At 50.4% G+C, this 57671-nt stretch carries 54 protein-coding genes and 1 pseudogene (2 of these 55 running past the window's edge); 32 read left to right on the top strand and 23 right to left on the bottom strand.

Annotated features, from left to right (window positions below; genetic code table 11):
• Positions 1 to 611: the 5' portion of a LysR family transcriptional regulator gene (locus tag GN241_06600; protein ID XAT57064.1), read on the bottom strand. Its footprint begins 307 nt before the window's first position; only the first 611 of its 918 coding nucleotides appear in the window; it begins with the start codon at positions 609 to 611; its stop codon lies off the left edge, out of view.
• A gap of 175 nt (positions 612 to 786) precedes the next feature.
• On the opposite strand from GN241_06600, the gene ugpB reads away from it, so the two are divergent.
• The 7 genes from ugpB to GN241_06565 all read left to right on the top strand — a co-directional run bounded on the left by ugpB (position 787) and on the right by GN241_06565 (position 8774).
• Positions 787 to 2097 (top strand): sn-glycerol-3-phosphate ABC transporter substrate-binding protein UgpB, encoded by a 1311-nt coding sequence (gene ugpB, locus GN241_06595; protein XAT57063.1) that lies wholly within the window; start codon positions 787 to 789, stop codon positions 2095 to 2097.
• Between the two features lie 66 nt (positions 2098 to 2163).
• A complete protein-coding gene (ugpA, locus tag GN241_06590; protein ID XAT57062.1) occupies positions 2164 to 3045 on the top strand; it encodes a sn-glycerol-3-phosphate ABC transporter permease UgpA in 882 nt (293 codons plus the stop codon).
• Positions 3046 to 3062: 17 nt separating this feature from the next.
• On the top strand, positions 3063 to 3899 hold the full coding sequence (gene ugpE, locus GN241_06585; GenBank protein ID XAT59202.1) for a sn-glycerol-3-phosphate ABC transporter permease UgpE: 837 nt from the start codon (positions 3063 to 3065) through the stop codon (positions 3897 to 3899).
• A 2-nt stretch (positions 3900 to 3901) separates the two neighbouring features.
• On the top strand, positions 3902 to 4960 hold the full coding sequence (gene ugpC / locus GN241_06580; GenBank protein XAT57061.1) for a sn-glycerol-3-phosphate ABC transporter ATP-binding protein UgpC: 1059 nt from the start codon (positions 3902 to 3904) through the stop codon (positions 4958 to 4960).
• Positions 4960 to 5889, top strand: coding sequence for a glycerophosphodiester phosphodiesterase (locus tag GN241_06575; GenBank protein ID XAT57060.1), 930 nt, complete (start codon positions 4960 to 4962; stop codon positions 5887 to 5889). The genes ugpC (GN241_06580) and GN241_06575 overlap by 1 nt, the downstream gene beginning before the upstream one ends.
• Positions 5890 to 6304: 415 nt before the next feature.
• Positions 6305 to 7273, top strand: a complete 969-nt coding sequence (locus GN241_06570) for a hypothetical protein (GenBank protein XAT57059.1) — start codon at positions 6305 to 6307, stop codon at positions 7271 to 7273.
• Between the two features lie 205 nt (positions 7274 to 7478).
• Positions 7479 to 8774 carry an aminotransferase class I/II-fold pyridoxal phosphate-dependent enzyme gene (locus tag GN241_06565; protein ID XAT57058.1) on the top strand — a complete coding sequence of 432 codons (1296 nt, stop codon included), beginning with the start codon at positions 7479 to 7481 and terminating at the stop codon, positions 8772 to 8774.
• Positions 8775 to 8793: 19 nt separating this feature from the next.
• Here GN241_06565 and GN241_06560 read toward each other — a convergent pair whose 3' ends face one another.
• The gene (locus tag GN241_06560; protein XAT57057.1) at positions 8794 to 9510 is read right to left on the bottom strand and encodes a DUF541 domain-containing protein; all 717 of its coding nucleotides are present in this window, start codon (positions 9508 to 9510) and stop codon (positions 8794 to 8796) included.
• 167 nt (positions 9511 to 9677) lie between these two features.
• Here GN241_06560 and GN241_06555 point away from each other — a divergent pair, with 167 nt between their 5' ends.
• Positions 9678 to 12488: a hypothetical protein gene (locus tag GN241_06555; protein XAT57056.1), complete on the top strand. Its 2811-nt coding sequence runs from the start codon at positions 9678 to 9680 to the stop codon at positions 12486 to 12488.
• A 54-nt stretch (positions 12489 to 12542) separates the two neighbouring features.
• Here the strand turns inward: GN241_06555 and cobT are convergent, their stop codons facing one another.
• A complete protein-coding gene (gene cobT / locus GN241_06550) occupies positions 12543 to 13565 on the bottom strand; it encodes a nicotinate-nucleotide--dimethylbenzimidazole phosphoribosyltransferase (protein ID XAT57055.1) in 1023 nt (340 codons plus the stop codon).
• A gap of 99 nt (positions 13566 to 13664) precedes the next feature.
• Here cobT and cobS point away from each other — a divergent pair, with 99 nt between their 5' ends.
• The gene (cobS, locus tag GN241_06545) at positions 13665 to 14429 is read left to right on the top strand and encodes an adenosylcobinamide-GDP ribazoletransferase (protein XAT57054.1); all 765 of its coding nucleotides are present in this window, start codon (positions 13665 to 13667) and stop codon (positions 14427 to 14429) included.
• Positions 14430 to 14471: 42 nt separating this feature from the next.
• Here the strand turns inward: cobS and GN241_06540 are convergent, their stop codons facing one another.
• From GN241_06540 to GN241_06520, 5 genes are all read right to left on the bottom strand, one after another.
• Positions 14472 to 14981, bottom strand: coding sequence for a CarD family transcriptional regulator (locus GN241_06540; GenBank protein ID XAT57053.1), 510 nt, complete (start codon positions 14979 to 14981; stop codon positions 14472 to 14474).
• A 195-nt stretch (positions 14982 to 15176) separates the two neighbouring features.
• Positions 15177 to 15515, bottom strand: coding sequence for a DUF3470 domain-containing protein (locus GN241_06535; GenBank protein XAT57052.1), 339 nt, complete (start codon positions 15513 to 15515; stop codon positions 15177 to 15179).
• Positions 15516 to 15571: 56 nt separating this feature from the next.
• The gene (locus tag GN241_06530; GenBank protein XAT57051.1) at positions 15572 to 15943 is read right to left on the bottom strand and encodes an RNA-binding S4 domain-containing protein; all 372 of its coding nucleotides are present in this window, start codon (positions 15941 to 15943) and stop codon (positions 15572 to 15574) included.
• 2 nt (positions 15944 to 15945) lie between these two features.
• Positions 15946 to 18855, bottom strand: coding sequence for a disulfide oxidoreductase (locus tag GN241_06525; protein ID XAT57050.1), 2910 nt, complete (start codon positions 18853 to 18855; stop codon positions 15946 to 15948).
• Between the two features lie 14 nt (positions 18856 to 18869).
• Positions 18870 to 19430 (bottom strand): hypothetical protein, encoded by a 561-nt coding sequence (locus GN241_06520; GenBank protein XAT57049.1) that lies wholly within the window; start codon positions 19428 to 19430, stop codon positions 18870 to 18872.
• Positions 19431 to 19488: 58 nt separating this feature from the next.
• Here GN241_06520 and GN241_06515 point away from each other — a divergent pair, with 58 nt between their 5' ends.
• Positions 19489 to 19779, top strand: coding sequence for a sterol carrier family protein (locus GN241_06515; protein XAT57048.1), 291 nt, complete (start codon positions 19489 to 19491; stop codon positions 19777 to 19779).
• 85 nt (positions 19780 to 19864) lie between these two features.
• Here the strand turns inward: GN241_06515 and GN241_06510 are convergent, their stop codons facing one another.
• Complete coding sequence (locus GN241_06510) at positions 19865 to 20635, bottom strand: aldolase (protein XAT57047.1); 771 nt, start codon at positions 20633 to 20635, stop codon at positions 19865 to 19867.
• 90 nt (positions 20636 to 20725) lie between these two features.
• Here GN241_06510 and GN241_06505 point away from each other — a divergent pair, with 90 nt between their 5' ends.
• The 5 genes from GN241_06505 to GN241_06485 all read left to right on the top strand — a co-directional run bounded on the left by GN241_06505 (position 20726) and on the right by GN241_06485 (position 26804).
• Positions 20726 to 21748 carry a ligase-associated DNA damage response exonuclease gene (locus tag GN241_06505; GenBank protein ID XAT57046.1) on the top strand — a complete coding sequence of 341 codons (1023 nt, stop codon included), beginning with the start codon at positions 20726 to 20728 and terminating at the stop codon, positions 21746 to 21748.
• Positions 21745 to 23337 (top strand): ATP-dependent DNA ligase, encoded by a 1593-nt coding sequence (locus GN241_06500; GenBank protein ID XAT57045.1) that lies wholly within the window; start codon positions 21745 to 21747, stop codon positions 23335 to 23337. The genes GN241_06505 and GN241_06500 overlap by 4 nt, the downstream gene beginning before the upstream one ends.
• Entirely contained in the window at positions 23324 to 24211 is an 888-nt protein-coding gene (locus GN241_06495; protein ID XAT57044.1) for an amidohydrolase family protein, read from the top strand. Before GN241_06500 ends, GN241_06495 begins: the two co-directional genes overlap by 14 nt.
• A 109-nt stretch (positions 24212 to 24320) precedes the next feature.
• Positions 24321 to 26144 (top strand): M3 family oligoendopeptidase, encoded by a 1824-nt coding sequence (locus tag GN241_06490; protein XAT57043.1) that lies wholly within the window; start codon positions 24321 to 24323, stop codon positions 26142 to 26144.
• Positions 26145 to 26291: 147 nt separating this feature from the next.
• The gene (locus GN241_06485) at positions 26292 to 26804 is read left to right on the top strand and encodes a redoxin domain-containing protein (GenBank protein XAT57042.1); all 513 of its coding nucleotides are present in this window, start codon (positions 26292 to 26294) and stop codon (positions 26802 to 26804) included.
• Between the two features lie 77 nt (positions 26805 to 26881).
• Here the strand turns inward: GN241_06485 and GN241_06480 are convergent, their stop codons facing one another.
• Entirely contained in the window at positions 26882 to 27850 is a 969-nt protein-coding gene (locus GN241_06480) for an alpha/beta fold hydrolase (GenBank protein ID XAT57041.1), read from the bottom strand.
• Positions 27851 to 28615: an alpha/beta fold hydrolase gene (locus tag GN241_06475; GenBank protein ID XAT57040.1), complete on the bottom strand. Its 765-nt coding sequence runs from the start codon at positions 28613 to 28615 to the stop codon at positions 27851 to 27853. It abuts the gene before it with no gap.
• 177 nt (positions 28616 to 28792) lie between these two features.
• On the opposite strand from GN241_06475, the gene thrS reads away from it, so the two are divergent.
• From thrS to GN241_06450, 5 genes are all read left to right on the top strand, one after another.
• Positions 28793 to 30739 carry a threonine--tRNA ligase gene (gene thrS / locus GN241_06470; protein ID XAT57039.1) on the top strand — a complete coding sequence of 649 codons (1947 nt, stop codon included), beginning with the start codon at positions 28793 to 28795 and terminating at the stop codon, positions 30737 to 30739.
• Positions 30740 to 30920: 181 nt separating this feature from the next.
• Positions 30921 to 31232: a DUF2282 domain-containing protein gene (locus GN241_06465; GenBank protein ID XAT57038.1), complete on the top strand. Its 312-nt coding sequence runs from the start codon at positions 30921 to 30923 to the stop codon at positions 31230 to 31232.
• A gap of 51 nt (positions 31233 to 31283) precedes the next feature.
• A complete protein-coding gene (locus GN241_06460) occupies positions 31284 to 32144 on the top strand; it encodes a DUF692 family protein (GenBank protein XAT57037.1) in 861 nt (286 codons plus the stop codon).
• Positions 32129 to 32905 (top strand): hypothetical protein, encoded by a 777-nt coding sequence (locus GN241_06455; GenBank protein XAT57036.1) that lies wholly within the window; start codon positions 32129 to 32131, stop codon positions 32903 to 32905. The genes GN241_06460 and GN241_06455 overlap by 16 nt, the downstream gene beginning before the upstream one ends.
• Positions 32902 to 33453 (top strand): DoxX family membrane protein, encoded by a 552-nt coding sequence (locus GN241_06450; protein ID XAT57035.1) that lies wholly within the window; start codon positions 32902 to 32904, stop codon positions 33451 to 33453. Before GN241_06455 ends, GN241_06450 begins: the two co-directional genes overlap by 4 nt.
• On the opposite strand, the gene GN241_06445 is transcribed toward GN241_06450, so the two are convergent.
• Entirely contained in the window at positions 33450 to 33764 is a 315-nt protein-coding gene (locus GN241_06445) for an arsenate reductase (GenBank protein ID XAT57034.1), read from the bottom strand. The genes GN241_06450 and GN241_06445 overlap by 4 nt on opposite strands.
• A 192-nt stretch (positions 33765 to 33956) precedes the next feature.
• On the opposite strand from GN241_06445, the gene GN241_06440 reads away from it, so the two are divergent.
• Positions 33957 to 34163 (top strand): cold-shock protein, encoded by a 207-nt coding sequence (locus GN241_06440; protein XAT57033.1) that lies wholly within the window; start codon positions 33957 to 33959, stop codon positions 34161 to 34163.
• Between the two features lie 31 nt (positions 34164 to 34194).
• Here the strand turns inward: GN241_06440 and GN241_06435 are convergent, their stop codons facing one another.
• On the bottom strand, positions 34195 to 35100 hold the full coding sequence (locus tag GN241_06435) for a LysR family transcriptional regulator (protein ID XAT59201.1): 906 nt from the start codon (positions 35098 to 35100) through the stop codon (positions 34195 to 34197).
• 92 nt (positions 35101 to 35192) lie between these two features.
• Here GN241_06435 and metF point away from each other — a divergent pair, with 92 nt between their 5' ends.
• Positions 35193 to 36062 (top strand): 5,10-methylenetetrahydrofolate reductase, encoded by an 870-nt coding sequence (metF, locus tag GN241_06430; protein XAT57032.1) that lies wholly within the window; start codon positions 35193 to 35195, stop codon positions 36060 to 36062.
• Between the two features lie 376 nt (positions 36063 to 36438).
• Positions 36439 to 37149 carry a hypothetical protein gene (locus GN241_06425; GenBank protein XAT57031.1) on the top strand — a complete coding sequence of 237 codons (711 nt, stop codon included), beginning with the start codon at positions 36439 to 36441 and terminating at the stop codon, positions 37147 to 37149.
• 2 nt (positions 37150 to 37151) lie between these two features.
• On the opposite strand, the gene GN241_06420 is transcribed toward GN241_06425, so the two are convergent.
• Positions 37152 to 38468 (bottom strand): flagellar biosynthesis protein FlgA, encoded by a 1317-nt coding sequence (locus GN241_06420; protein XAT57030.1) that lies wholly within the window; start codon positions 38466 to 38468, stop codon positions 37152 to 37154.
• 171 nt (positions 38469 to 38639) lie between these two features.
• Positions 38640 to 39523 (bottom strand): annotated as a pseudogene (locus tag GN241_06415) (AEC family transporter).
• 402 nt (positions 39524 to 39925) lie between these two features.
• On the opposite strand from GN241_06415, the gene GN241_06410 reads away from it, so the two are divergent.
• Genes GN241_06410 through GN241_06400 form a run of 3 tightly spaced genes read left to right on the top strand, consistent with a single transcriptional unit; the run spans position 39926 to position 42599 of the window.
• Entirely contained in the window at positions 39926 to 40858 is a 933-nt protein-coding gene (locus tag GN241_06410; protein ID XAT59200.1) for a 3-hydroxyacyl-CoA dehydrogenase, read from the top strand.
• Between the two features lies 1 nt (position 40859).
• The gene (locus tag GN241_06405) at positions 40860 to 41795 is read left to right on the top strand and encodes a 3-keto-5-aminohexanoate cleavage protein (GenBank protein XAT57029.1); all 936 of its coding nucleotides are present in this window, start codon (positions 40860 to 40862) and stop codon (positions 41793 to 41795) included.
• A gap of 21 nt (positions 41796 to 41816) precedes the next feature.
• A complete protein-coding gene (locus GN241_06400; protein ID XAT57028.1) occupies positions 41817 to 42599 on the top strand; it encodes an SDR family oxidoreductase in 783 nt (260 codons plus the stop codon).
• 195 nt (positions 42600 to 42794) lie between these two features.
• Here the strand turns inward: GN241_06400 and GN241_06395 are convergent, their stop codons facing one another.
• The 5 genes from GN241_06395 to GN241_06375 all read right to left on the bottom strand — a co-directional run bounded on the left by GN241_06395 (position 42795) and on the right by GN241_06375 (position 48374).
• Complete coding sequence (locus GN241_06395) at positions 42795 to 43922, bottom strand: oxidoreductase (GenBank protein XAT57027.1); 1128 nt, start codon at positions 43920 to 43922, stop codon at positions 42795 to 42797.
• Between the two features lie 282 nt (positions 43923 to 44204).
• A complete protein-coding gene (gene ugpC / locus GN241_06390; GenBank protein XAT57026.1) occupies positions 44205 to 45305 on the bottom strand; it encodes a sn-glycerol-3-phosphate ABC transporter ATP-binding protein UgpC in 1101 nt (366 codons plus the stop codon).
• A gap of 5 nt (positions 45306 to 45310) precedes the next feature.
• Positions 45311 to 46204 (bottom strand): ABC transporter permease subunit, encoded by an 894-nt coding sequence (locus tag GN241_06385; protein ID XAT57025.1) that lies wholly within the window; start codon positions 46202 to 46204, stop codon positions 45311 to 45313.
• Positions 46197 to 47069, bottom strand: a complete 873-nt coding sequence (locus tag GN241_06380; protein XAT57024.1) for an ABC transporter permease subunit — start codon at positions 47067 to 47069, stop codon at positions 46197 to 46199. Before GN241_06380 ends, GN241_06385 begins: the two co-directional genes overlap by 8 nt.
• A 57-nt stretch (positions 47070 to 47126) precedes the next feature.
• Positions 47127 to 48374, bottom strand: a complete 1248-nt coding sequence (locus GN241_06375; protein ID XAT57023.1) for an extracellular solute-binding protein — start codon at positions 48372 to 48374, stop codon at positions 47127 to 47129.
• Positions 48375 to 48591: 217 nt separating this feature from the next.
• On the opposite strand from GN241_06375, the gene GN241_06370 reads away from it, so the two are divergent.
• Entirely contained in the window at positions 48592 to 49332 is a 741-nt protein-coding gene (locus GN241_06370; protein XAT57022.1) for a response regulator, read from the top strand.
• A complete protein-coding gene (locus GN241_06365) occupies positions 49329 to 50792 on the top strand; it encodes a sensor histidine kinase (GenBank protein XAT57021.1) in 1464 nt (487 codons plus the stop codon). The genes GN241_06370 and GN241_06365 overlap by 4 nt, the downstream gene beginning before the upstream one ends.
• On the opposite strand, the gene GN241_06360 is transcribed toward GN241_06365, so the two are convergent.
• Genes GN241_06360 through GN241_06350 form a run of 3 tightly spaced genes read right to left on the bottom strand, consistent with a single transcriptional unit; the run spans position 50789 to position 54071 of the window.
• Complete coding sequence (locus tag GN241_06360; protein XAT59199.1) at positions 50789 to 51886, bottom strand: gfo/Idh/MocA family oxidoreductase; 1098 nt, start codon at positions 51884 to 51886, stop codon at positions 50789 to 50791. The genes GN241_06365 and GN241_06360 overlap by 4 nt on opposite strands.
• Positions 51887 to 51903: 17 nt before the next feature.
• Positions 51904 to 52959 (bottom strand): TIM barrel protein, encoded by a 1056-nt coding sequence (locus GN241_06355; protein ID XAT57020.1) that lies wholly within the window; start codon positions 52957 to 52959, stop codon positions 51904 to 51906.
• Positions 52960 to 53015: 56 nt separating this feature from the next.
• Entirely contained in the window at positions 53016 to 54071 is a 1056-nt protein-coding gene (locus GN241_06350) for a LacI family DNA-binding transcriptional regulator (GenBank protein ID XAT57019.1), read from the bottom strand.
• A 311-nt stretch (positions 54072 to 54382) separates the two neighbouring features.
• Between GN241_06350 and GN241_06345 the strand changes: the two genes are divergently transcribed.
• The 4 genes from GN241_06345 to ugpC (GN241_06330) all read left to right on the top strand — a co-directional run.
• Entirely contained in the window at positions 54383 to 55531 is a 1149-nt protein-coding gene (locus GN241_06345) for an extracellular solute-binding protein (GenBank protein ID XAT59198.1), read from the top strand.
• A gap of 77 nt (positions 55532 to 55608) precedes the next feature.
• Positions 55609 to 56502 carry an ABC transporter permease subunit gene (locus GN241_06340; protein XAT57018.1) on the top strand — a complete coding sequence of 298 codons (894 nt, stop codon included), beginning with the start codon at positions 55609 to 55611 and terminating at the stop codon, positions 56500 to 56502.
• Entirely contained in the window at positions 56495 to 57394 is a 900-nt protein-coding gene (locus GN241_06335) for an ABC transporter permease subunit (protein XAT57017.1), read from the top strand. The genes GN241_06340 and GN241_06335 overlap by 8 nt, the downstream gene beginning before the upstream one ends.
• 8 nt (positions 57395 to 57402) lie before the next feature.
• Positions 57403 to 57671, top strand: the 5' end (the start) of a protein-coding gene (ugpC, locus tag GN241_06330) for a sn-glycerol-3-phosphate ABC transporter ATP-binding protein UgpC (GenBank protein ID XAT57016.1). 808 nt of this gene lie beyond the right edge of the window; 269 of the gene's 1077 nt are visible here — the first part of the coding sequence; its start codon is at positions 57403 to 57405; the stop codon falls past the right edge of the window.

Below are 57671 nucleotides of genomic sequence, written 5' to 3'. Positions count from 1 at the left end.
TCGCTGTCTCGTCTCGTGTGGATGATATTTTCATTTTCAAGATCAGCGGGCCCAATCTGCGTTTTGGCTTCTAAAGCATGGCCTTTAGGAAACACACAAACCGTACGGATCTCAAGATAATGGCGGTCGACTGCCGGATGTCCGATAAATCCGTCCGTGATTCCAAAATCGTATTGCTCCCCTATCATCCATTCTAGTATACGCTCCGGGCGATCAGGCTCGATGGTGAGGCTCACCCCCGGATGGCTCTTTAAAAACTCGGCAACCACTTGTGGCAGATGACTCGTGGCAAACCCTGGCAAGCATGCGATGCGGATATGACCGGCTTTTCGATTTGTTATATCTTGACTCAGATCTGAAATCTGCCGCATCAGCTCTAAGACCCGCTTGATATCGGGCACCAAAAGCCGCACCTCTTGCGAGGGCACCAACTGACCATCACGCTTGTCAAATAAGGGAAAATCAAACTCTTTTGCCAGATCAGCGATCAGACGGCTGGCCGCAGGTTGACTGATTCCAAGATCAGCCGCTGCAGCGGTGACCGACCCATTTGTAATAACGGCCATCAACGCCTCTAACTGGCGTATGCGCGGCGCTTTTCGCTGTGTCATCGCATCCCCTTCCCTTCCCGATTCGAGATATTTATAATATAATGTTATACGTTTTTGTATATTTGGCATCTTGAATTATATTCTTTCGCTGATAAGCTCATGTTTAGTAACGGAGACCGCGGGCAACTCGGCACGTGGCGTAACAAGCATCGAAAACGATGTACGGGAGAATAATATGAAAAAACATTTGATCGGCGCTGTCGCCGCAACCGCTGTGCTGTCACCAATTGCAGCTATGGCCAAAACCGAGGTGCATTTCTGGCACGCGTTTACCGGGCGTTTGGGCGAATTGGTCGCCGCGCAAGTTGAGGATTTCAACGCCGGCCAAAGCGACTATGAGGTCGTGCAAACCCACAAAGGAAACTACTCCGAAACGTTAAACGCTGGTATTGCTGCGTTCCGCGCAAAAGAACAGCCGAATATTCTGATGGTTTATGAAGTTGGCACAGCCACGATGATGGCCGCCAAAGGCGCTGTTAAGCCGGTGTACCAAGTGATGGCTGAAAGTGGTGCCTCTTTCGATCCCGATGCTTATATTGGAGCTGTCAAAGGCTATTACACAACCACCGAAGGCGATATGCTATCTTTGCCGTTCAACTCATCCACACCAGTTTTATGGGTAAACCGCGATGCGATGTCTGCAGCGGGTGTTGACCCCGACAGCGATATGTCAACTTGGGAGCAAGTGGGAGATGTTTTAGACCAGCTTAAAGCCGGAGGTGAAGATTGCCCCTTGGTAACTGCTTGGCAAAGCTGGATCCATCTTGAGAATTTCTCTGCCTATCATAACGTACCATTTGCCACACAAGACAATGGTTTTGCCGGCCTTGATACCGAGCTCAGCCTGAACGGACCGGCGCAAGTGGCACATCTTTCAGCGATGGGCCAATGGGCGAAAAATGGAAAATTTATCTATACGGGCCGCCGCAACGAAGGCGGTGCAAATTTCCGTTCCGGTGAATGTGCGCTGTTTACCGAAAGCTCGGCAGGCTATGCGGGCATCAGCTCAGAAGCAAAATTTGATTTTGAAGTCCGCCCGCTCCCCTATTGGAAAGCCGTCGCCGATGAGCCTCAAAACACTATCATTGGCGGTGCATCACTTTGGGTGATGGAAGGCCATAGCGCAGATGAATATAAAGGCGTTGGGGCATTCTTGAGCTTCTTGTCTACATCAGATGTGCAAGCCGCATGGCATCAAAACACTGGCTATTTGCCGATCACATCAGCAGCGGGCGATGCAACCCGCGCCTCTGGATTTTACGATAAAAACCCGGGCACTGATATCGCTGTGATCCAAATGACCGCGAAGCAACCTACTGCAAACTCGAAAGGTTTGCGGTTGGGCAGCTTTGATCAAATCCGCGGCATCATCGATGAAGAGCTGGAAGCCATCTGGTCTGGTGACAAATCAGCGCAAGAGGCGATGGACAGCGCCAAAGAGCGTGGCGACGCTCTGCTGCGCCGCTTTGAACAAGCAAACCGTTAAGCGGATTGTGAAATCGCGGGCTCCGGCATAGGGGCCCGCAGCATTTTTTTTAAAACGAGGCGTCCCATGGAAAAGCGCGTCACCTTTAACGGTTGGCTGCTGCCGCTGGTGTTGATTGCACCGCAGGTGATGATCTCGGCGATATTTTTCTTTTACCCAGCCGGACAGGCGATTTGGCAATCGCTGTTTATCCCCGATCCGTTTGGCCTCTCTGCCACCTTTGTTGGGCTTGGAAATTTCGAATTCCTCATCAGCGATAAATATTATCGCGCGTCTTTTATCACCACAGCAGTATTCTCTTTGTTGGTCACGCTCTGCTCGATGATCCCAGCGCTGTTTTTAGCCGTGCTGGCCGATCGTTTGATAAAGGGCTCAGGCGTGTACCGTACCCTGCTCATCTGGCCTTATGCGGTTGCACCGGCCGTTGCGGGGGTTTTATGGTTGTTCATGTTTAACACGCGCGTTGGCGTTGTCTCATGGTATCTGGGGCATTTGGGCTATGATTGGAACCATGTGCTCAATGGCGGCGAAGCGATGGGCCTGGTCGTAGTGGCTTCGGCATGGGGGCGTATCAGTTATAACTTCCTGTTCTTCTTCGCCGCGCTGCAATCCGTACCACGCTCAGTTGTTGAAGCCGCAGCGATTGACGGCGCACGGTTTTGGCGGAGGTTTTTCACAGTTATATTACCACTTTTATCGCCTACAGCATTTTTCTTGTTGGTGGTAAACATAGTTTACGCGTTTTTTGAAACCTTTGGCGTCATTCATACGATTACGGCAGGCGGCCCGCAGCAATCCACCACCATTCTTGTATATAAAGTATTTTCCGATGGGTTTGTCGGCCAAGATCTAGGTTCATCCGCGGCCCAATCGGTGATCCTTCTCTTCGTGGTAGGGCTGCTCACGGTTATCCAATTCAAATATATTGAAAAAAGAGTGCATTACTGATGGAACAGCGCTCTGGCATGGTTGAAAAACGCGGCATGGGCCTTTGGCTGACGCATGGTTTCATGATTACCGGCGTTTTGATTATTTTCTTTCCGATCTGGCTGGCCTTTGTTGCATCAACCGTGACGCAACCGGAGATCGTCTCGCCGCCCATGCCTCTCCTGCCAGGAAGCCACTTTTGGGACAATTATAAAACTGCCTTGGTGTCGGGGGTAAACGTGCCCGTGGCCACCATGTTGATGAACAGTTTGATTATGGCGATCGGAATTGCCGTTGGCAAAATTATCATCTCTCTGCTCAGTGCTTTTGCTATTGTTTATTTTCGCTTTCCGGGCCGCACCATTTTCTTTTGGATGATTTTCTTAACCTTGATGCTTCCCGTCGAAGTGCGCATTTTACCCACTTTTGAAGTGGTGGCCGGCTTTGGTATGCTGAACAGCTATTCTGGACTTATCTTCCCGCTTATCGCATCGGCCACCGCAACTTTTCTATTTCGGCAATTTTTTCTTACCATTCCGGATGAGCTGGCTGAGGCTGCCCGCGTTGACGGCGCGCAACCGATGCGGTTTTTTATTGATATCGTTCTGCCTATGAGCCGCACAAATATCGCGGCGCTCTTCGTGATCTTGTTCATCTATGGTTGGAACCAATATCTTTGGCCCCTTTTGATTACAACCGACCCTGAGATGAACACGATCGTGATGGGTATAAAGCAAATGTTCCCCAGCGGCGATGATGTGGCCGAATGGCCCGTGATCATGGCAACATCAATTCTGGCGATGATCCCCCCTGTTATCGTTGTCGTCTCGATGCAAAAGCTATTCGTGCGCGGCCTTGTCGATAGTGAGAAATAAAAATGGCAAATGTTACGTTAAAAAATATCAAGAAAAGTTTTGGGGCCACAGATGTTATCTATGGGATAAATGCTGAAATTAAGGATGGCGAATTTATCGTGATTGTCGGCCCATCAGGCTGTGGAAAATCAACGCTTCTACGCATGGTTGCCGGGCTTGAGACCATAACATCGGGCGATATTTTTATTGGCGATGAACGCGCGAATGACAAAGAGCCGATGGATCGCGACATTGCCATGGTGTTCCAAAATTACGCGCTGTACCCGCATATGTCCGTGCGCCAAAATATGGGCTATGGTTTAAAAATTGCAAAATTGCCCAAAAGCGAAATTGACGCCAAGGTTCAAGATGCGGCAAAGCTGTTGCAAATAGAGCCCTTATTAGAGCGCAAACCCCGCCAATTATCTGGCGGTCAACGTCAACGCGTGGCCATGGGGCGGGCCATCGTGCGCGAACCATCGGTATTTTTATTCGATGAACCCCTGTCAAATCTGGATGCCAAATTGCGCGTTCAAATGCGGCTCGAAATTCGCGAATTGCAGGAAAAATTGGGGATCACCACGCTTTATGTGACCCATGATCAAGTTGAAGCCATGACCATGGCCGACCGTATGATCGTGATGAATGGAGGCATCGCAGAACAGATCGGCACGCCTCTAGACGTATATGAAAAGCCACAAACCCTCTTTGCAGCTCAATTTATCGGTAGCCCGGCAATGAATATCTTCGATGCCCATGTCGAAGGCGGCCAGGTGAAAATAAAAGATCTGCCTATTGGGCCCGCTCAGAGCCGCGATGGCCCTGTCAAGCTTGGGATCCGTCCTGAGCATTTGGTAAAAACATCCGATGCGGCTTTGAACGCTTCGATACAAATGTCAGAACCGCTGGGTGCGAACACGCTGCTGCATGGAAAATTAACGAGGTTCGACAATATAGCAATCACTGCCAGTTTACCCGGCGTGCATCTTTTGGAAACCAAATCCTTTCACATCGGCTTTGCCGTTGAGCCAGCCAATATCCATCTGTTCGATCCAGAGACAGGGCGCAGGTTACCAGTTTGATGCAGTATCCCGCAGTTGAAGCCTTTCGCGGAGGGCCAAACCTTATTCGCGTGGTCGGGCATCGCGGCGCGCGCGGTATTTTACCAGAAAATTCCATGATTGGATTCGAATTTCTGATGCAAACGGGCACGCAACTATTGGAATTTGATGTGTTGATGACCTCGGATATGGTACCGGTCATCACGCATAACCATCATCTTCACGGCGCGATTTGCCGCGGCCCGGATAAAGGTTTTTTAAATGAAGAACCAAAAGTCGCCGATCTAAGCTGGGCAGAAATCCAAAAATTTGATATCGGGTGGATTGATGGCACGAGCGCCTATGGGCAGCGCTTCCCTGAAAGAGCCCAGCTGAACGATATCCGTATTCCCAGCCTTTACCAGCTTCTAAAGGCCGCAGCCCAACCGCCATTTGCCAACGCCAAATTCATGCTTGAAATCAAATCAGACCCTGATTTTGCGCAGGATACCCGTTATCGCAAGGAGTTGATCGAAATCATAATCGGACTGGTCCGCGCTGCAGGGGTTTCCCAGCGCACGCTTTTGCATAGCTTCGATTGGAATCTGCTTGCCGAATGTGCACGCCAAGCGCCCGATATTCCAATATCATTTCTCACCCAATTGTCCGAAAATACATCGCATCAGGGCGAAGATTCAGCCCATTCAATGAATCCCGATTTTTCTGGATGTGAGGATAATATCCCAAAAATGGTAGAGGCCGCAGGCGGCGCGCTTTGGTGCCCCTATATTGCTGATATAACCCCCAAAACGCTAGCGCGTGCCAAAAAGTTGGGTCTGTGCGTTGCAGCTTGGACCGCCAATGAGCCAACCGAGATCGATCAGATGATCGATCTACATGTCGACGCGATTGTCACAGATTATCCGGGCCGGGTTCAACGCCGGCTTTCAGATCGAGGCATCACCTGGTGAAGCCTTTGGCTTAAAAATTTATGTTTCGCGAGATACTCAATAGACATCAAGTTATGGCCACCTTTACCCTCTCCTATTCTTCAGACACTAAAGGGGGGGGGCCTCACCAGCTACAAGAGGCGTCGCAAGGCATAATTTATAGGCCCTACCCAACGGGAAAACTGAAAGCAAAATGAAGATTAATCCATTGAAAGGGACCAATCTCATCCACGTTAGCTAAGCAGAAGATCAATCTGACTACCCAGTCTCAGATACAGTGCCATAAAATTGTCAAAAATCTTCTTTACGCAGTCATCTCAGCCATTACCTGCACCATGAAAGACGTGCCCTGATTCCACCTATTTCCCAAAACAGAAAAGCCAAATTATGGCCTGCTTTTAAAAGGCAACCCGATAGAGCCGTACCAAAATTCAATCTGGTGCTGGTCGGACAAAACGGGCGGCTGGAATTTGAAGTAATCCTTTTTTTAGCCTCGCTGCGGGCCAATAGCCCAAAATTCGCAGGGCAGGTGTTTATTGCTGAACCGCGCTTTAACCAAGCCTGGACGAATAACCCAATGATCCGCTCTCAGCACAGGCAAAATTTGATTGCAGAGCTTGGTGCAGAATTCATTGCCTTTGACAATAAGGTTTTCGGCGAAAGCTACCCCTACGGAAACAAAATAGAATGTTTAACAGCCATTCCCGACGACAAACCCTTTTTGTTTTTTGACAGCGATACGCTGATCTTGGATGAGCTCTGCGATGTGCCCTTTGATTTTTCGCGCCCAACTGCCTCGCTGCGCCGCACAGCAACTTGGCCACAACCTTTGGGGCCAGGGCATCACTATTCGGATATCTGGAAAGATTGTTATGACATCTGTGGCGTAGACTATCCTTCCTCGCTTGATAAACAATTTTCAGCTCAGGATTGGCGACGGTACTTATATTTTAATGCCAGCTTTTTCTTTCACGAAAACCCAACTAAATTCGGCGCGCGCTTCCTAGAGTTTGCCCAAAGGATCAAAACCAGCACGCGCCCTCGGATCACCCGACAATCTTTAGACCCTTGGCTGGACCAAGTGGTTTTGCCAATGGTTATTCACAGCTTTGGGGGGGGCAAACACACGCTTGCTCGGGGATGGCTGGACGCAAAAACCAGCTGTCATTATCGCAGAATACCCCTTCTTTACGCTCGAGAGGATGATCGGGTCATCGCTAAATTGGAACAACTTGCAGACCAGAGCAACATCCGCGCGCGTCTGTCGCAGCACCCGGCTTTTCAGCGGATGATTTATCAAAAACAAGGGCGCCGTTTGCGCGGAATGATTGATCGCAGCCATCAACCAATCTGTGAGGTTGCGCTGCGTAATAAATTAAAAGCTTTGGGGTATTGGATCCGCTGAACAGAAAAATCGGTTTTCGCCGGAAAGCCTTGCAAGTTCAAAGTTGGACAAAGCTCCCAAAAAGGAAATACTTTCCCAATAATGGCGAAAAAATAGGATATTATGTTCCTAATTTAGGCGAGCAAGCGCTTTAGGTAGAATAATAGCATTGTTTAAACAGCCTGACTTTCTTATCACAGCGGAGACAGATTTAGGAGTTAGATCGATGACAAACGAAACAACCTACGGGTTTGATACATTACAAATACACGCGGGCGCCCGGCCTGATCCAGCCACTGGCTCTCGGCAAACACCAATCTATCAGTCGACAGCGTTTGTGTTTCGAGATGCCGATCACGCAGCCGCTTTGTTTAACCTGCAAGAAGTTGGCTATATTTACTCGCGATTGACCAATCCAACCGTGGCCGTATTGCAAGAACGCATTGCAACCCTAGAGGGCGGCGTGGGCGCGGTTTGTTGTTCATCCGGACATGCCGCACAAATTATGGCGCTGTTTCCACTGATGCAGCCTGGGCGCAATATCGTTGTTTCAACGCGGCTTTACGGCGGCTCAATCACGCAGTTCAGCCAAACAATTAAACGCTTTGGCTGGAGCGCAAAATTTGTAGATTTTGATGATCTTGACGCGGTGAAAGCTGCAATTGATGATGACACGCGTGCGGTGTTTTGTGAGTCAATTGCAAACCCCGGCGGTTATATCACCGACCTGCCGGCGATCAGCGCGCTGTCCGATGAAGCGGGCCTACCCTTGATCGTCGATAACACCAGCGCTTCGGCATATCTCTGCCGCCCAATCGAACATGGCGCAACGCTTGTGGTGAATTCCACCACCAAATTCTTGACCGGCAATGGTACGGTCACGGGTGGATGTGTGGTGGATAGTGGGAAATTTGATTGGTCTGCTTCGGATAAATTTCCTTCGCTCAGCGCGCCAGAACCTGCATATCACGGGCTCAAATTTCATGAAACATTTGGGCCATTGGCCTTTACGTTTCACGGCATTGCAATCGGGCTGCGCGACCTTGGGATGACGCTTAACCCGCAATCAGCACATTATACGTTAATGGGCATTGAAACATTATCACTGCGCATGCAGCGACATGTTGAAAACGCCCAAAAAATTGCGGCTTGGCTTGAAACCCATGACGCCGTTGAAGCGGTGACCTATGCTGGGCTTCCCAGTTCGCCCTACAACCACCGCGTCGCAAAAATTTGCCCCAAGGGCGCGGGCAGCTTGTTTACAGTATCTTTGAAGGGCGGCTATAAAGCCTGCCTAAAATTCGTGGATAGTCTTGAAATTTTCAGCCACGTGGCCAATTTAGGCGACAGTAGATCATTGGTGATACATTCCGCCTCTACCACGCACCGACAGCTAAGCCCCGAACAGCAAATTGCAGCAGGCGCTGGGCCAAATGTAGTTCGCCTCTCAATTGGAATCGAAGATAGTGACGATTTGATCGCGGATCTGAAGCAAGCGCTTGAGATTGCAAAATTCGTTTAAACACTTTTGGTCAAGCTGGCTATTCCGGCTTGGCCACTATTTCATACTGAGCAATCACCGACTGCCTGAACACAACGTCTTTTGGCACAATTCCCGCCTCTGACAAGCCGCGCTGCGCGCTCAAAAAACCGGGGGGTCCACTGCGCTCGGCGACACTATCGGTCAGGCTGATCAATTGGCCCAATTTCACATCTGCAGCCTCTGCGTAATCCTGCGCTTTTACCAGCGCGTCTTTCATGGCGTTTTGTCGAGCTTGGCTTTGCCAACGAGCCTCATCCTTGGTTAGAAAAACCAGATTTCCCAATGCCGTTACCCCAAAGTCGAGGCCGATTTGAACAATTTCTGGAAAGGCAGGAAGATGGTTGATTGTGACCTCCAGCCGCGTAGTGGCGCTATAATCCAGCAATTTAGGTGGTTGCCGATCAATATATTGAAAATTTGGTGACAGTGATAAAACCGAGCTTGCCAGATCCTCTTTGGGCAAGCCAAAAGCTTCAAGGGCGGCGAGGATTGAGGCTGTTTTTGAACTGAGCGCGCTCATTGCTGAGGCCGGTGCATCAGCGCGGGCTTCAATTGTCCAGGTCAACTTTGCCTGGTCAGGTTTAACCTTGACCACTGCCACGCCGGTGACCGTCAGCATTCTGACAGGCTGGGTTGCGAATGCCAGCTGCGATGAAAAAATCAAACAGACCGCGAGGTAAATGATATTTCTGCAGATAAAATGTTTAAAATACATAAGCGCTCCTTCATTTCCAGCAAGGGATTTACGCCACGTGACAGACGCAACTATAGCGCAATTTTATGCCTGCCGCGATAGTTTTGCTTTTCCCGCACGCCATCCTAGTCTAGAAGGACGTAGTCGCGGTCCAACCGAGCCTTGCTGTAAAAGATAAACTCGAGCAAATGAAACCAGACTTTGCCCTTTCCCTTTCCTTCGATGGCATCACTTTGCTGCATCGAACAAAACCGGGCTGGGATATTATTGGCACGGCAAAATTGGACGCTGCAACTTTCGAAAATGACGTTGCTGATATCCGGCGCAAGGCGTTGAGCCTTGATGCACGAGCCGATAGCGTAAAACTTGTGATACCGAACGAACAAATTAAGTTCATTAAATTGCTTCGGCCTGACGGCGCGCAATCAAACGATATAGAGACGGTCATATTAGACCATCTACAAGGGGCAACCCCCTATCATGTCTCCGAATTGCGCTTTGATTGGATCGCCTCAAAAAATGATCTTTACGTGGCGGCTGTCGCGATTGAAACGCTGCAAGAGGCAGAAAATTTTGCCGAGGCCCATAGCTTTAAACCTTTGGGAAATGTTGCGATACCGCCCAAAGACAGTTTTATCGGTGAAGTATTTTTTGGCACCGCGCTCGGCGGCCAACAGCAAATGGAATGGTATGATCAGGAAATTGATATTTCCCCATCGCCCAGCCCAGAAGCGCTTTTGAAAATCGCCCCCAAACCACTCCCACCAGAGCCACCCATTGCGCGCAACAAAGGACATATAGAGGCGCAACTAGAGGCGCAACAAAAGCCGGCTAGCCCCTATCCAAAACAGCCTCGTCTTCCAACCCAACTGACCAAACAAATCAACGAAGAAGCTGAAAATATCCCCGTCAGCCTGAATGATCTTGGCACTGCCTTCCCCCGCATTCTCTCTCAAATTGAAGGAAAGTTAGAAGGGCAAGAGCAGGCTGATAAGCCTGCAGTTTTCGATGTAAGCGCGGCTCGGGTTCCCGGAAACGCTGCATCCCCCCCTGCTGACCCGATCTTGAAAAGACGCGGCTTTAAAAACAGAGTTACAGCCGAGAAGATCCGAAACGTTCTGCGTCAAATCAAACAACGCCTAAGCGCAGGCATTAGCGCGCTCATGGCCGCTTTAAAAACGCTACTGCAAGCGGTTCTTCGCCAAAGCCAACTGGTCGGCGCAGGCACCGCGCAATTTATAAAAACCTGTAGGCACAAGCTGCTTGTTGAAGGCATTGTACCGCTGGTACAAACACTGCGCCCTATTCTACGCAAAAACGTCCTGAAGGCGCGGGATTGGGGACTTCCTGTTGTGCTGCTTAGCGCTTCTGTGCTTCTGGCTGGGTTTACAGCAACATATTTCATTGTAACGCGAGGCGCCAATCCGAAAACTGATATTGCGTTGAAAATGGAAACGGTAAACGCAGAGGCAGAGGCAGAGGCAGAGGCAGAGGCAGAGGCAGATAGACAAATCGACGTTTTGCGATCGATACAAGAGCTCTCGCCAGCTCCAGAAACAGAACGGCGCCGGGGTTTAACCGGGCTGGAAGGTTTTATCACAAGCGATACGCAGACAAAGGCAGAGGTGTTCAGCGAAACGCCATTGCTCGGCCTATCCGAGCTTCAAACATCTGCCGGTTTTGACCTTTCTATTGTAGAAAAACTGCCAATGAAACGGGCGCTGTCGCGCTTAGACAGCCTGGCAACACCCAGTTCAACTGATACGCGCAATGGAACAGAGCTTGCACCGGAAGCTAAAATCGAGATTCCACAAACGGCTAGGTCTTCCCAGCTTAATACGCCTGAATTCATCCCCAATGGGCCAATGACCCCCGAAGAGCTTCGGCGCGTTTATGTATCGACAGGGGTTTGGCCAATGGCCCCCAAAGCTCCATATCAAGCAAGTGCGAAAACGCTTGAAGATTTATATATCGCATCAATTGATGCAGATATTCGCGCGCATGATCCGGTTATTTTGCAAAGCCCGGATGAATTTTTGACCGATAGTACAAAAGATCTTGCAATCCCTCTGCTGAGAAAGGCGAAACCTCTAGGGCTTGCAACGGGGGATCCGGCTATCGAAATGCAGAAGCAACCTTCTGCAGAAACGCTTGTCTCGCCCAGTATGAATGCGCTGCGCGTATTGCCAGATGTGACGCTGAGGCCGCCTTCAATGGCGCCGCAACCTTTGGCCGAATTGACTCCATCGATCATAACGCAAGACAGCAATAAAACGGCAATATCACAACCGGATGCAGTACCCTCGATTGATGCGTTAACGCGGCTTGACCCTCCCAGCGTGACTGGCTTTGGGAACCAAGCAAGGGACCCGATTTTTGAAAGTGCGTCTACCGAAGACGCCCAAAACCAAGGCTCAGAAACCAACCTGACCTCTGAACTCGCCTTAAAACCGCCTTCAGTTTCCTCAGACGAAGAAACCGTTGCCAGCGCCGATCCGCAAACACCACGCGCACCCGAGCCTGCGATAGATATGCTCGCCCAAAGCCGGCCTCTTATCCGCCCGCAAGCCCTTGTAGCAGCCTTACGTGCAAAAGAAAAAGCCTTTGAAGAGGCGCTTAACACCTCTATCCGACCTAAAATCCGGCCAGAGCTTACAGAACTTGCTCAATCTGATACTTTGATAAGCCGTTTGTTCAGCGCCTTGGATGAAGGGGATGAAGCCAATGTCGATTCCCCCGTAGCAGACGAACCAAGCAGCGCGCGGGTAAGTGAACGCGCAACGTTGGAAAAAGGGCTCAATCTCCGAAAAGTGAATTTGCTCGGCACCTATCGGTTTGGAAACAGCCGGAAAGCCCTGATTCTTATGCCAAATGGGTCGAAGCGGATGGTAAAAGTGGGAGACCGCTTGGATGGCGGACAGGTGGCCGCCATTGACGAAGAAGAATTGCGCTATATCAAGTCAGGTCTCAATATCATTTTATCCATGCCAAGCGGGTAAGCTCTGTTGCTGGGCTGTATGCGTTGCAACACCCGTAAAAATACGAAAATTACACTAGGCGGTGCTTTCTTCGCTTACCCTTGCTTCCGCAAACGTCGACATCCCAGAATGACAGGCCAGTGCTGCCTGAAGAATTCCAATCGCAACCGCTGCGCCTGAACCTTCGCCGAGTCGCATCCCCAAAGATAAAAGCGGCTCTTTATCTAGCTGCGCCAAAACGCGTTTATGCGCTTGCTCGGCGCTTTCATGCCCCGCAACAGTATGATCCAAAACGGACGGGCTAATTTGCTGTAAACAGGCTGCCGCGGCGCAGCAAATAAAACCATCCAAAATCACCGGGATGCGCAGACAGCGAGCGCGCGCAATCGCGCCCGCCATGGCTGCCAATTCGCGCCCACCCAAACATTGTAAAGCTTTTAATCCGTCCTGCTGGGCCTCTGGGTTCATCTGCAAACCCGCAGCAATAACACGGGCTTTTTTCGCGATACCAGCCGCGTCAACACCGGTGCCCCTGCCCACCCAATCTTCCGCACGTGCGCCATAAAGTGCATGAGCAATCGCAGCTGCGGAGGTTGTATTTCCAATGCCCATCTCACCTGTGACCAACAGATCACAATCTTTAGACACCGCGTTCCAGCCTGTTTGCAACGCCAGAAGAAACTCATCCTCTTGCATCGCAGGTCCTTGCGTGAAATCTCGTGTTGGGCGATCTAACTCTAAGCCATATACCTGTAATTTCGCCCCAAAACAGGCGGAAAGCTGATTAATCGCGGCGCCCCCAGCTTGAAAATTAAGCACCATTTGTTCGGTAACTTCAGCTGGAAAAGCGGATATGCCTTGCGCGGTCACCCCATGATTGCCCGCAAAAATCAGCACTTCAGGTTGTGAAATAGACGCACGCGCATCCCCCCGCCAGGCGGCATACCATATGGCAAGCTCTTCCATCCGCCCCAAAGCACCAGCCGGTTTGGTCAATTGCATATTGCGTTGCTTGGCTGCAGCTTGGCTTTCAAGATCAAATGACGGCGCTTGACGCAGCAGATCAACGAATTGTGAAAGAGAAGAAAAAGTGTCCATAATCAGTTTTACCTTGTTCGCAATATACTCTTTGAGCTAGTTACCCAATTGCCATTAAAGTACAAGCATTTAAGAGGCATCCAACGAGTATTTACCGACATGACCCTGCATAAGATCACCACCTATTCTAGAGATGCGAAATTGGCGCTCAGCCTGCTCAGCCGTACACCTATCTCCGTAGAGGATGGCGCCTATCAGCGCGCGGCAAAGGCCGTGTGGGCTTATGGGCTTGTCGGCATTGTTTGGGGCGCTTTGGTTTGGGCTGTGGGTCTATGCGCAGTGGCTTTAAATATTCCATCTGGCCTAGCGGCGCTTATCGCCTTGGGCAGTGGTCTTATTTTCACCGGCGCGTTGCATGAGGATGGTCTGGCAGATTGCGCTGACGGCCTGTGGGGCGCCAATGAAAAACAGCGCCGCTTGGAAATTATGAAAGACAGCCAAATTGGCAGTTATGGAACCCTAGCGTTGGTTGTGTCCGTGCTCTTGCGTTGGCAGCTTATAAAAGAGCTGATGCTAGCAGAATTTGCCTTTGCGGGGCTGATTGTGACCGCCGTTCTTGCCCGCGCGGCCATGCCGCTTTTGATGGTATATCTACCGCATGCCCGAAGCAGCGGTTTATCGCATAGCGTTGGCAGGCCTCAGCCAAAACACGCCCTGATAGGGGTCGGCATAGCTGCCGTAATCGCGCTGTCCTTTGCAGGTCTGATCGGCTTGGCTGCTCTGCTCTGCGCAGGCTGCGCTGCCCTACTCTGTTCTACGATTGCCCAGCGCAAAGTCTCGGGGCAAACCGGCGATATTTTGGGAGCAACCGAACAGGTTTCAGAAATATTTGTGTTATTGGCAATCGTCGCGCTGTTACCGTAGCTGCACCTCAAATGAGAGACGCCTGACCAGACTGTCTCTGCTTTACGCGGCGCGAGACACCAAGACATCATCGACTTTTTTTGCCGCAGCAACCTCATCGCCATCTTCAACAGCCGCAACTTCGCGCGTTAGGCGTTCCAGCGCCGCTTCGTAAAGCTGACGTTCCGAATAGCTCTGCTCACGCTGATCATCGTTGCGATGTAAATCCCGAACAACTTCCGCGATGGCAATCAAATCGCCAGAATTAATCTTTTGTTCATATTCCTGTGCACGCCGTGACCACATGGCGCGCTTCACTTTTGCTTTGCCTTTGAGCGTGGTCATCGCACGGCCGACCACATCAGGAGAGCTTAATGCGCGCATGCCAATCTCAATCGCCTTATGCGTTGGAACGCGCAGAGTCATCTTGTCTTTTTCAAAAGACACAACGAATAATTCAAGCGTTATTCCAGCGATCTCTTGCTCTTCAATCGAAACGATTTGGCCCACACCATGCGCGGGATAAACAACAAATTCATTCGGACGAAAATCATTTCGTTTTGATTTGGACATTCAGTTCACCTTTCTTGCGGTTCTCTTTGGCCGAGTTGATAAACAAGCCTAAAACACAAGGCTTCTTTTTAACACAAACCCACCTTGGATGATTAGATGCGGGGCATCACACCACTTTTCGCTGCTCGTTTATGCGTTTGCGCGCTCTCTTAGCACAAAATCGAACTCGGCGCCAGAGAGGGGTTTTATTGCCGTTTATCCGCCCTCGCCGGCAGCCTCAGAAAAGTATTTTTCAAGCTTTCCGGTTTCACCGTCGCGCTCTTCGGCGTCAGGAAGCGGGTCTTTTTTGGTTATAATCACCGGCCAGAGGATCGAGTATTTGCGGTTAAATTCGACCCATTTTTCCATATCAGGCTCTGTGTCAGGACGGATGGCATCTGCAGGGCATTCCGGCTCACAAACGCCGCAATCTATGCATTCATCAGGGTGAATAACCAACATGTTCTCCCCCTCGTAAAAACAATCCACCGGGCAAACTTCAACGCAGTCGGTATATTTGCAGCCAATGCAACTGTCGTTCACAATATAGGTCATTCGTCGTCGTCCATTTCACATGTCTTCCAAGCCCTTAGCTAGAGCAGTCGAAAGAATCATTCAAGCCAATCATTGCGAAAATTACGAAGCGCGCGGCGTTCTCGTTTGGTGGGACGCCCTTTTTGATCCTGCCCCGGCGCTGGGTCTTGGGAGTCTTGCTTTGGCGTTAAATCGCGATAGAGCAACTGAGCCTCGCTAGCCGGTCCACGACGATGCCCCAAGGCTAAAACTTCAACAACGCGCACAGTTCGGCTGTGCACAACAGTAAGGACTTGTCCAATCGAAATACTCGTTGCTGGCTTCAAAACTTTTGTAGCGTTCACCCGTACATGGCCCGCTTCAATTTGTTTGCTGCTGAGGCTGCGGGTCTTAAAAAACCGCGCAAAAAACAGCCATTTGTCCAACCGTATTCGATCCGCCTCTGACACACTCAGCGATCCTGCGTTTTCAACCCCATCAAAGCAGCTGCAAACGGGTTATCTAGATCAATTTTCTGCGTTTTTTCTGGCTTGGCTGCAAAGGTTTGGGGGCCCTTTTTATCGCGCGATGGTTTTTGATTACCATTCGATTTGCGCGCCTGCTTTTCATCACCCGCCCGGTGTTTCGGTTTATGATGTCTGGGGGGGCTTTGTTTTTTGGCCACATGCCCCCAGGTGAATGTGTAGAACACTTCCAACTCGGGTGCGACGGTCTCAGCGCTTTGTGGTTGCGCGGGCGCTGATTGGCTATCTGCCTGCGCTGTCGAAGCTGCGCGCTGCTCTTCAGGGGGCTGCGCCTGAACCCGCTCTGAGCCTGAAGCAAGCGCTTCTGCAGCGCTCGGCGCCACCTTCGCGGGGTTGACGTCCAATGCTGCTTCTTGCGCCCCACCCCCAGCTCCAAACGCCTCCTTTTCTGACAAAGCGGTGGATATTTCTGGTTGATCCACCTCAGGCTTTGCACCGTCTACTGGATCTTGGGCAGCCTTGGTTTTTACGCGTTCCCCCTTCACCGCCTGATAGCCAAGACCTTTCATCAAATCGGCGAATTGCTCCAAAGTCATTCCGGTAATCGATAGCATATCTGCTTTTGCTTCAAACCCCGTCCGGCTGTTTTCGCCCCGCAGCATATCCGCCAAACGCTCGAGCATATCGATGCGAATAGCGCGGGTGCCCGCGTTGCGATAGCCACAAATCGTATCATACCCGCTTTCCGCATGCGCATCGACGGGAACCGTCACCAAACCGGGGGGCGGCGCTTCGGAAAAAGTTTGTAACCCTTTGGAAAGCGACCATAAGACCAACCGCAAGCGGGTGGGGGCGGGTTTCAGCAGCAAGGGCATAAATACGGTAAATTGACCGAAACGCACCCCATGTTTGCGCAATGCCCCACGCGCATCTTGATCCAAGGATTTCACATCTTCGGCAACTTGCGCGCGCGGTAGAATACCAAATCCCTCAACCATGCGATAGGCAAAGCCCCGCGCCAAACCGGTTAGGGTTTCATCGCGTTGTAAATTTATCAGCGGCTCAAACAGGCTAGCGATTTTGCGATCAATAAAATGCTGCAACCGCCGCTGTACTTTTTGCGTCACATCGGTGCCGGCCTCATCATCCACGAACACCGTGATCCGTGGTTTTAAAATATCATCTCCGGACACCAATTTACCGATCGCCTGCGTCCCCCACATCAAGCCGCCCTGCTCAGTAAAATCAATTTCCGTGTCCGGCGCATTGTAAAATCGATCCGCGCGCAGGTGAAAATGCGGCGTCAAGGCTTGTAAAGCCGCAGATTTGATGGTCTTTGCTTCTTGCCCGGTCGCGTCTTTATCCTGACGAAACTGAAAGCCTTCAAGCCGACCAACGAATTCTCCTTCGACGGTCACCTCACTATTTTCATTCACTTCGGCCAACAGGGCCTCCTTCTGTTTCAACCTGCGCAACAGCACCGAGGTTCTCCGATCCACAAACCGCTGCGTCAAACGCATGTGCAACGCGTCTGATAATCTATCTTCTACAGCGCGCGTCGTCACACGCCAATGATTTTCGTCATCTACCCAACCACTTCTTTGGCTGACATATGTCCAAGTGCGCACAAAAGCCAATCGCATTGACAATGTATCAATATCACCCTCGACGCGATCAATGCGTTTAAGATGCCCCGCAAGCCAATCATTCGGCAAATGCATATTGCCCTGTAAATGCTCGAAAACACTGCTGAGCAAGCTGACATGCTCAGCCATGCTTATCCCGCGAAAATCAGGGATTCGACAGATATCCCAAAGCAGGCGCACATGCTCTGGATGCTGCACTTGTTGGCGAATATCTTCGCTTTGCCATAAAGCCTGCAGCGCAAGGTAATCATCGGCCTCCCGAGCTTTTACCAAGAGATCATCTTGAGACGGTACAGACAGGCTATGGATCAACGCATCGATCGAAGAAAAATTCAAATCAGAATTGCGCCATTGCAGTTTCGAAATCGGCGTGAAGCGATTTTCAACGATAGCAGCCGCCATCCCTTCGTCAAGCGGGGGCGCCTCGCCCGTCACCCCAAAACTGCCATCCGACATCCCGCGCCCTGCGCGGCCGGCGATTTGCCCCAATTCATTTGGCGCCAAATCCCGCATCCGGCGACCATCAAACTTCGATAAACCTGCAAAAGCCACGTGATCGATATCCAAGTTTAACCCCATGCCAATCGCATCCGTGGCCACCAGATAATCAACATCCCCGTTTTGATACAGCTCCACCTGCGCGTTTCTTGTGCGCGGACTCAACGCCCCCATCACCACCGCTGCACCGCCTTTTTGACGCCGGATCAATTCGGCGATGGCATAAAGATTATCAACTGAAAAGCACACAATTGCGCTGCGGGCGGGCATTCTGCTAATTTTTTTAGAGCCCGTGTAACTGAGCGTGCTCAAACGGTCCCGCCGCATAAATTGCGCCTCTGGCACCAAATCTGAAATCACCTTTCGCATCGTGCCGGCGCCCAAAAACAGCGTTTCATGCAAGCCGCGCATGTGAATTATGCGATCCGTAAACACGTGACCTCGTTCGGGATCCGCGCAGAGCTGCACTTCATCAATCGCCACAAAATCTAACCCCATCGCTTGCGGCATGGCTTCGACGGTACAAATCCAATATTTGGTACGCGGAGGTACGATCCTCTCTTCGCCAGTGACTAATGCCACAACCGATGGGCCGCGCAGGGCAACAATTTTATCGTAGACCTCACGCGCCAATAGTCGCAATGGCAAGCCAATAATTCCAGTGCGATGGGCGAGCATGCGTTCAATGGCATAATGGGTTTTACCGGTATTTGTGGGCCCTAGAACGGCGACCACCCGCGCAGATTGCTGCATCTTACCCTCTAGGATTAAAGCGTCTTCTCGCCGGTCGCCGATGCAACGCGATCTCTGGCGCTTTTTACGTCTTCTAAAAACGGATGTATAGTCAGAACCTTTGAATAGGCGGTAAATGCCAGATCAGGGCGTTCAAAATATTCAAAAATTTCGCCCAACAGCACCAGAGACGGATAATGCATGGCATCAAGCCTTAGGGCGGCTTGCAAATCTTCTATAGCGGGGCCGAAATAGCCAAGCTGTTTATAGGCGCGGGCGCGCCCATGCCGTCCTGAAGCAAACTTTGGCGCCATTTCAATCACGGCGCTAAAATGTTGCGCCGCCACATCGAACCGCTGCGCTTGAAAACTGTTTTCGCCGCGCCTGTATAGCAAATCAACGCCAGGCGAGCCGGACAAGGACCAAAGTAACTTTATTTCTCGCTCTATCGCGGCAAATTTTTCTGCGTCGGACGTGGCCAGCTCATTGTACAGAAGCTTGATTTGATCCGATCTATCCGCAGAGCAAAGCGTTGCACAAACTGAAATGAAGCCTGAGGCGACTAGGCATTTGATTGTTGTTCGAAAACTCTCCATAGGGTTAAGATAGTGGATGGATCACTTTATTCTAGTAAAAATGGAAAAGGGAATCGTGATGAGTGAAATCTTGGAACAGGCTGTCGCAGCGCTGACAAACAAAATGGGCGAGGCCTCTTTTGGTGGTTCTGCTAAATTCGATATCGACGGCGAAGGGTGCATTATGATCGACGCTGCGGGCGTGCGCGCTGGCGATGAAGAGGCAGAGGTAACGCTTCGGGCAAATACAGAGACGTTTCAAGACATTTTAGCGGGTGATTTAGATCCTGCATCTGCCTTCATGAGTGGACGTTTGACTATTGATGGTGACATGGGCGTCGCCATGCAGCTGGGCAGCGCGCTTGGGTAAGGGGACCAACACGTTCAAACGCTATTCGGCCAGCCCCCCTATGGTGCGCGGGGCGGCCTAATCTAAGCGATCTTTTTAACCGTTTTTAAGTGAGCTTATGCACGCCTTTGGCAACCGCAGCAGCACCAGCGCGCAGCCAATTATGCTCAGAAGCCACAAAAAACACCGTTAAGCCATATTTCTCGTGCCATTCTGCAGCTTGCTCTACAGTACCCACAAAGCTCATATACGCCTTATTCGAGGCGCGCGCCGCCTCGCCCACGCTGCGCAATGCTGCTTGCAATTCTTCGCTGGTTTGATCGGTTTTACCATAGCCAACCGATAAATCAGCCGGCCCAACAAACAGACCATCAATCCCCTCGATTGAGGCAAGATCCTTTGCAACAAGAACCGCCTCTGGCTCTTCCACCTGAGCGATCACAACGGTTTCATCACGCGACTTTCGCAAAAGTTCGGGCATTGATTGCGTGGCATAACCGGCCCAGCGCGTCGATCCGGCATAACCCCGACCGCGATGCCCGAACCGCGCCATACGGGTAATCGACTGCGCTTTTTCAACGCTGTCAACATGGGGCACAACAATACCAACCGCGCCATAATCTAAAGCCTGCAAAATTTCGCGCTCGCTGCCGTCACCCACCCGAATCAAAATTGGGAAATCAAGCGCTGTTGCAACGGCAATAGATTGATCCATGGCGGCCCGATCAAATGGCGCATGTTCGGCATCCAAACATAAAAAGTCTAATCCAGACTGCGCCAAAATCTCAATCATGATGTAATGTGGTGTTTTCAGGAAGGTTCCCGCTAAAGGAGCCCCCGATAACATTTTTCGCCGAAAATCCGATATGCGTGACATTATATACCCCATGTGTTTGATGCGCAGTGTACGCTGCGATCTTACAGATGCAAGGGTGGCCTCAGCCCAGCTTTGATCTATGTTTGGGCGATGAGCAAACCAGCACTTCTTCGTTTCACGGATCGTGGGATATATTGCCCCGCCGGAGAGTTTTACATTGACCCGTGGCGCCCCGTGGATCGTGCGCTTCTCACCCACGGTCATGCCGACCACGCCCGCCCTGGGCATAACAGATATCTCAGCACGGATATTGCTGCTCCTGTGATATCGCATCGCTTAAACAATCCCGTATTGGAAACCATCCGCTATGGAGAAACCAGAAAGATTAAAGATGCGCTGGTCTCGTTTCACCCCGCCGGCCATATCCCTGGCTCTGCCCAAATTCGCATTGAGGTTGCAGGTGAAACATGGGTGGTATCAGGCGATTACAAAATCGAAAATGATGGATTAACAACACCTTTTGAGCCGTTGAAATGTCATAGCTTTATTAGCGAATGTACCTTTGGCCTTCCGGCGTTTCAATGGCAACCTCAAAATACCGTATTTGATCAGATTAACGCTTGGTGGGCAGAAACGGCCAAAGCCGGCAAATGCTGCCTTCTGGGCGCCTACGGTCTGGGCAAGGCGCAGCGGTTGCTATGCGGCTTGGATGCCACTATCGGTCCAATCTTAACGCATAGCGCCACAGAAGCCACCAATCATATTTTGCGCGATCAGGGTTTTGATCTTCCCAAAACTCAAAAAATTATGCCAGATACGGATCGCAAAGCCCAACGCGGTGCGCTAATTTTGGCGCCTCCTTCGGTATTTGGCAGCGCCTGGGCCAAACGCTTTGGCGAAACTTCAACAGGTTTCGTCAGCGGTTGGATGGCGCTGCGCGGTATTCGGCGGCGGCGTGGTTTTGATCGGGGCTTTGTTTTATCCGATCATGCGGACTGGCCGGCTTTAAACGCTGTTGTCAAAGAAACTGGCGCAGAAAACATATATGTTACGCATGGTTACACTGATATATTCAACAACTGGTTGAACGATCAGGGCTATAATTCATCCATTGTAAAAACCGATTTTACGGGGGATGAAGCTGAGCTGCCTGAGGAAGAGAGCGCCGAATGAAAGCCTTTGCGCAGCTGATCAAAACACTGGATGAAGCCAGTCAAACCAACGCGAAGCTTGCGGCGCTATCTGAATATTTTAAAAGCGCCGCGCCTGAAGATCGCGTCTGGTGCATTGCTCTATTTTCTGGCCGCAGGCCTGCGCGCAGCGTCACCACCACCGAAATGCGTATTTGGGCAGCCGAGGCGGCCGAGTTGCCGCTATGGCTGTTGGAAAACACCTATCACATTGTGGGTGATTTGGCCGAAACCATTTCGCTTTTACTGCCGCCTGCGCAGTACAAATCAACGCGCACGCTTCAGCAATGGATCCAAGCCCTTCTCAATTTGAAAGGTCAGGATCTGGCGACACGCAAAGGCTTCATGCTTTCAGCTTGGACAGAATGCGACGGGTATGAGCGTTTAGTGTTCAATAAATTAATCACGGGCGGCTTTCGCATCGGCGTCAGTCAAAAGTTGATGACGCGCGCTTTGGCCCAAGCAACCGGGCAGGATGCTGCCGATCTCGCTCATAAATTAATGGGTCAGTGGGATCCACAAACAACCAGTTGGGAAGATCTTATTCTTGCGCAAAACGCCCGTATCAATCTATCGCGCCCCTATCCGTTTTGCCTTGCACATGCCTTAGATACAGAGCCCACAAAACTGGGCGACATCAGCGCGTGGTCTGCCGAATGGAAATGGGATGGCATACGCGCCCAAGTGGTGGTGCGCGAGCAAACCTGTTTCATCTGGTCGCGGGGTGAAGAGATGGTGAACAATCAGTTTCCCGAGCTGGCCCCTTTGGCTGAACAATTACCACATGGCACCGTGATCGATGGCGAATTATTGGCTTGGGCAGATGACAAACCCCTGCCCTTTAATTATTTACAAAAACGCCTTGGGCGCAAAACAGTGCCGTCGAGCCTGCTCAAATCTGCGCCAATACGGCTGTTAGCCTATGACCTGCTCGAGGAGAAAGGCACCGATATACGCGCGCAACCCTTCGCGCAGCGTCGCTCCGCATTGGAGGCGCTTTTGCAAACGCATAACGCGAAGGATGTGATCATCCCTTCACTCGCACTTCCAGCTAAAAGCTGGGAGGACTTGGCAGAATATCGGGCCGCCGCGCGATCTAAGCTGGCGGAAGGTTTGATGATAAAATCACGCCAGAGCCCCTATATCGCCGGGCGCAAAAAGGGGCATTGGTGGAAATGGAAGCTAGATCCGCGCACCGTTGACGGCGTGATGATCTATGCTCAAGCCGGACATGGGCGGCGGGCCAACCTCTATACTGATTTCACCTTTGCTGTATGGGATGGCCCAACGCTCGTACCCTTCACCAAAGCCTATTCGGGGCTAAGCGATGCCGAATTTCGCAAAATTACTGCCTGGGTGCGCAAAAATACGCTGCAACGATTTGGCCCCGTGCGCCAGGTCACGCCGCAGCATGTTTTTGAAATAGCCTTTGAAGGCATCCAAGAAAGCACGCGCCATAAATCAGGTATTGCACTGCGCTTTCCGCGTATGGCACGCTGGCGCAGCGATAAAAAACCAGAGGATGCAAATACCTTGGCCGACTTAAAGGAAATGCTTCATGTCCAGCCCTAAGCCAACCGCGCCCGCCCCGGCCTTGGCGCGCCCCCCTCACAAAAAGGCGCGGCCGGGCAGTTGCGATACGCATGTCCATCTTCTAGCCGCAGCAAACGAATTTCCGCTCTATGAGGGCCGCGCGGAAGACCCCCCGAGCGGTCATACATTTCAAGAGTGGATCAGGCTGTATCGTCGTCATCTGGAAAATTTGGGCTGCACCCGCGGGGTTATCGTGCATTCAATTTTTTACGGCACAGATAATAGCGTGACCGTGGCGGCCCTGCGCGAAATGGGCGCAGGTTTTCGTGGCATTGGCTTGCTTCCCGATCAGGCTTCAGAAGCCGATCTTGACCAATTCGTAGCCTGGAACATGGCTGGCGTGCGGCTGAATTACGTCCATGGGGGTGTTTTAAGCTGGAAAGGCGCCAAAGCAATGGCGCCGAAACTGGCCGATCGGGGTTTGCATATTCAAATGCTTATGCATGCCCATCTGCACATGAACGAATTACAAACCGACCTGCAAAACCTGCCTGTGCATGTGTGTTTTGATCATATCGGATGGCCCGACTTAACGCTTGGAACAGGCAATGCCGGGCTTGAGGCACTGTATCAAATGTTGGATAGCGGCAAGGTTTGGATCAAATTGTCAGGCCTCTACCGGCTGGCAAATGCCCCGTATTTTGACACGGATGAAATTGTTTCAAGGCTCGTGCGCGCCAATCCAGAGCGCTGCCTATGGGGATCAGATTGGCCCCATATCATGCTCAACGGCGCTGAAATGCCCGATGCGGGGTCTTTGATGGATGCGTTTTATCGCGTGGTCAGCGATGAAAAAACGCGCGATCAAATTTTGATTGAGAACCCCAAGAAACTTTACGGCTTCGCCGATTGATCTGCTTAGCACCTTGCCAAAACTGCCAGTCCGCGCGAGCGCGCAACAGGCCCTTGTAACTCAAAACCCAGCGGCTTATCTCTCTAGCTGAACAACAAAAGGTCTTTTCATGTATTTTCCCATTATTGCCCCACGCGATGCAAACACATCTCATGGAGATAAAAACCTTGGCGATCTGCCTGAATGGGATTTAAGTGACCTTTACGCGGCGGAAGACGCACCGCAATTGAACAGCGACTTGCAATGGCTCGAAGGAGAATGTGCAAAATTCGCACAGGATTATCAAAATAATCTGGCCACATTAAACGCCGATCAACTGCTCAACTGTATCCACCGAAACGAGAAAATCAGCGCCATCGCGGGGCGCATCATGTCCTTCGCGGGGCTGCGCTATTATCAAATGACCACCGATAGCAACCGCGCCAAATTTATGTCGGATGCGCAGGAAAAAATCACCAATTTCACCACGCCTTTGGTGTTTTTCACCCTCGAGATCAATCGGCTTGAAGAGGGCCATTTAGACACGCTGTTTGCGCAGAACAAGGAATTAGCCCGATATAAGCCGGTGTTTGACAAAATCCGAGCGATGAAGCCCTACCAGCTGTCTGATGAGTTGGAGAATTTTCTGCATGATCTTGGTGTCGTTGGAGATGCGTGGGAAAAACTATTTGATGAAACAATCGCAGGATTGTCTTTCGACGTGGCAGGCGAAACGCATAATATCGAGAGCACTTTAAATTTCTTAACCGATCAAAACCGAGATAACCGCCAAGCCGCAGCATATGCTTTGGCCGATGTGTTTCAAGACAACATCAAAACCTTCGCGCGCGTGCACAACACGCAAGCCAAAGAAAAAGAGATCTTAGACCGCTGGCGGGGCATGCCCAGCCCACAAACCGGTCGGCATTTATCCAACCATGTCGAACCGGAAGTGGTTGAAGCGTTGCGAAACGCTGTGGTAAGCGCCTACCCGCAACTCAGCCATCGTTATTATGAGCTCAAGCGCAAATGGCTGGGGCTGGATAAAATGCAAGTGTGGGATCGAAACGCACCTCTTCCGCTGGAAACCGATCGTTTGGTAGATTGGCCGGAGGCCCGCGAGACGGTGATGAGCGCCTATGCAAGCTTTGATCCGCGTTTGGCGGATTTGGCTGAACCGTTTTTCACCAAAGGGTGGATAGATGCACCGGTTAAACCCGGTAAAGCCCCCGGTGCTTTCGCGCATCCCACCGTGACCGATGTGCATCCCTATGTGATGCTGAATTACTTGGGAAAACCGCGCGATGTGATGACTTTGGCGCATGAATTGGGGCATGGCGTTCATCAAGTTCTGGCTGCAAAGCAAGGCGAAATGCTTTCCTCTACACCTTTAACCCTTGCAGAAACGGCATCCGTATTTGGCGAAATGCTCACCTTCAAAAAAATGTTGGAAAACGCCAAAGATCAAAATGAGCGCAAAGTATTATTAGCCGGAAAAGTGGAAGATATGATCAACACGGTCATCCGGCAAATCGCCTTTTACGATTTTGAGTGCAAATTGCATGAGGCACGAAAAGCCGGCGAACTCACGCCCGATGATATCAACGCGCTTTGGATGAGCGTTCAGGGCGAAAGCCTTGGGCCAGCCTTCGAGTTTATGGATGGCTATGAAACCTTTTGGGCCTATATCCCGCATTTCGTGCATTCGCCATTTTACGTTTACGCCTATGCATTCGGCGATGGTTTGGTCAACGCGCTATACGCCGTTTATGAAGCGGCTCCTGATGGCTTTCAGGAAAAATACTTCGATATGTTAAAGGCCGGCGGCTCCCAACATCACAAAGATCTGTTGGCCCCATTTGGTTTAGACGCTAGTGATCCAACATTTTGGCAGCAAGGATTATCGATGATCTCATCGATGATCGATGAGCTTGAAGCGATGGAAACTCCCTAACAAGGATATCCGATTGCGATCTAAAGCCGTTGGTCAGGCCAGCCCAAGCCTGCAGCAACAGCAACCTGCGTCAAGTCTGCTCTTGTTTTTTCAACAACCGATCTACCTTTGCACAAACGAGTTGAATGACTGATCGAAAGAGCTCACATGCGCCTATGGATTTTATTTGCAATGATGATCACCGCCAGCACTGCCACCGCCCTTGACTTTACCTTTGAAAATATTGACGGGGGCGAGCTATCCTTATCGGATTACAAAGGGCGTCCAATTTTAGTTGTAAATACGGCCAGCAGATGTGGTTTCACTGGTCAGTTGAGCGGGCTGCAAAAGCTTCACGAAACCTATAAAGACCAAGGTCTGGTGGTTCTGGCTGTGCCCTCGAATGATTTCAACCAAGAATTGGGTAGCAACGCGGATGTTAAAGAGTTTTGCGAGCTTGGTTATAGCACCACGATGCCGATGACCGGTATCACTAAGGTAAAAGGGCCAAATGCGCATCCGTTTTTCAAATGGGCGAAACGCTCTGCTGGCTTCACGCCGTCTTGGAATTTCAATAAATTGTTGATCGATCAAAATGGCCAAATCGTTAAGAGTTTTGGCTCAGTTGCGCGTCCCAGTGGGCGAAAGATTACGTCTGAAATCGAAATACTGCTTCAGTGAAAGCCACGCTTTTTTCTGTTAAGCAGACGCCACCAATTTACTTTTCTAAGAGACGAAATTGGGTAACCGTTCCCGTTTTAAACGCGTTGGGCCCAATTGATGATGATATCGGCAACGGGCTTGGTTTGGCTAGGCGACAAGACATGCCCGGCAAGCACGTGGAAGCTCTCATCATCCTGTTGCCCCAAGTGAATTTCCTGCCCTGTGCTCTGGCCGCCCCAAGCATGCATTACCTGTAAAATTTTATCAGCCTGTACCACCTGATCTTTTAAAGAATATAAAAATAAGCTGGGAATTTTTGCGCCTGCAAAATCCAATTGCATGACCTGTTTGACCAAGGCACCGACGGGCAGAACCGCCACGGATGGATAAACAAGGCTGCACGTCGCGGCATGCGCCGCGCTGCGGGCGTCAAACCGGCGCGTTTTGCCCGCAAAAACCGGCAACCAATAGCGCGCCAACGGCCATGTTAAGAACCGCGCGCGAAAATCTAAGATACCAAAATTTGGCGATACAAACACCGAGCCTGCAAGCTTGTGGGACAGCTTCGAATTTAGAGCCGCCGCCGCCGCCAAAGTGCCCCCTGTCGAGGTCGAGATAAGTAAAACCCGCTCGCCCAAGCGCTCACCAATTAAAATCGCCTCTTGTAAATCCGCCATCCAACCCGCAACCGTCCCCTCTGCCAGGGCTTTATCTTCGCGCCCATGCCCTTGCAGGCGGGTAAAAAACAAATTGCTGCCCAAAGCGTTTGAGACCAAATCGGGTACGGGCCTAATTTCTTCAGATGCTGCCGAAAACCCGTGCAAATACACCACAGATAGCGGCGTTTTTTCTTTGCCGTCATTTGCCCAAATGATGCGTTTTTCTAGGGAGGGTTTAATATCGGAATACGCGCGCTCTGCATCTTGCAAATAATGATCGAGATCATCGCCAATCGGTTTCGGCGTCGGCAAACTTAAATCTGCGGGTTCACGGGGGCCCCAATAGACCAAACCCACCGCCAAGACGCCCAGAGCACTTGTTATCAAAATGAAAAAAAGTGTCATTTATGGCTGCCCCATACGTTTGGTTAATTTTTCAAATAAGACGGTCAAATTCTGATCAATTACAGCCAAGCATTCGGCAGTTGAAAAGGAATGATCTTGCCCCGCCAAAAAAGTTAATGACGCATCCGGGCTTTCAATATGATCCAGCAAATTGAGGGCGGTTTGGCGGGTTACGCTACGATCTTGTGTACCTTGCAAGCAAATCACCGGAAACGGCAGGGACAGACTTGCCCGCATCACCAGATGGTCGCGGGCCTCTTCGATCAAATGTCGGGTGATTGGATAAGCCTCGCCATAATCAGATGGCAATAAGGTAAGACCTTTTTCCAAAACTTCGGCTTTTTGTTCAGCCGAAAAACTCGGCCACATGCTGTCTTCGGTAAAATCAGGCGCAGCTGCGATTGTCATCAAACCCGCAACACGACCTGCCAACCGCTGCGCCAAAAGCAGCGCAATCCATCCCCCCATCGAGGAGCCGACTAGCACGATAGGACCCTGCGTTTTTTCGTTAATGATAGACTCTGCATCCTGCGCCCAACTCCCAATAGATCCATCGGTAAACACGCCTGAGGACTCGCCATGACCAGAATAATCAAAACGCAGATAAGCAAAGCCGCGCTGCTGCGCCCAACTTTCTAGGAAAAGCGCTTTTGAACCCTGCATATCGGATTTAAATCCCCCCAAAAACACCAAATTGGGCGAGGCGCCTGCGGTTTTGTGATAGGCAAGCCGGCGCGCCTGCGAGGTGGTGTAAAAAGCGGGCATCATAAATCCTTATCGTTTAAGGTTGGCTATTGTTGTGACAGGGCATCCCCTGTTTGGTCAAGCCAGAGCTTTTAAAATTAGCAAAAGCTTGCTTGACGATGAACGCAAGACGCGCCACAACGGCTCATACCCGCAACCGGGCGCATGGTCGGCGCCAAAATGACGAGGAGGCATCTGATGTCCCAAATTACGCTCACCCTTCCAGATAACAGCAAGCGCAACTATGCGGCCGGGATAACCGCAGCCGAAGTGGCCAATGATATTGCGACATCGCTGGGCAAAAAAGCTATTAGCGCAACGCTAGACGAAGCGCATTGGGATCTGCAATGGCCCATCGAAAACGACGCCGCAATCGCTATCAACACGATGAAAGACGTGGCACCTGCGCTGGAGCTGGTGCGCCATGATCTGGCGCATATCATGGCCCGCGCCGTTCAAGAGATTTGGCCAGACGTAAAGGTGACAATCGGCCCAGTGATTGAAAACGGTTGGTATTACGATTTTGATCGCACCGAGCCATTTACCCCAGAAGATCTTGGTTTGATTGAAAAAACTATGAAAGCCATCATCAATAAACGCGAGGCAGTTCGCACAGAAATCTGGTCGCGCGACAAAGCCGTGCAGCATTATACCGATTCGGATGAACCCTATAAAGTTGAACTGATCGAGGCGATACCGGGTACAGAGCCTCTGCGCATGTATTGGCATGGCGATTGGCAGGATCTGTGCCGTGGGCCACATTTACAACATACAGGACAAGTGCCGGCCGACGCGTTTAAGCTGATGTCGGTGGCCGGTGCTTATTGGCGCGGCGATAGCAATCGCGCCATGTTGCAGCGTATTTACGGCGTGGCGTTTTTGAATAAAGAGCAGCTAAAAGCCCACCTGCATATGCTGGAAGAAGCCGCAAAGCGCGACCATCGAAAATTAGGGCGCGAAATGGCTCTGTTTCACATGCAAGAAGAAGCCCCCGGACAAATTTTTTGGCATCCAAATGGCTGGAAAATATATACCACGATCCAAGATTATATGCGCCGCCAACAAACACGGGACGGCTATGTCGAAGTCAATACTCCCCAAGTGGTGGATCGCAAATTATGGGAAGCCTCTGGTCATTGGGAAAAATACCAAGAACATATGTTTATTGTTGAGGTCGACGAAGATCATGCGCGCGAAAAAGCCGTCAATGCGTTGAAACCGATGAACTGCCCCTGCCACGTACAAGTATATAATCAGGGCTTAAAGTCTTACCGCGATTTGCCATTGCGGATGGCTGAATTTGGCAGCTGCAACCGCTATGAGCCGTCTGGCGCGTTGCATGGCATCATGCGCGTGCGCGGCTTTACCCAAGATGATGCCCATATTTTCTGCCGCGAAGATCAGATCGAATATGAAACGAAGAAATTCATCAATTTTCTTTCAAATGTATATGAAGATTTGGGTTTTGAGAAATTCGCCATTAAATTCTCGGATCGGCCCGAACAACGATCGGGCAGTGATGCGGTATGGGATCGCGCCGAGGCCGCTTTAAAATCGGCCACGGAAGCGGCCGGTTGTGAGTTTGAACTTAACCCGGGCGAAGGCGCATTTTACGGCCCAAAATTAGAATTCGTGCTGACCGATGCCATCGGGCGTGATTGGCAATGCGGGACTTTGCAGGTGGATTTCGTTTTACCCGAACGGCTTGATGCAAATTATATTGGCGAAGATGGGGATAAACATCGCCCCGTGATGCTGCACCGCGCTTGCTTGGGCTCTTTTGAACGCTTCATCGGTATTTTGATCGAAAACTTTGCTGGAAAGCTGCCGTTTTGGTTGGCCCCGCGGCAAGTTGTGGTGGCGGCAATCGTTTCGGATGCGGATGAATATTGCCGCGAAGTGGTTGCTTTGCTTACTCGCTTGGGAATTCGGGCCGAGCTCGACCTGCGCAATGAAAAAATCAATTATAAAGTGCGCGAACATTCAGTGGCAAAAGTACCTGTTATTTTGGTCTGCGGAAAAAGAGAAGTTGAAAACCAAACCGTCTCAATTCGCCGTCTTGGCGAAACGCAAACAAGCGTCGCCCCGTTAGATGAGATTGCACAATCGCTGAAAACAGAGTCTGTAGCGCCTGATTTAAGATAACGCTTTTCCTTCGCAACGCTTAAAAACCACACAGAAATTGGTTGAAAATCGTTTCAGCCAAGCCGGTCTCTTTGCGAAGACGAGGCCCGGTCTCAACACAATGATGTGATGAGACGTGATGTGCTTTTTTATTTGAACGCTGCCAATATTGGGATTGTTAACATGTATCAGGAGTTACATTATGTCAGAACATCTAAAAACAAAAATCTTGGTCGGGGCCGTAGCCGTTGCCTTGAGCTCACCTATGGTTGCTACCGCTTCATCCCACTCTGGTGCGAAAGAAAAATGCTATGGCGTATCCCTAGCCGGCCAAAATGATTGCGCTGCAGGCGCAGGCACTACCTGCGCAGGCACTTCAACTATGGATTACCAAGGCAATTCCTTTTCGTTGGTGGATGCAGGCAGCTGTCTGGAAATCGAGCTGCCAAATGACGCAGGCGATCAAGCCCGTATGGGATCCCTTACAGCCTTAGAGCGCGATCTGCCCTCTTAACGGGCTCGATCATCTTTCGAGGAATATCCAAAGATGAACCAAGGAACTCCGATGCCAGATCTTATCGCAAATTCACTTCCCGCCAGCATTGGCGTCGGGTTTAAATCTCAACATTTCAACGATATTTTATCTAGCCCGCATCCCGTTGGATGGCTAGAAATTCACGCTGAAAATTATTTGGGCGAAGGCGGGCGCCCAATCTCTCAATTGCAATATTTACGGGCTGAGCTGCCAATCTCGGTGCATGCAATTGGTTTATCAATAGGGGGTGAGGCGCCGCTGGATAAGGAACATTTGGCGCGCATCAAGCATTTATGCGACTGGTTGGAACCAGCAAGTTTTTCCGAACATTTGGCATGGTCAACGCATGCAGGAAATTTTCTAAACGACCTTTTGCCGCTGCCTTATACCGAGAAAACCTTAAAACACGTCATCGGACATATTGATCATGTTCAAGCCACATTGGGGCGGCAGATGCTGCTTGAAAATCCATCAAGCTATTTGCTGTTTTCAGAAAGTACTTATTCAGAACCTGCCTTTTTAAATGCTGTAGTCGCGCAGACCGGATGCGGGCTTTTGTTAGACGTCAATAATATATTCATCTCATGCCACAATCTAAACATGTCAGCTGAGGCCTATCTCAATGAGCTAAATTGCGCCGCCGTTGGTGAAATTCATTTGGCGGGGCATTCGACAGATCTTTTGGAACAGGGTGGAGATTTGTTGATCGATTCTCATGCTGCGCCAGTAGCAGATCCAGTTTGGAGACTTTATGAAAATATTTTAAGACGCACAGGGCCAAAAGCAAGCTTGATCGAATGGGATACAAATGTGCCTGAATGGTCCGTTCTAAACGGTGAGGTGATGCAAGCTGCCTGTCTTTTGGAACAGCAAATATGCAAGTATCAATGACACAAAAAGAGCTTTTTACAGCTTGTTTAAACCCCGATCAGCCTTGCCCCGCGCATTTAAAATCCGGCAAACACATCCCTGCTACCAACGGGTTGAACATCTACCGAAATAACATAGCCCATGGCTTAATCACTACTTTGGAAAGCAACTTCCCAAAAACAAGAACCATTCTTGGCCCAAAGAATTTTTATTCATTGGCGCGCTTATACGCCAGTAAAGAAAAACCAAGCTCCTCCCTTTTGTATAAATATGGCGCGGGGTTTTCGAAATTTTTACAAAAGATACCTGCCCTTTCTAAATTGGGATACCTACCTGATTTGGCCCGGCTCGAACAGCAGATCAGATTGTCTTATCATGCGCGCGACTGCGCCCCATATAATTGGAAAAACCTTCTTAAGCGCCACGATGCAGATATTTTAACTGCATGCTTTCAGTTTGACGCAGCCTGTTTCATCATCCCAACATATTGGCCGCTGGGCATGATTTATCACAAAGCCCAGTCAGGCACATCAACGCAGCACCCAAAACGACTTAGTAGCGCAAGCGCGATCCTGATTACACGACCTGAGTTTGACCCCCAGATCACGACGATTCCAGAAGAACTCATAAACTTTCTGAGCGCATTGGCGGCAGGTCATACATTTCAAACCGCATGCAATATCGGAAAAGCCAGCAGCCCAGCGTTTACGTCCAAAGCCGGTCTGCAGTTTCTTGTAAATGCAAACTCTATCCACGACATCATATTTAAGGCAGCATTATGATCCAACTTGTTCAAAATATGAATTCTTTTGCCGATAGGCTGGCAGCCAAAATACCCAATCTGTGCTTATTGGCCAGATTTACGTTTGCGGCGGTGCTGTTGGTTTATTTTTGGGCATCAGGCCTCAGCAAACTCGGCGAAGGGCTGCTGGGGGTGTTCCACCCATCAGCTGGCGCATATGTTCAAATCTTTCCAAAACAAATGGAAGCCTTTGGCTATGATCCTGGCCAGTTTGGCCTGTTTCATTACCTCGTCGTTTTGATGGGTGTTCTGGCAGAATTCCTCATTCCATTGATGATTGTAATCGGCCTTCTCACCCGCTATGCGGCGCTAGGCATGATTTTCTTTATAGCCGTACAAACCGCAACCGATCTATTTGGTCACGGGGTGCTTGAGGATCCAACCACTTTAGGCAAATGGTTTGATCGCAGCTCGTCTTCTGTGATTATGGATCAAAGGCTGCTTTGGCTGTTTGTGTTAGTCTATCTCGTCAAACACGGAGGCGGAGTACTTTCAATTGACCAATGGCTTACCTCGCGCAGGGTTTAAAGCAGCGCAGCTTGCGTCTTCGCGCTCCAACTGAGGTAAAGCTTCTGCTCTTGTGTCTCAATAAGGGGGCGCTTCATCACTGCGGGATGAAGGCGCAATAAGTCGCGCGGTGGCATCGCCCGCTCATCCGACGATAAATTGCGCCATGTTGTAGATTTTTTATTGACCAAATCATCGCCAAATTCTTGCAAAGCAGCGTCTAGAATTTGGTCAGGAATCAAATCAATACGCACATCAAAAAATCTATAGCCATCCAATAACTTAACGGCTTTTCGGCAGGTATCGCAGTTTTTTAAACCGAATATTCTCATTTCAACGCCTTTTTTAATGAAATTTTGCAGAAGTTTTCATAAATGAACAGGTTTTTCTTGATTTTTAAAGCCGCTCGGTTCCAATTTATTATGTCTTGAAGCGACACAGAAACCGTTGCCGCTTAGGAAGCCGCCAAAACGGCGGAACGAACACCCCTGCAGAGGGGCAAACTTTAGAAGGAGACACGGGGCATGCCGAATGGTACCGTGAAATGGTTTAATACAACAAAAGGCTACGGCTTTATTGCACCTGACGATGGCGGAAAAGACGTTTTCGTTCATATTTCTGCTTTGGAGCAATCGGGCTTAACCGGATTGGCTGATAATCAAAAGATCAGCTTTGAACTGCAAGAAGGACGTGACGGACGCCAAATGGCGTCAGAGTTGAAGCCTTTATAAACGAAACGCCAAGCCCCGTCCTTATGCGGGATTAGGTGCTTTGAAGCCGCCGCGCTTCTTTTCCGGCCAACTCAATAAGGTCGGCGAAGAAAGGCTTTTGCAAATCGGGCGTGCGCACGGCTGCGTAAAGGCGACGGGTTAAGCCGCTTTCGGTGAGCGGCCGCGTGACATAATCCGAATTATATTGGACCTCGCGCACCACCCAATCTGGCAAAACCGCAACCCCACGATTTGACGCGACCAACAAAAGAATAACCGCTGTCAACTCTGCCTGTCGAATGGCTTTAGGTTCGACTTTGGCAGGGATTAATAATTGGCTGAACAGATCCAGGCGGCTGCGTTCAACAGGATAGGTGATCAAAGTTTGCTCGGCAAAATCCTTCGCCTCAATAAAAGGTTTTTTTGCCAAAGGATGCGATTGTGCCGCCACAAAGACCGGCGCGTAATCAAATAAGGGAACAAATTCTATTCCCGGAAGGTCATCGGGATCGGACGACACAACAAGATCAACGTCTTCTTTTTGCAGCGCAGGCAAGGCATCAAATGCCAAGCCGGGCCGAATATCAACATCGACATCGCCCCAATTTTTCCGAAAAGACTCTAAGACCGGAAACAGCCATTCAAAACAGGCATGGCATTCAATCGCAATATGCAAACGCCCCGCGCGCCCGCTCCGCAAGCTGGCAAATTCTGCCTGCAAGGCGTCGATCTCGGGCAAAATCTTGTTGGCCGCACGCAACAAGCGTTGCCCCGCTGCGGATAGACGCATCGGTTTTGAGCGCCGCACGAATAATTCGACCCCGGCCTGATCTTCCAAACCTTTGATCTGATGGCTTAGAGCAGATTGGGTTATATGCAACATATCCGCTGCTTTGGCCAAACCACCAGCCTCTTCAATTGCCTTTATCGTTCTTAAATGGCGGAATTCAATGTGCATTTTCATATAGAACTCATAATATTATTGAATTTTATGAACTTGATTCAAGTTTAAAGATCGTTGATGAAACTTGCAAGCAAGAAGGAACCCGCATGAGCACGCCTGAAATATCATTTGAATTTTTTCCTCCAGCCTCTTTGAATGACTCGTTTCGCCTTTGGAACACGATCAGCGCGCTGGAAGGGTTTCAACCAAAATTTATCTCAATCACCTATGGAACCGGGAATAAACCGCGCGCCCTGACGCAGGATCTGGTGGAAACGCTTTTAGAACATAAAGATCTGGCAGTGGCCGCGCATTTAACCTGCGTGGATATGAGCGCTGAAAGCACATTGGATTTGGTAAAGAATCTTGCGGCAAAGGGGCTGAAAGATATCGTTGTTCTGCGAGGTGATCCGGCGCCTGATCATGGCGGCGCGTTTCGCCCCCACCCGTTCGGCTTTCAAACAAGTTGCGAGATGATCGCGGCTTTAAAAAATCTGGGCGGTTTTAAAATAAGAGTTGCGGCCTATCCTCAAGGGCACCCCGAAAGCAGGAGCCAAGCCGCCGATCTTGATTGGTTGAAGCGCAAATTTGAAGCAGGCGCTGATGAGGCGATCACGCAATTCTTCTTTGAAGCCGATGACTTTCTGCGCTTTCGCGATGCCTGCGTGAAATCTGGGATCGACGCCCCTATAATTCCGGGCATTTTACCCATCAAAAACTGGGCAAAAACCTGCAACTTCGCAAAGAAATGCGGCGTCAGCGTGCCATTATGGTTAAAAGAGGCCTTTGAACGCGCCACACGCGATGACCGGCATGATTTATTATCCACCGCGATCGGTACCGAGCTCTGCGATACTTTACGCTCGGAAGGCGTTGACACGCTGCATTTTTACACGCTCAACCGCCCTAAACTCACGCGCGATATTTGCCTTGCCCTAGGCCTGACTGCAAAACCCTCTCTTAAAGCGGTTGCCTAAAGGGTAAGCTAGGCGTGATCACGCCTGTATCCTAGGTTAGCCTTCAAAAAAGCTTTGCTATGTGATGATGCGCTGATGGTGCCTCTTCATTTCCAACGCCCGCAGCCTGCAAAAGCAGGCTTTCGCTTTGGCAGGCTCCATCTGTGCCCGCTGGCCCCCTTGTTGAATGTAATAAGGGTGCATGGTCATAAATTTGAGCCTCAAGCGCGCGCAAAGCTTACGGCAGCCTGCACAAACCAGTCTTTCTTATATCTCTGAGCGGGGCCAGAGGCTTTCGCCGCAAGCGATTTAAATTTGTTTTCAAAACGATTGAAGAGGTAAAAAGCAATTTGCCAATTTACAACCTTGGGCCCTGCTGAAATGGTGAGGGCACGCAATGAAAAGGAAATTTGGTCAATTCATGAACTGGCTGGACGTTGTAATTTATAATTACCCTCTTATCATCAGCTTGGCTCTGATCGGTTTCGGGTTCTACTTTGGTGAAAATGCGCTTTGGGGCACTGTAACCATTTCTTTATGCCTGCTTTTATATACCGATCCAGATAAAATTGTGGTCTTAGTGGTCTATGCATTTTCCTTTTTTCTCATGCATCGGGGTTATCGAAAAATCCGTCAAGGTTTAGAAGTTGAGCCGCCATCCGCCCCGAGAGCTTCTTCCACTCCTGTCACCAATCTTGCGATAGATGGGAATAACCTTTTGGGCCTTGCTCAATGGGATTTGATCACGTTGAAGCGCTTTACCGATGAATTGCGTCAAGACGGGTTCACCCTGCATCTTTTCTTTGACCATAGCGTTTACCGCACTTTGAAAGAAAACGACTTACTACAACCTAATGAAACTGTTCCAATGGCCGTAAGCCGCTTACTGGATGTGGACCGCCATATGCTCACCGTTTCGAAAAAAGGCCATAAGGCAGATGCGTTGCTGATCCGATTTGCCGATCGCAATGACTATATGGTGTTAAGTAATGATCGCTTTAACAAAACAAGCGAAGATTTTTTATATCAAAAAGCAGTCTCTCGTCTTGGCAGCAAAGGCTTTTTAAAACGGGTTGGTTTGCTACAGGGTGAGCTGACAATTCTTTAAACCTAGCTTACATGATCCGCGCGGGTTGGTTGCATTTGCTTGCGGATTTGCACAGCCTCGAGGCGGGCGTCAATATCGATATCGTCCCAACGAAGGCACGCGCCGGCGGCAATATTGGTTTTGAGATTTACATTATGCGCCAAGCCAATTGGAAGCGCACCCATCTCCAGCGATGTGCGCGCGGGCAATAATTTACCCCAAACGGTATAACCGCCCTCGCCATCCAGCCTCTCACCGGCGCTGAGGTCACGCTTGGCCACCGCCACCACATCGGCATGAAACCCCTTGGTTCTGCCCGTTGGGCTATTGAGCAGAGCCGCGGACAGGATCGAAATATTTAACTCTAAACCAATTAAATGAAAGGGCTTATACATCGCTGAATAGCGGCCCGACTCGTCTGTATTCATGCCATATTGGCGAAAACATGCGGCGGCATATTCGGTCGGGGCTTCTAGCACAACGTAGACACCCCAGCGCAAATCTCGAAACACGGGCCTGCCATCCCGTTCAACAGAGGACACCACTTCAACCTGCCCGCTTGCCTCCAATTGCCCGCCTTCAGCCCGCGGTCGAAGCACATGCGCCAAATCATCCATACCCGCAGGTGGGAAGGCCAAGCCCTGACTGGGTGCCATCAATCCAGTGGCATTTGAAATCGCCGCCATTTCCAATGCGGATTTGGTTCCATCTAAAAAGGAATTGAACATCTTGCTGTTCATACCAGCCGCTTCTGCCTGGCTGGGCGTTAACCCATAATGCTCCCACACGGTATCTGGTGTCGACATATGATAAGAGGGCAAATATTTGGTGCCCTTGCCCGCCGCAATCACACGAAACCCGCTAGATCTGGCCCAATCCACCAATTCGCAAGTCAGCGCAGGCTGATCGCCATACGCCATCGAATAAACAACCCCCGCCTCTTCGGCTTCTTGCGCTAAAAAACTTCCCGCAAGCACATCGGCTTCCACATTTACCATAACAATATGAAGACGGTTTGCAATCGCATGGCGCGCATGCGTGATCCCCGCAATCGGATCTCCAGTGGCTTCAACGATCACATCCAGCTCGACGCTTTGCATGATTTCAACCGCGTCCTGTGAGAAAATTGTTTGGGCGATTAACTCCTTTGACCAACCGATTGAAGCGCAAGTTGCCTTTGCTTGATCCGGGAATAGATCCGCAATTGCCACCACCTCAAGGCCCGGTGTACTGGGCACTTGCCCCAAAAACATAGAGCCAAACTTTCCCGCGCCAATAAGACCAACGCGAATAGGAGATTGGTTTTTCGCGCGGCTCAGCAAGGCCTCGTACATAAACATATGTCGTTCCTTTTTTTGACCTAGTTGCACAAACTATCGCGTCCAAGTTCCAATTTTGTCTAGCAAAAACGATGCCCCTGCGTTTTTTGAGGATGGCAGCCGCGCTGGAGGCCAAATTTACCGAAGCAGCAGAGCTTCATTATTGGCAGGCCGAAAAATCTCTCTATGCGCTTAAGCGATCAAAACGGCCAAAGTGATCGGGATCAGAGCTACCGAAAATAAGGTTGAGATAACCACCAATCCAGCAACCGCTTGCGCATCAGCACCGTATTTCTCTGCCAGCATATAAGATGTTACAGCGACTGGCGTTGTGACTTGCAGCACCAAAACGGCAAAGGCAATATCAGGTAGATTAAACCACCATCCAGCCGCACAAGCACAGATCAAACATCCGGCATATTTGATAAGCGCCAACCACGCCACTTTTGAAACCCGCCCCGGCGTTAGGCGAGCCACCGCCACCCCAAGCGTAATCAGCATTAATGGAATCGCCATTTGCCCGATCAATTCAAGAGTGTTGGTCAAAAACGGCGGCGTTTCCCAACCCTGCCATAAAAACAGCGCACCTAAAAACGTGGCCGAGACCAGGGGCTCTTTTACGATTTTAAAGAATGAGCCGCCCCGGACACGATCCAAATTCCTGCCGTGAAAGAATACATGCCCATAATTGCAAAGATCACAACAGCATAGCCAAACCCTTCATCGCCAAAAGCGAAAAATGCCAACGGAAGGCCTACATTCCCAGTATTTCCAAAAATTAATGGCCCCAAATAGGTGCGCAGATCCAAGCCCGCCAACTTGACCAAAGCAAAACCCACCAATGTTACCAATGCGTAGGCCAGAATGCTTGCAAACACGGTGATTTGCAAAAAACCAGCGTCAATTTTCGTTTGCATCAGCGCAGTAAAAATTAAACAAGGCACACCCAAACTCATAGACAGACGGGTAACAAACTGCACCCGATACTCAAACCCCAGCTTCACCCATAAAAACCCTATAGCCGCCAGAATGAAAACCGGCGCCACAACTTCTAAAACAGAGAAAAGAAGAGACATCTCTATAAGCCTATTTTGTGAACAAAATCCGGAAACATGCCAAATATCCCGTTTCTTGGCTTACGCAGAATATCCAAAAGTTTCAATGACCTTGCGATTTGAAAAGGTTGCGCTTGTTGAGGTTGCATAGCCCCCTGCACACGCGTTACCCTGTTGATCGACAAAACAAGCTTTGCTCTCAGCCGCTTACCACCCAACGTGGCTGACAGTCACGGCGAAAACTGGATCTGCAAGGCCGCGCAGAAAACAAGATTGCCAAAAGCGCTTATCAAAGACATATTCGCTTGAAATCAGCCCCTGGTCTGGGGCTGAAACGCGGGTACATGATGATACCTTCCTTTAACCCCAGCGGGATCACGTTACATGCAAAACTCTGAGCACGTCTCAACAAACCCAGAAAATATGTCGAAAACAGTAGCGATTATCGGGGCGGGGCTGATTGGCTGCGGATGGGCAATTGTATTTGCCCGGGCCGGGTGGCGCGTAAGTTTATACGATCCTCACCAGCAGGCGCGTATTGCAGCGCAAGACAGCATAGCAGCGCAACTTAATTTGCTTGAAGCCCATCATCTGTGCTCAGACACGAGCGAAATTCAATCGCATATTCACTGCGTAGCCGAGCTCCAAGCGGCCGTTCAAGGCGCTGATTATATTCAGGAATGCGGACCTGAAAATTTAGATGAAAAATGCAAGATCTTTGGAGAACTGGATAAAATCGCTTCTCCAGAGGCGATATTGGCCAGCTCAAGCTCAGGCCTGATGGCCTCACAATTTACTGCAGATCTTTCCGGACGACATCGCGCTTTGGTGGCGCATCCTGTAAATCCACCCCATCTGGTTCCACTTGTCGAAATTTCTTCTGCCGAGTGGAACGATCCGAATACTATTAAAACCGTCCATCAAATTATGATATCTATCGGCCAGACTCCCATTACGTTGCATAAAGAAATACCAGGCTTTGTGCTCAACCGTCTTCAAGGCGCCTTGCTCAATGAAGCGTTGCGCCTCTCGCAGGCCGGGATCGCCTCAGCTGAGGATATCGATAAAACAATCCGCGATGGTTTGGGCATGCGCTGGTCCTTTATGGGGCCATTTGAAACCATCGATTTAAACGCACCCGGCGGGTTGGCTGATTATGCGGCCCGTTACGGCGCGATGTATCGCGCGATGGCAGAGCCGCCGCTGGCTAGCCCTGACTGGAGCAAAGCGGCTATTGATAAAATAGCGCAGGAAAGACGCGCTGCGCTGGATATAAAAGATCTGAACCAGCGCCAGTATTGGCGTGATGCGCGCTTGGCCGCGCTGGCCGCACATAAACAAAAGCAGGATCGCTAAAATGAGCAAACCCAACCGCAATGTAATTATCACCTGCGCCGTGACCGGTGCGATCCACACCCCCAGCATGTCACCTTATCTGCCGGTAACACCAGATGAAATCACGGCCGCTGCGATTGCAGCCGCCGAAGCGGGCGCTTCCATTTTACATCTGCATGCGCGCGATCCTGACACAGGGAAACCTAGCCAAGACCCCCGCGTTTTTGAACAATTTCTGCCGCGGATAAAACAAGCGACAGATGCCGTCATCAACATCACCACCGGAGGCAGTCCGCATATGAGCGTGGCAGAACGGATGCAGCCGGCCACAACCTTTCAACCAGAAGTAGCGTCCTTGAATATGGGGTCAATGAATTTTGGGCTTTATCCTATGCTGGATCGCTTTGATCACTTCACCCATACATGGGAACGCGAAAACCTAGAAAACTCTCGCGACCTTGTCTTCAAAAACACCTTCCAAGACATCGAAACAATCCTGCGCATCGGCAATGAAAATGGTACGCGCTTTGAATTTGAATGCTACGATATTTCGCATCTGTATAATGTGGCGCATTTCGTTGATCGCGGTTTGGCCAAAACGCCTTTATTTATTCAATCTGTTTTTGGTCTGCTTGGCGGTATTGGCGCGCATCCTGAAGACCTGATGCATATGAAGCGCACCGCGGATCGCTTATTTGGGTCCGAGTATCAATGGTCAATCCTCGGAGCCGGGCGCCATCAAATGCCATTGGCTGCCATGGGCGCTGCGCAAGGGGCAAATGTGCGTGTCGGATTAGAAGATTCCTTATGGATCGCGCCTAAAGAATTGGCAAAATCCAACGCAGATCAAGTTACCAAAATACGGCAAATTCTCGAAGGCCTTTCTTTGAATATCGCCACTCCTGCGCAGACCAGAGAGATGCTGGAATTAAAAGGCGCTGACCGGGTTAATTTTTGAACCGCCACTAAGGACAAGATTATGGGTTTTCAGACAAATTTATGTAAAGATTTAAAAGTCTTGGTCACGGCGGGTGGCAACGGGATTGGGCGGGTGATTGCAGAAAGTTTTGCCTCTTATGGTGCTCAAATCCATATCTGCGACGCAGATAACTCAGCCTTGAGTGACGTGAAAGCCAGCCATCCCGATTGGGGTCGCAGCCATTGCGATATCGCCCATGAAGAGCAGGTGGCGCGATTATTTAAAAAGGCGGCCACTGAAATGGGCGGCGTGGACGTTTTGGTGAACAACGCAGGCATTGCAGGCCCAACCGGCGCCATAGAAGATATTGAAAGCACCAAATGGCGCGACACCGTGGATGTAAATCTCAATGGTCAATTTTACTGCACAAAATACGCGATGCCGTTTCTGAAGCGGTCTCAGAACGCCTCAATTATCTGCATATCATCGGTTGCAGGGCGCTTGGGCTATGGCTATCGAACGCCTTATTCTGCCACCAAATGGGCCATAATTGGTTTGGTGAAAAGCTTAGCAATCGAATTGGGCCCAAGCGGAATACGCGCCAACGCGTTGTTGCCGGGCATCGTGAAGGGGCCAAGAATGCAGAAGGTGATTGCTGATCGCGCCGCCGCGCTAGAGCTTTCCTATCAAGATATGGAGCAAGACTACCTGCAGAAGATATCGCTTCGACGCATGGTCAGCGCGCAAGATGTTGCCGACCAAGCCATCTTTCTTGCCTCGCCTCTTGGCCGCAACATATCCGGACAAGCGATTAGCATCTGTGGCAATGTAGAAACATTATAATCGCCCAATCCTGTCAAGGCGCGGCGCCTTTTTTTAGCCGGCATTGCTGTGTTTTGAAGCCCCAATTTCGGTTTAAAACGGCCTATCGGCCTGGCGCCCTGCCAAGCGCAGCTTTTTAAAACGCTTATCGTTTTAATGATCTGAGCAGATAGAAACGTTTTTTTAACACAACGTCAGGGGCTGACAATGCCCGTTTCATTTTGTGGCAACCGGCGGGTTTCCCGGCACCGGCAAAGCTAGAAAGGCTTTGTTCGAGCGCCTATATTGAGGGGGATATGCAGCTTTCGCATTCAGGCTTTCTGCCGCCTGCCACGCCCAACGCGGGTTGTTTAACATCGCACGTCCAAGCGAAACCATATCAGCCTGCCCCGAACGCAGCACCGCCTCGGCCTGTTTTGGATCGGTGATTTGACCAACCGCCATTGTCGGCATACCGGTTATGCGCTTAATCTCCGCGGCAAATCCGGTTTGATAGCCTGGGCCGGCATCTATCTCTTGCTCTGGCGAATTCCCCGCGCTTGACACATCGATGAAATCGCAGCCACGGGTTTTCAACTCTTCGGCAAAGATCTGCGATTCAGCGAGTGTCCAGCTTGAGCGGGCGACCCAATCGGTGGCCGAAATCCGCACGCCCAAAGCCTTATGTTTGGGCCAGATTTCGCGCACTGCCTCGAACACAGCCAAAGGAAACCGCATGCGACCTTGCAAACTTCCTCCATACTCATCCGCGCGCAGGTTGCTTAAGGGCGAAAGAAACTGATGCAACAAATACCCATGCGCGGCATGCAGTTCCGCAACATCAAACCCGATGCGGTCGGCGCGCTCCGCGGCGCTCACAAAGGCATTCTTGATTCGCAGCAGCCCAGCCTGATCCAACGCGGCAGGCGCATCCCACCCTAGAGGCGCATACGGCAATGCTGACGGACCATCAGTTTGCCATCCGCGCGGCTCATTTGGTGAAATGGGCTTCCCACCATTCCAGGGCAGATCCGTTGATCCTTTGCGTCCAGCATGGGCAAGCTGTATTCCCAATTTGGCGTTACCAAATTTTTGACAAAAATCAACCACGCGTTTCAAGCTGCTCTCCTGCGCATCCGAGCACAAGCTTAAACATCCCGGAGTGATCCGACCCGCCATTTCCACCCCAACCGCTTCGGTAAAGATCAGCCCCACACCAGACACCGCGAACTGCCCCAAATGCATTAAATGCCAATCCGTAGCGCATCCTGCATCCGCGCTATATTGACACATTGGCGCCACAATGATGCGATTGCGCAGTTCAACATCTGCCAAAGAAATGGGCGAAAAAAGCCGGCTGCCCATTATCAACACCCAACCAAATTACGGCGGTAAAAAGAGATGGGATTGCACCCATTTTTTATAGTCTGCGCTTTCATAACCTGCCTCGCCCTGTGATAGAGGGAAGACTATCAGAGACTATGAAACTTTATAGTGCCAAAATAACGGCTTTGCTAACAGCCCTGCAAAGGGGCGGCAAAAACCCACTGTTGAAAAAGCCATAGCGCCCAGCGCTTTAAGGCCTTTAAACCTAAGCCAGACAGCAACGCGTAACGCAGCGATGCGAGGAGAAAACTTAAAACAGCCCTAAACTGACAGGCGATGGCCCGTATCGCGATCAAAATAAGATGCCTTATTCAGATCAAAACAAAACTCCATCGACTTCCCTGCTTCGGCTGAGGTTTCCGCCTGAAGCCGCGCCGTAACTTCTTTTCCGCCAAGGCTGAGCACGACAAATGTATCGGCCCCTGCCGGCTCGACAACGCTCACTTTGCAAGGCGCCATTGGTTTTGCCGAACCATTGCGGAATTGACCATCAGTGATGTCTTCTGGGCGCAAGCCAAGCATCACTTCGCTGGGAAGATCACGCGCTTTGGTATCTGCCAAAACCAGAGGATCTTCTCCATCACGGCGAATAATAATATCAAAACCAGAAGATGTCTTTGACGTTGAAGCGGGCACCAAATTCATCGCAGGCGAGCCCATAAAATCTGCTACAAATAGATTTGCGGGCCGGTTGTAAATTTCTGCAGGCGTACCGATTTGCTGGATAACACCACTTTTCATAACAACAATCTTTGTCGCCAGGGTCATCGCTTCGATCTGATCATGCGTTACATAAACCATCGAGGCCCCCAAGGATTGGTGCAGCTTCTTAATCTCGGTGCGCATTTCAACGCGCAGTTTTGCATCGAGGTTTGACAAAGGCTCATCAAATAAAAACAGCTTTGGATCTCGCACCAACGCCCGCCCCATGGCCACCCTTTGGCGTTGCCCACCGGACAGTTGCCCCGGCCGCCGGTTCAACAATGGTTCAATTTGCAGCTGGCGTGACACCTCCTGCAATTTTTGTGCTTGGACCTCTTTATCAACGCCGCGCACTTTCATCCCAAACGTGATATTTTTCGCAACCGACATGGTGGGGTAGAGCGCATAAGATTGAAACACCATTGCGATATTGCGATCCTTAGGGCTGACATGGGTCATATCCTGCCCGCTGATCGTAATCCCACCATTGCTGATCGGCTCCAGCCCCGCAATGCAATTGAGCAAGGTCGATTTCCCGCATCCAGAAGGGCCAACGAGAACCAAAAAATCGCCCTCGTCGATAGAAATATTGATATTTTTCAAAATTTCGATTGAGCCGAAATTCTTAGATAGATTTCTGATATCCAAAACAGGTGACATAGTCGTTATCCTTTGACCGAGCCTGCGGTCAAACCGCGAATGAAGTATTTTCCAGCAACCACGTAGACAAGCAATGTAGGCAGGGCAGCAATAATCGCTGCGGCCATATCAACATTATATTCTTTAACGCCGGTGGTTGAGTTTACGATATTGTTTAGCGCAACTGTGATCGGCTGTGTGCCAGCTTGGCTGAACGACACGCCGAATAAAAAATCGTTCCAAATTTGAGTGAACTGCCAGATCACGGTGACCACGATGATGGGCAGCGATAAGGGTAAAAAGATAGACCAAAATATGCGATAGAAGCCTGCCCCATCTACCTTCGCCGCCTTCACCAATTCTGCAGGGATTGAAACGTAATAGTTTCTGAAAAACAGCGTTGTAAAGCCGATCCCGTACACAACGTGAACGAAAATCAATCCCGGAATTGATCCTGCAAGCCCCATAAGCCCAAGCATCCGCGCCATGGGCAACAGCACCACTTGAAACGGGATGAAACAGCCAAAAAGCATCAATGAGAAAATCAGGTTGGCGCCGCGGAATTGCCATTGCGCAACCACATATCCGTTGAGCGCACCGATCAACGTAGATAAAATCACAGCAGGCACAGCCAGTAAAACTGAATTCCAAAAATAGGGTTGAAGCCCTTCACATTGAATGCCCGTACAAGCGCTGGACCATGCCGTTTGCCAAGCCTCAAACGTAATAACTCTGGGCAAGGCGACCAACGAGCCGGTGCGAATTTCTTCAAGGCTTTTCAACGATGTCGTGACCATCACGAACAAGGGCATCAGATAATAAACGACGAAGAGGCCTAAGAACAGATACAGCAACCATCGCAGCGCCACCGTGCCAAAAGATTGTTTTTTGGCCATATGAGGGTTGGAAAGATCAGTCATTTTTCGCCCGCAATTCGGAATAGAGATAAGGAACCACAATCGTGAATACCACGGCCATCATAATCATGGCTGAACTGGCAGCTTGCCCGATATCACCGCGAGAAAACGCCATCGTATACATATAGGTTGCTGGCAGATCTGTTGCATAACCCGGCCCACCGCCGGTAAGCGCAATCACCAAATCAAAGCTTTTAATCGCCAAATGCGATAGAACGATAAAGGCTGACAAGAAGATTGGGGCCATAGAGGGAATGATGATCGCCGAATAAATGCGCCATGTTGGAATACCATCCACTTGTGCGGCTTTAATGATCTCTTCGTCTACGGAGCGGAGGCCAGCCAAAAACAGCGCCATCACAAATCCGGAAGATTGCCACACCCCGGCAAGAACCACCGTGTAAATGGCCATGTCAGAATTAACCAACCAATCGAAGGTAAAATTTTCATACCCCCATTTCTTCACCGTTGCCTCGATACCAAGGCCAGGGTTCAAAATCCATTTCCAAGCCGTGCCCGTCACGATCATTGAAAGCGCCATAGGGTAAAGGTAAATTGTACGAATAACCCCTTCAACCCGAATTTTTTGATCCAGAAAAATGGCCAGTACCAGACCAAGAAACATAGAAATCACGATGAATAAGATGCCAAAAACATACAGATTATTGATCGCGGTTTCCCAGCGGGGCGACTGAAACAACCTGTCATATTGGATCGTTCCCACGATATCATATTTCGGCAGAAGGCGTGATTTGGTGAATGACACCCAAGCGGTCCACCCGATAAATCCGTACACAAAAATCAAAATGGCCACGAAAGACGGCGCCATTACGAATTTGGGCATATGGCGTTCAAGCCACTCAGTCATCATATTTCTCCAGAAAAAACTGCCTTGCCCGAAGCTATCGGGCAAGGCGACTTGCATTTACATGCTGTTTTGAACAGCTTGCAGCAACATCTGAACGGCGTCATCTGAGGACATGTCAGAGTTGAAATGCGATGTCACAACATCGGTAATTGCGCCAGATTGTGCTCCACGCAAGGCCATACCGTGAGCATAGCTTGGCAATAATGATCCACCGGCGTTGCTGTCGGCCATATCTTTTGCCGATGTATGCGCGCAGCTGTCAAACTCATCCAAGGCAACATCTGTACGGGCTGGAATTGAGCCTTTGTTCAGGTTGAAAACCTTCTGGAAGTTCTTGCCTACGATCAATTCCGCCAAAAGCAGCTGACCGGCCGTTTTGTCATCGCCCGCAACATCGAACATTGCAAAGCTGTCTACATTATAGAGGAAGCCCTCACCAGGGGTTGAGGCGCAGAGGAAATCTTTGCCAGGCTCTTTGCCTGCTGCAAGGAATTCACCTTTGGCCCAGTCTCCCATGATTTGGAAAGCAGCTTCGCCATTCATCACCATGGCTGTTGCCAAGTTCCAGTCGCGACCAGAGAAATTCGAGTCAACAAAACCGCGCATCGTGCGCATTTGGTCGAATACGGCTTTCATTGTGTCCGAAGTTAAAGTTGCCTCATCAAGGTCCACGAACGCTTTTTGGAAGAACTCTGCTCCCCCAACGCCCAATGCGACAGCTTCAAAAACGGTTGCATCTTGCCAAGCTTGTCCACCATGCGCCAAAGGCGTGATGCCCGCGGCCTGAAGTTTTTCGGCAGCTGCGTTAAACTCGGCCCATGTGGTTGGCATAGCAATGCCATTGGCTTCCAAGATCGCGGCATTCGCCCAGATCCAATCGATGCGATGTACGTTGACCGGCGCCGCGCACCATGTGCCTTCGCATTTCATGTGGCCCGCGATTGACGCTGGCAGAACATCGGCCCAGCCATTGGCTTGGGCAACCGATGAGATATCCGCCAAAACACCCTCTTCATACCATTCTTGAATGGCGGGGCCTTTCAACTGAACCGCCGTTGGCGCGTTGCCAGAAAGAACCCGCGCGCGCAACGCTGTCATCGCTGCATCGCCGCCGCCGCCCGCAACGGGCATATCTGTCCATGTGCCACCCTTTGAGGCAAATTCTTCTTGCAAAACGGCAACTGACTTGGCTTCACCGCCGGATGTCCACCAATGCAAAACTTCGGCTTCCGGTCCCGCAAAGCCAGCGGTTGCAGAAATAATACTTACAGCAGCGGATGCTGCCAGAGCAGATTTTAAGGTCATAATTTCCTCCCAAAATGTCGCCCAACGCGACGAATGCAGATGCATTGCCCGCCCCATCACGAAGTTCAACCGCCAAGATTTGGTTTACAGCAGCCGATCGTTAGTTTTTCGTTTCTTTTGTTACAAACTGTTACCTTCGACTGGAATTTGTTGCACAGTGTTACATCGATAGCAGCGAAAAGCACAGATAACTCTTTTAGCAAGATAAAGGCATGAAATGGCAATACAACGGCTTTTGGTGGTGGATGATGATGATGATATGCGCAGCATGATGACGCAATATCTGCGCAAATCCGGTTATATGGTGATGGCCGCGGCCACCGGCCGGGATGTAAAAGCCCATCTGGAAAAAGGCCGCATTGATCTGGTCCTCTTAGACGTGATGCTTGGCGATGAAAACGGGGTTCAGATCTGCGCTAACCTGCGCAATACGCATGATGTGCCGATTATTCTTGTATCTGCACTTTCGGCTGATCACCAGCGAATGCAAGGCTATGAGGTTGGTGCCGACGATTATATCGCCAAGCCTTTCAACCCCGATTTACTGCTCGCGCGCATTCGCGCAGTACTGCGGCGCGGCCAACGCTCTGCCTCTTTGAATTATCGCCGCAACACATCGCAATATTTTTTTTCGGGTTGGCAATATGATGGAAAACGCGATGAAGTCCAATCTCCGTCAGGATTTCAAGTGGTGCTTTCGCGCCGCGAAACCGCGCTTTTAAAAGTGTTACTTGCCAACCCACATATTCCTCTGACACGCGACGAAATCTTATCGGCAATGGATGTTACAAAAGATATTGAAAATGAACCGAGCGATGTGTCAGGGCGGGCTTTGGATGTTTTGGTCGGACGGCTTCGACAGAAAATTGAAAACAATCCAAAAGAACCACAACTTCTAAAAACAGAACGCGGCGTTGGATATATTTTCGCAACGGATGTGGATCGCACCAGCGCATGAGGATGTGGCCGCGAAAATTTAATTCCCTGCGTATTACAGGAATTGTTTTGATTATGCTCGCCGCTACAATCGGGGCTGGATCGGTTTGGATTTGGATGCACAGCCATGCCGCCTGGCAAAGCCATTTGCAGCGGGCCTTCAACAGCGGCCTTAGGCTGTCAGATATTCTTCGAGAACAGGCAAGCCCACCCTCTGATCTGGGGATAACCCAACTCAAACCAAATGATATTCTGAGCGCAAATAAAGGAAAATTTGGGCTTTTGACCGATCAATCCGCAACGCCGTACGTCACGGTATTTTCGCTGAAAGTCAGCGGTCCGAAGCTGCGAACCCAAGAAACTTTATCGCTGGCAATTGTATCCTCAGATCTGCAATATCCAGTTAGAGAAATCGCCAAAACGAAAGACGGATCCGCGGCAGTTGCGCTTGGCGATGTGACCCGCTTATTGGCCTCATACTGCTCGGACCCGATCCTTTTTGCGCGTTATCAAGACGGGTATTGGTATAAAATCGACGGGTCGAAGGTTTGGGGCTGTGACGCCGCCCCAATAGACCGACGCCCGCATGCGGTGCTTTTGGCCTTGCTCGGGCTAGGGTTTTTGATTTTGCGCCTGCAAGATGTGGCTGCCAATTTTAGCGCCTATGCCGCGCTGCTTGGCGCGCAAAGGCGCAGCGATATAAATGAAACCTCACCGGTGGAAGGCCCCCTTGAACTGCTGGAAATCGCGAACCAGGTGGAAGCCTATCGAGAACGAGAACGAGACGCGCTGGAAAAGCGCGCGATGGTTCTTTCAGCCGTGAGCCATGATCTGGGAACACCGGCCACTCGGGCCCGGCTTCGAATCGCACTTATTGAAGATGAAGAGCTACGACAAAAGCTTGAGCGGGATATCGATCAAATGACGCATATGATCGACAGCATATTGAACTATACGCGCTCAGAGCTAAGCGCAGAGCGGCCAAGACGGCTGTCTTTACGCGCCTTGATATCGGCCATCGTGGATGATTATCAAGATCTTGGCCACCCGGTCACGCTGGCGGGGGAACCCCCGGTGAAAATCAAAATGCAGCATAGTGTGTTTGATCGTAACCCGCGCAGCCGCGCTTTTAACATGGACGGGCTGCATCAGGTCATCGTGACCGCACGGCCACTGGCGCTGCGCCGTGCTGCCACGAATTTAATCGAAAATGCGCTTAAATATGGCCGCCGCGCGCATGTGACGCTTGAGGCGAACGCCACCCAGGCACATCTGACCATCGCCGACCAGGGCGGACGCATTGACCCTGAGTTAATCGCAAAGCTAACAACGCCTTTTTCACGCGGTGAGAATAGCAAAGCCAACCCTGGCTTTGGCTTGGGCCTCACGATTGTAGACACAATTGCAACGCAGCATGAAGGCTCGCTCACCTTCGAGCAGGGGGCGCAAGGCTTAAATGTACGCTTTACAATTCAACGTTAATCCCCTGCTCGAGACACCCAAACAGCCCCCTGTTCAGAGCTTTTTTGACAGGCTTGAATAAACCACATTCCCGCCAGACCCGCGTCTAAATTGGGCAAAAGCTCACCCGCGCCGACGCCGGAGATTAAGTCAGCCGCGTCGCTATAGAGCGTTGCAAACCCCTCTAGATAGCCTTCGGGATGACCAGGGGGAATGCGGGTCCAATCGCCGGCAGTTTCTCCAAACCCTGCCCCGCCTCTGGTGAGCAGCTGTTTGGCCTGCCCAAAGCGCGTAAAGCTCAATTGATTTGGGTTTTCTTGCTGCCATTCCAAACCGGCTTTCTCGCCGTAAATCCGTAATGTCAGCGTATTCTCGCACCCTACCGCAACTTGACTGGCCCAAAGCATACCTTTTGCCCCCTTCTCAAACCGCAGCATAATATGGGCATTGTCATCCACACGGCGGCCATCCACAAAACTGTGCAAATCCGCACAAAGCGCTTGAGGGTGCAAACCCGATACAAAACTGGCCAAGTTTAAAGCATGTGTGCCGATGTCACCAATGGCGCCCGCGCCAGATTTTTCGGGATTTACCCGCCAATCTGCCTGCTTGTTATCCGCAGCTTCGCTCAACCAATCTTGCGCATATTCCGCCTGAATCACCCGAATTTCGCCCAATTCGCCGTTTTCCACCAATTTGCGCGCCTGCCGGATCACCGGATAGCCCGTGTAATTATGCGTGAGAATAAAATGCGCCTTCGACGCCCTTACCGCCGCATCGATGAGCTGAGCTTGTTCAGACGTGGCCGCCAAAGGTTTATCACAAATCACGTGAATACCCGCTTCTAAAAAAGCTATGGCTGGCCCCGCATGCATATGATTGGGCGTGACGATGGCAACTGCATCAATCCCATCGGCGCGGGCGGCTTCTTGCACAGCCATCTCAGCATAGCTTTGGTAAGATCGCTTTGGGTCCAAGCCCAATTCCTTAGCCGAAGCCTCTGCACGCGCGGGGTGGGATGACAAAGCCCCGGCCACCAATTCCCAACGCCCATCAAGCCGCGCAGCCATTCGGTGGACGCCGCCAATAAACGCGCCTTGGCCACCGCCAACCATTCCTAATTTTAAAGTTTTCACAGCCCCAACATCCTTTTGATTTGCGCCTCGTCACGCTCTGCACCAGCGAAATCATCGAACGCTTTTAACGGAGTTTCGATCAAATGTTTTGCAATAAACGGCGCACTTTCAGCCGCCCCTTGTTCGGCGGATTTCAAACAACATTCCCATTCCAATACCGCCCAGCTGTTATAGCCATATTGTGTCAGCTTGGAAAAAATCGCCGCGAAATCAACTTGACCATCACCCAAACTGCGAAACCGGCCTGCCCGGTTGACCCAAGGTTGATAGCCTGAATATACGCCTTGGCGCCCATCCGGGTTAAATTCGGCATCTTTAACATGAAACGCATTGATCCGGTCATGATACAGGTCAATAAAAGCCAGATAATCCATTTGTTGAAGCAAAAAATGGCTGGGGTCATAATTGATTAAGGCACAATCATGCCCGCCTGTTGCATCCACAAACATCTCATAGGTCGCGCCATCAAACACATCTTCACCAGGATGAATTTCGTAACCGATTGACACGCCATGCTCTTTATAATGATCCAGAATCGGCGTCCAACGGCGGCCCAGTTCGGCAAAGGCTTCTTCAATCAGGCCCTCTGGACGTTGCGGCCAAGGATACAGATAGGGAAAGGCAAGCGCTCCTGTGAAGGAAACAGAGGTCTTCAGGTTTAACCGCTGTGAAGCGATGGCAGCTTTTTTCATTTGATCAACGGCCCAAGCCTGACGCTTTTTCGGATTTTTTTGGCACGCCGCCGGAGCGAAGGCGTCAAACGCGATATCATAGGCCGGGTTGACCGCCACCAATTGGCCCTGGAGATGCGTTGATAATTCGGTGATCTCTACACCGGCATCGGCGCAAATGCCTTGGACTTCATCACAATAAGTCGTGCTTTCAGCCGCGCGATCCAAATCAAAAAGGCGCGTATCGAAGGTTGGAATTTGCACGCCTTTATAGCCAAGACTGGCCGCCCATTTCGTAATGCCCTCTAAAGAGTTAAACGGAGCTTCATCTCCGGCAAATTGCGCCAGAAAAATTCCTGGTCCTTTGATCTGCGATTTCATCTGTTTTTCCTATTCTCACCTTGGTAAAATTTTAAAATCGGGCTCAGAACCAGCCCTTATATATCTTCTGGGCCAACCAGCTTTTGCAATGGCGGTCCGCTTGGCTGAGCAATAGCGTTTAGAACCGCGCGCGCCAAAAATGTTCCTGCCGGAGATGCATTTTCAAACGTCGTCAAGATATCTGGTCGAAAATTGGCCAAAAACGGTTGTAATTCTTTTGTCCAGACATCGATCGTATCGCCCACCACACCCTTAATCTTTTCGACAGCTTGCGCGGCGGTGAGACCTGCATCGATAGACGCGGCGATCACCGCATCAATATGGGGCGCGCGCGCAAGCTCTTGGGCAATCGCAGCAGCAAAAGCCGCAGGGCTTTCGGCGCCCTGTATTTTTTCGATAGGCCGTTCAATAAAGCGCACCGCCATCGAAAGTTCTTTCCCCGCTTCAGTTAACGCCCGGAGCATGTCCTGGGCGTAGGTTTGCGTCAACGGCGGCGCAAGCAAAAGCACCGAAGATCTGCCCCGATCCTTAAGCTTGCGCATCGCATCCCACACATAAGCATGGTTATCAAAGTCGAAATAAGCATGCTGCTCACGCCACTTGCTACGGCCATGCGTGGCAAACGGAAATTGATGTTCTAACAAATAAGCAACCCGCGGATCTTCGAGTTCAATCTGGTTCATAATGATGCCATCAGCCAACCCATTCTCGACGATACGTTGCACAGGCAACAACGAATCCTCAGCGGCAAAAAACGGTGTCACGTTCAAATGATATGGGGTGCCCAGAAACTCTGCGCTGATAGATCGGATGATAATCGAATAAAAAATATTTGTTTCCTCATCTGTCATTGGCAATAACAGTGAGATGACATTGGTTTTGCCGGTTCTCAGCCGAACGCCGGCACGATCGGGAACATATCCAACGGCCTCCGCAATATGTTTAACAAGATTTTTTGTATTATCGCCAATATCTGGCGCATCAGACAAAGCCCGCGACACCGTGGCCACGGCAAACCCGCTAAGGCGAGCTAAAGTTTTTAAAGTCGGTTTTTCCCCAGGCAAAAGGCGCGCCGCAAAGTCTTGATCAACCGTCTCACGTTTACGCGCCATCTTTTGTCACTTTATCCCTAATATCCAGCCAACCCGCAGATGCCATTCTGCAGAAACAGGTAGATTTTCAATATTTAATTATATTTTTTCAAGACTTTTCCGGTGATAAAATTTAAAATGTGGACCTTCTAGCGCGCAGGATGAGAAGAGTTTAGATTATTATAAAATTGTTGCAAGTAAAAACTAAAACGTTATAGATTTACACGAATCGATTCAGACATGGGAGGTCAATCGTGAAACTACTATCAAAATTTATAACAGCGACGGCATTTGTTGCAGCCGGAAATGCATCAGCAACTGAACTGGACGTCATGCATTGGTGGACATCCGGCGGCGAAGCCGCTGCGGTTGCCGAATTTGCAAAAGCCTTTGACGCGACGGGCAATACTTGGGTTGACGCAGCGATTGTGGGCGGTGAAGCCGCGCGCGCGGCCATGGTAAGCCGGATCATTGGCGGAGAGCCGATGGGAGCATTCCAATTCAACCATGGCCGTCAGGCAGAAGAGCTTATCGAATCTGGCCTTTTGCGTGATATCACCGATATCGCCGAAGCCGAAGGCTGGAAAGACATGGTTAACCCCTCTTCGCTGCTTGACGCCTGCACCGTCGATGGCCGTATTTACTGCGCGCCTGTCAATATCCACTCATGGCAGTGGCTGTGGGTCAGCCACAAAGCCTTTGAAGATTCTGGGGTTGCAGTTCCAACAAATTGGACCGAATTTGTAGCTGGTGCAGCCGCTCTGGAAGCTGCTGGTAAAGTACCATTGGCGATGGGCCAGCAAGGTTGGCAACAATCTGGCGCGTTCAACGTGATGATGGCCTCGCTTCTGCCAAACGACATTTTTATGGCTGTTTATGGTGATAAAGACGCCTCTGTTGCAGCAGGCCCAGAAGTAACCTCGCTGTTCGAAGCGGCTGAAAATGCGCGCTCCATGGCGGCAAAATCAACCGTTCAAAACTGGAATGACGCAACCAACTTGGTCATCACAGGTCAAGCCGGTGGTCAAATCATGGGTGATTGGGCGCAGGGTGAATTTGCGGTTGCGAATGCCGTAGCGGGCGAAGATTATAGCTGCTTGCCCGGTTTGGGGATGAACCCAAGATTGGGAACGGGCGGCGATGCATTCTATTTCCCCGTTCTGAAGGATGATGCGAAAATTGCAGCGCAAGGTGAATTGGCGGCATTGTTGCTTAAGCCGACAACGCAAGTTGCTTTCAACCTGAAGAAAGGATCGCTTCCAGTACGCGGAGATGTTGATCTGTCAGCGGCAAATGATTGCATGCAAAAAGGTTTGGCTTTGCTTGACCAAGGCGCCTTGTTGCCAGATACCAATATGCTTCTAACGCCTGACACGGCAAACCAAATGAACACATTGTTTACTGAGTTCTTTGCCGACACATCCATCTCAGCGGCGGATGCACAAGCTGACTTTGTGAAAATGATCGCAAACGCAGACTAAACCCAAAACAGAATGTCAGCCCGCTATCGCGGGCTGACACCCCTTTTTTATTAAAGCATTGGATGTTGAGGCCGCAGATGTCGCATAAGCGCCCTAATCAGCTTTTCAGAAACAAATCAGCTAAGATTGCCGCAATCCCAATGATTGTGACGGCCCTATTTGTTTTCGTGGGCGGCACCGCTTGGACTATTGTCTATAGTTTTACAAAATCTGGCCTGCTACCACGTTTGAAATGGGTTGGCCTGCAGCAATATGAGCGGCTTTGGGACACTAAGAAGTGGCTGGTTTCAATCGAAAACCTGTTCATCTATGGCCTATGTATGTTGATTTTAATGTTCGTGATTGGCTTTATACTCGCGGCTTTAATTGACCAAAAAGTGCGCTTCGAAAGCGTTTTTCGCACCGTAATCTTATACCCTTATGCTTTAAGCTTCGTTGTGACAGGGTTGATCTGGCAGTGGATTTTGAATCCAAGTTTTGGCGTGCAAGGCATTGTAAGGGATCTCGGCTGGGCAAGCTTTACCTTCGATCCGCTCTACAACCCCGACATCGCGATTTTTGGCGTTCTCATTGCTGGCTTATGGCAGGGCAGCGGCTTGGTGATGGTGCTGATGCTCGCGGGCTTGCGCGGTATCGATGAAGATGTTTGGAAGGCCACGCGTGTTGATGGTATTCCGACATGGAAAACCTATGTGGTTGTTATTATTCCAATGATGCGACCCGTGTTCATCACAACTTTGGTGATCGTAACCACGGGCATTGTCAAAGTGTTCGATCTGATCGTCGCACAGACCGGCGGCGGCCCCGGTATCGCCACAGAAGTGCCCGCAAAATATGTATATGATCTTATGTTTCAAGCGCAAAACCTGGGTCAAGGCTTCGCAGCTTCAACCATGATGCTGCTCACCGTTATGTTGGTTGTTGTGCCTTGGGCAATGCTTGAATTTGGAGGTTCAAAAAAACATGGCTGAGCAAGAGATCATGAATGGCCCTCGGGGCCCGAAACCTCGCAAAACCTTTTCGCGCAGAAATATCTTTCTCTATGGGGCGCTGGCGTTTATCGCGGTATATTACGCCATTCCGCTTTATGTGATGACGGTCACCTCTTTAAAAGGCATGCCTGAAATTCGGCTGGGAAATATTTTTTCTCCACCCCTTGAGGTGACCTTTGCGCCTTGGGTGAAAGCTTGGTCGCAGGCCTGTACAGGGTTAACATGTGAAGGCTTAAGCCGCGGGTTTTGGAACTCGGTTCAAATCACAATCCCCTCGGTCATCACCTCGATAATCGTCGCCTCCATCAATGGATATGCTTTGGCGAACTGGCGGTTTAAAGGCGCCAATGTGTTTTTTACAATTTTGATATTTGGAGCGTTCATCCCCTATCAGGTGATGCTTTACCCATTGGTGATCATGTTGCGGGAAATTGGCATATATGGATCACTGGGTGGATTGATTATCGTTCATACGATTTTTGGCATGCCCATTTTGACGCTGTTATTTCGTAACTATTTCACTTCGTTACCCGAAGAGTTGTTCAAAGCGGCGCGCGTGGATGGTGCCGGGTTTTGGGGTATTTATTTCCGCATTATGGTGCCCATGTCTTTGCCAATTTTTACGGTTGCCGTGATTCTTCAGGTGACCGGCATCTGGAATGACTTTCTGTTTGGTATTGTGTATACGGGGCCGGAAAATTACCCCATGACCGTGCAATTGAATAACATTGTGAATTCAACGCAGGGCGTGCAGGAATATAATGTGAATATGGCCGCCACAATCATCACGGGGCTGGTTCCCCTGACCATCTATTTCATCTCAGGAAAACTGTTCGTGCGCGGCATCGCAGCCGGCGCAGTTAAAGGATAAGCTGCATTATGCATTCGGTAGAAATAAAAAAATTAGACCTGAATTTTGGATCTGTAAATGTTCTGCACAATTTGGACCTTAATGTTCATAAGGGCGAGTTTCTGGTGCTTTTGGGATCGTCAGGATGCGGCAAGTCAACCCTGCTGAACTGTATTGCCGGATTGCTCGACATAACCGACGGGCAAATCCTGATCAATGGCACCAATGTCACTTGGGCCGAGCCATCAGAACGTGGTATCGGGATGGTTTTTCAATCCTACGCGCTTTATCCGCAAAT

Source organism: Rhodobacteraceae bacterium IMCC1335 (assembly GCA_039640495.1).
Taxonomy (GTDB): Bacteria; Pseudomonadota; Alphaproteobacteria; order Rhodobacterales; family Rhodobacteraceae; genus Thalassovivens.
The sequence above is the reverse complement of the archived record's forward strand: the minus strand, read 5'-3'. Positions and strand labels throughout refer to the sequence as shown.

Bases quoted from the DNA above. Each gene is read 5' to 3' on its own strand.
- ugpB (XAT57063.1), top strand. From the start codon at position 787: ATGAAAAAACATTTGATCGGCGCTGTCGCCGCAACCGCTGTGCTGTCA.
- ugpA (XAT57062.1), top strand. From the start codon at position 2,164: ATGGAAAAGCGCGTCACCTTTAACGGTTGGCTGCTGCCGCTGGTGTTG.
- ugpE (XAT59202.1), top strand. From the start codon at position 3,063: ATGGTTGAAAAACGCGGCATGGGCCTTTGGCTGACGCATGGTTTCATG.
- ugpC (XAT57061.1), top strand. From the start codon at position 3,902: ATGGCAAATGTTACGTTAAAAAATATCAAGAAAAGTTTTGGGGCCACA.
- GN241_06575 (XAT57060.1), top strand. From the start codon at position 4,960: ATGCAGTATCCCGCAGTTGAAGCCTTTCGCGGAGGGCCAAACCTTATT.
- GN241_06565 (XAT57058.1), top strand. From the start codon at position 7,479: ATGACAAACGAAACAACCTACGGGTTTGATACATTACAAATACACGCG.
- GN241_06560 (XAT57057.1), bottom strand. From the start codon at position 9,510: ATGTATTTTAAACATTTTATCTGCAGAAATATCATTTACCTCGCGGTC.
- GN241_06555 (XAT57056.1), top strand. From the start codon at position 9,678: ATGAAACCAGACTTTGCCCTTTCCCTTTCCTTCGATGGCATCACTTTG.
- cobT (XAT57055.1), bottom strand. From the start codon at position 13,565: ATGGACACTTTTTCTTCTCTTTCACAATTCGTTGATCTGCTGCGTCAA.
- cobS (XAT57054.1), top strand. From the start codon at position 13,665: ATGACCCTGCATAAGATCACCACCTATTCTAGAGATGCGAAATTGGCG.
- GN241_06540 (XAT57053.1), bottom strand. From the start codon at position 14,981: ATGTCCAAATCAAAACGAAATGATTTTCGTCCGAATGAATTTGTTGTT.
- GN241_06535 (XAT57052.1), bottom strand. From the start codon at position 15,515: ATGACCTATATTGTGAACGACAGTTGCATTGGCTGCAAATATACCGAC.
- GN241_06525 (XAT57050.1), bottom strand. From the start codon at position 18,855: ATGCAGCAATCTGCGCGGGTGGTCGCCGTTCTAGGGCCCACAAATACC.
- GN241_06520 (XAT57049.1), bottom strand. From the start codon at position 19,430: ATGGAGAGTTTTCGAACAACAATCAAATGCCTAGTCGCCTCAGGCTTC.
- GN241_06515 (XAT57048.1), top strand. From the start codon at position 19,489: ATGAGTGAAATCTTGGAACAGGCTGTCGCAGCGCTGACAAACAAAATG.
- GN241_06510 (XAT57047.1), bottom strand. From the start codon at position 20,635: ATGTCACGCATATCGGATTTTCGGCGAAAAATGTTATCGGGGGCTCCT.
- GN241_06505 (XAT57046.1), top strand. From the start codon at position 20,726: ATGAGCAAACCAGCACTTCTTCGTTTCACGGATCGTGGGATATATTGC.
- GN241_06500 (XAT57045.1), top strand. From the start codon at position 21,745: ATGAAAGCCTTTGCGCAGCTGATCAAAACACTGGATGAAGCCAGTCAA.
- GN241_06495 (XAT57044.1), top strand. From the start codon at position 23,324: ATGTCCAGCCCTAAGCCAACCGCGCCCGCCCCGGCCTTGGCGCGCCCC.
- GN241_06490 (XAT57043.1), top strand. From the start codon at position 24,321: ATGTATTTTCCCATTATTGCCCCACGCGATGCAAACACATCTCATGGA.
- GN241_06485 (XAT57042.1), top strand. From the start codon at position 26,292: ATGCGCCTATGGATTTTATTTGCAATGATGATCACCGCCAGCACTGCC.
- GN241_06480 (XAT57041.1), bottom strand. From the start codon at position 27,850: ATGACACTTTTTTTCATTTTGATAACAAGTGCTCTGGGCGTCTTGGCG.
- GN241_06475 (XAT57040.1), bottom strand. From the start codon at position 28,615: ATGCCCGCTTTTTACACCACCTCGCAGGCGCGCCGGCTTGCCTATCAC.
- thrS (XAT57039.1), top strand. From the start codon at position 28,793: ATGTCCCAAATTACGCTCACCCTTCCAGATAACAGCAAGCGCAACTAT.
- GN241_06465 (XAT57038.1), top strand. From the start codon at position 30,921: ATGTCAGAACATCTAAAAACAAAAATCTTGGTCGGGGCCGTAGCCGTT.
- GN241_06460 (XAT57037.1), top strand. From the start codon at position 31,284: ATGCCAGATCTTATCGCAAATTCACTTCCCGCCAGCATTGGCGTCGGG.
- GN241_06455 (XAT57036.1), top strand. From the start codon at position 32,129: ATGCAAGTATCAATGACACAAAAAGAGCTTTTTACAGCTTGTTTAAAC.
- GN241_06450 (XAT57035.1), top strand. From the start codon at position 32,902: ATGATCCAACTTGTTCAAAATATGAATTCTTTTGCCGATAGGCTGGCA.
- GN241_06445 (XAT57034.1), bottom strand. From the start codon at position 33,764: ATGAGAATATTCGGTTTAAAAAACTGCGATACCTGCCGAAAAGCCGTT.
- GN241_06440 (XAT57033.1), top strand. From the start codon at position 33,957: ATGCCGAATGGTACCGTGAAATGGTTTAATACAACAAAAGGCTACGGC.
- GN241_06435 (XAT59201.1), bottom strand. From the start codon at position 35,100: ATGCACATTGAATTCCGCCATTTAAGAACGATAAAGGCAATTGAAGAG.
- metF (XAT57032.1), top strand. From the start codon at position 35,193: ATGAGCACGCCTGAAATATCATTTGAATTTTTTCCTCCAGCCTCTTTG.
- GN241_06425 (XAT57031.1), top strand. From the start codon at position 36,439: ATGAAAAGGAAATTTGGTCAATTCATGAACTGGCTGGACGTTGTAATT.
- GN241_06420 (XAT57030.1), bottom strand. From the start codon at position 38,468: ATGTTTATGTACGAGGCCTTGCTGAGCCGCGCGAAAAACCAATCTCCT.
- GN241_06410 (XAT59200.1), top strand. From the start codon at position 39,926: ATGTCGAAAACAGTAGCGATTATCGGGGCGGGGCTGATTGGCTGCGGA.
- GN241_06405 (XAT57029.1), top strand. From the start codon at position 40,860: ATGAGCAAACCCAACCGCAATGTAATTATCACCTGCGCCGTGACCGGT.
- GN241_06400 (XAT57028.1), top strand. From the start codon at position 41,817: ATGGGTTTTCAGACAAATTTATGTAAAGATTTAAAAGTCTTGGTCACG.
- GN241_06395 (XAT57027.1), bottom strand. From the start codon at position 43,922: ATGGGCAGCCGGCTTTTTTCGCCCATTTCTTTGGCAGATGTTGAACTG.
- ugpC (XAT57026.1), bottom strand. From the start codon at position 45,305: ATGTCACCTGTTTTGGATATCAGAAATCTATCTAAGAATTTCGGCTCA.
- GN241_06385 (XAT57025.1), bottom strand. From the start codon at position 46,204: ATGACTGATCTTTCCAACCCTCATATGGCCAAAAAACAATCTTTTGGC.
- GN241_06380 (XAT57024.1), bottom strand. From the start codon at position 47,069: ATGACTGAGTGGCTTGAACGCCATATGCCCAAATTCGTAATGGCGCCG.
- GN241_06375 (XAT57023.1), bottom strand. From the start codon at position 48,374: ATGACCTTAAAATCTGCTCTGGCAGCATCCGCTGCTGTAAGTATTATT.
- GN241_06370 (XAT57022.1), top strand. From the start codon at position 48,592: ATGGCAATACAACGGCTTTTGGTGGTGGATGATGATGATGATATGCGC.
- GN241_06365 (XAT57021.1), top strand. From the start codon at position 49,329: ATGAGGATGTGGCCGCGAAAATTTAATTCCCTGCGTATTACAGGAATT.
- GN241_06360 (XAT59199.1), bottom strand. From the start codon at position 51,886: ATGGTTGGCGGTGGCCAAGGCGCGTTTATTGGCGGCGTCCACCGAATG.
- GN241_06355 (XAT57020.1), bottom strand. From the start codon at position 52,959: ATGAAATCGCAGATCAAAGGACCAGGAATTTTTCTGGCGCAATTTGCC.
- GN241_06350 (XAT57019.1), bottom strand. From the start codon at position 54,071: ATGGCGCGTAAACGTGAGACGGTTGATCAAGACTTTGCGGCGCGCCTT.
- GN241_06345 (XAT59198.1), top strand. From the start codon at position 54,383: ATGCATTGGTGGACATCCGGCGGCGAAGCCGCTGCGGTTGCCGAATTT.
- GN241_06340 (XAT57018.1), top strand. From the start codon at position 55,609: ATGTCGCATAAGCGCCCTAATCAGCTTTTCAGAAACAAATCAGCTAAG.
- GN241_06335 (XAT57017.1), top strand. From the start codon at position 56,495: ATGGCTGAGCAAGAGATCATGAATGGCCCTCGGGGCCCGAAACCTCGC.